Annotated in this window: 43 protein-coding genes (1 of these 43 running past the window's edge); 21 read left to right on the top strand and 22 right to left on the bottom strand. The window is 45.9% G+C overall.

Going from position 1 to position 57,671, the window contains the following annotated elements:
* The 3 genes from glgB to KE626_RS33260 all read left to right on the top strand — a co-directional run.
* On the top strand, nt 1-1,210 hold the 3' portion of the coding sequence (gene glgB / locus KE626_RS33270) for a 1,4-alpha-glucan branching protein GlgB (protein WP_211977408.1). Its footprint begins 746 nt before the window's first position; the window shows 1,210 of its 1,956 coding nt (coding positions 747-1,956); its start codon lies off the left edge, out of view; it ends in the stop codon at nt 1,208-1,210.
* Between the two features lie 331 nt (nt 1,211-1,541).
* Nucleotides 1,542-2,447: a DUF4382 domain-containing protein gene (locus KE626_RS33265; RefSeq protein ID WP_211977407.1), complete on the top strand. Its 906-nt coding sequence runs from the start codon at nt 1,542-1,544 to the stop codon at nt 2,445-2,447.
* Between the two features lie 243 nt (nt 2,448-2,690).
* Complete coding sequence (locus KE626_RS33260) at nt 2,691-3,293, top strand: toxin-antitoxin system YwqK family antitoxin (RefSeq protein ID WP_211977406.1); 603 nt, start codon at nt 2,691-2,693, stop codon at nt 3,291-3,293.
* A 665-nt stretch (nt 3,294-3,958) separates the two neighbouring features.
* On the opposite strand, the gene KE626_RS33255 is transcribed toward KE626_RS33260, so the two are convergent.
* Both KE626_RS33255 and KE626_RS33250 read right to left on the bottom strand, forming a co-directional pair.
* Nucleotides 3,959-6,355, bottom strand: coding sequence for a glycoside hydrolase family 31 protein (locus tag KE626_RS33255; RefSeq protein WP_211977405.1), 2,397 nt, complete (start codon nt 6,353-6,355; stop codon nt 3,959-3,961).
* A 234-nt stretch (nt 6,356-6,589) separates the two neighbouring features.
* Complete coding sequence (locus KE626_RS33250; RefSeq protein WP_211977404.1) at nt 6,590-7,696, bottom strand: WD40/YVTN/BNR-like repeat-containing protein; 1,107 nt, start codon at nt 7,694-7,696, stop codon at nt 6,590-6,592.
* Between the two features lie 145 nt (nt 7,697-7,841).
* Here KE626_RS33250 and KE626_RS33245 point away from each other — a divergent pair, with 145 nt between their 5' ends.
* Complete coding sequence (locus tag KE626_RS33245; RefSeq protein ID WP_211977403.1) at nt 7,842-10,943, top strand: sensor histidine kinase; 3,102 nt, start codon at nt 7,842-7,844, stop codon at nt 10,941-10,943.
* Nucleotides 10,944-10,991: 48 nt separating this feature from the next.
* Nucleotides 10,992-11,660 (top strand): response regulator transcription factor, encoded by a 669-nt coding sequence (locus KE626_RS33240; RefSeq protein WP_079468073.1) that lies wholly within the window; start codon nt 10,992-10,994, stop codon nt 11,658-11,660.
* A gap of 344 nt (nt 11,661-12,004) precedes the next feature.
* Here KE626_RS33240 and KE626_RS33235 read toward each other — a convergent pair whose 3' ends face one another.
* Complete coding sequence (locus KE626_RS33235; RefSeq protein ID WP_211977402.1) at nt 12,005-12,154, bottom strand: hypothetical protein; 150 nt, start codon at nt 12,152-12,154, stop codon at nt 12,005-12,007.
* Between the two features lie 337 nt (nt 12,155-12,491).
* Here KE626_RS33235 and KE626_RS33230 point away from each other — a divergent pair, with 337 nt between their 5' ends.
* From KE626_RS33230 to KE626_RS33195, 8 genes are all read left to right on the top strand, one after another.
* Nucleotides 12,492-14,399 (top strand): DNA topoisomerase IV subunit B, encoded by a 1,908-nt coding sequence (locus KE626_RS33230; protein ID WP_211977401.1) that lies wholly within the window; start codon nt 12,492-12,494, stop codon nt 14,397-14,399.
* An 85-nt stretch (nt 14,400-14,484) separates the two neighbouring features.
* Entirely contained in the window at nt 14,485-15,375 is an 891-nt protein-coding gene (locus KE626_RS33225) for a DUF1835 domain-containing protein (RefSeq protein WP_211977400.1), read from the top strand.
* The gene (locus KE626_RS33220; RefSeq protein ID WP_211977399.1) at nt 15,372-15,776 is read left to right on the top strand and encodes a hypothetical protein; all 405 of its coding nucleotides are present in this window, start codon (nt 15,372-15,374) and stop codon (nt 15,774-15,776) included. The genes KE626_RS33225 and KE626_RS33220 overlap by 4 nt, the downstream gene beginning before the upstream one ends.
* Nucleotides 15,777-15,793: 17 nt before the next feature.
* Nucleotides 15,794-18,331, top strand: a complete 2,538-nt coding sequence (locus tag KE626_RS33215) for a DNA gyrase/topoisomerase IV subunit A (RefSeq protein ID WP_249207884.1) — start codon at nt 15,794-15,796, stop codon at nt 18,329-18,331.
* Between the two features lie 202 nt (nt 18,332-18,533).
* The gene (locus tag KE626_RS33210) at nt 18,534-19,127 is read left to right on the top strand and encodes an RNA polymerase sigma factor (protein WP_211977397.1); all 594 of its coding nucleotides are present in this window, start codon (nt 18,534-18,536) and stop codon (nt 19,125-19,127) included.
* Nucleotides 19,128-19,178: 51 nt separating this feature from the next.
* Complete coding sequence (locus KE626_RS33205) at nt 19,179-20,315, top strand: FecR family protein (protein ID WP_211977396.1); 1,137 nt, start codon at nt 19,179-19,181, stop codon at nt 20,313-20,315.
* Between the two features lie 137 nt (nt 20,316-20,452).
* On the top strand, nt 20,453-23,923 hold the full coding sequence (locus KE626_RS33200) for a SusC/RagA family TonB-linked outer membrane protein (protein ID WP_211977395.1): 3,471 nt from the start codon (nt 20,453-20,455) through the stop codon (nt 23,921-23,923).
* Between the two features lie 18 nt (nt 23,924-23,941).
* Nucleotides 23,942-25,693 carry a RagB/SusD family nutrient uptake outer membrane protein gene (locus KE626_RS33195; RefSeq protein ID WP_211977394.1) on the top strand — a complete coding sequence of 584 codons (1,752 nt, stop codon included), beginning with the start codon at nt 23,942-23,944 and terminating at the stop codon, nt 25,691-25,693.
* 51 nt (nt 25,694-25,744) lie between these two features.
* Here the strand turns inward: KE626_RS33195 and KE626_RS33190 are convergent, their stop codons facing one another.
* The 11 genes from KE626_RS33190 to KE626_RS33140 all read right to left on the bottom strand — a co-directional run bounded on the left by KE626_RS33190 (nt 25,745) and on the right by KE626_RS33140 (nt 34,725).
* Entirely contained in the window at nt 25,745-26,170 is a 426-nt protein-coding gene (locus tag KE626_RS33190) for a MarR family winged helix-turn-helix transcriptional regulator (RefSeq protein WP_211977393.1), read from the bottom strand.
* 10 nt (nt 26,171-26,180) lie between these two features.
* The gene (locus KE626_RS33185; RefSeq protein ID WP_211977392.1) at nt 26,181-26,552 is read right to left on the bottom strand and encodes a VOC family protein; all 372 of its coding nucleotides are present in this window, start codon (nt 26,550-26,552) and stop codon (nt 26,181-26,183) included.
* 147 nt (nt 26,553-26,699) lie between these two features.
* Nucleotides 26,700-27,671 (bottom strand): hypothetical protein, encoded by a 972-nt coding sequence (locus tag KE626_RS33180; protein ID WP_211977391.1) that lies wholly within the window; start codon nt 27,669-27,671, stop codon nt 26,700-26,702.
* 26 nt (nt 27,672-27,697) lie between these two features.
* Complete coding sequence (locus KE626_RS33175; protein ID WP_211977390.1) at nt 27,698-28,219, bottom strand: D-glycero-alpha-D-manno-heptose-1,7-bisphosphate 7-phosphatase; 522 nt, start codon at nt 28,217-28,219, stop codon at nt 27,698-27,700.
* A 69-nt stretch (nt 28,220-28,288) separates the two neighbouring features.
* Nucleotides 28,289-28,987, bottom strand: coding sequence for a nucleotidyltransferase family protein (locus tag KE626_RS33170; protein ID WP_211977389.1), 699 nt, complete (start codon nt 28,985-28,987; stop codon nt 28,289-28,291).
* The gene (locus tag KE626_RS33165; RefSeq protein ID WP_211977388.1) at nt 28,984-29,562 is read right to left on the bottom strand and encodes a D-sedoheptulose-7-phosphate isomerase; all 579 of its coding nucleotides are present in this window, start codon (nt 29,560-29,562) and stop codon (nt 28,984-28,986) included. The genes KE626_RS33170 and KE626_RS33165 overlap by 4 nt, the downstream gene beginning before the upstream one ends.
* A 27-nt stretch (nt 29,563-29,589) precedes the next feature.
* Nucleotides 29,590-30,615 (bottom strand): GHMP family kinase ATP-binding protein, encoded by a 1,026-nt coding sequence (locus KE626_RS33160; RefSeq protein ID WP_211977387.1) that lies wholly within the window; start codon nt 30,613-30,615, stop codon nt 29,590-29,592.
* A 119-nt stretch (nt 30,616-30,734) separates the two neighbouring features.
* A complete protein-coding gene (locus tag KE626_RS33155) occupies nt 30,735-31,871 on the bottom strand; it encodes a glycosyltransferase (RefSeq protein ID WP_211977386.1) in 1,137 nt (378 codons plus the stop codon).
* 31 nt (nt 31,872-31,902) lie between these two features.
* Nucleotides 31,903-32,901 (bottom strand): glycosyltransferase family 2 protein, encoded by a 999-nt coding sequence (locus KE626_RS33150; protein WP_211977385.1) that lies wholly within the window; start codon nt 32,899-32,901, stop codon nt 31,903-31,905.
* A gap of 15 nt (nt 32,902-32,916) precedes the next feature.
* Nucleotides 32,917-33,453 carry a DUF4199 domain-containing protein gene (locus KE626_RS33145; RefSeq protein WP_211977384.1) on the bottom strand — a complete coding sequence of 179 codons (537 nt, stop codon included), beginning with the start codon at nt 33,451-33,453 and terminating at the stop codon, nt 32,917-32,919.
* A 6-nt stretch (nt 33,454-33,459) separates the two neighbouring features.
* A complete protein-coding gene (locus KE626_RS33140) occupies nt 33,460-34,725 on the bottom strand; it encodes a dihydroorotase (protein WP_211977383.1) in 1,266 nt (421 codons plus the stop codon).
* 148 nt (nt 34,726-34,873) lie between these two features.
* Here KE626_RS33140 and KE626_RS33135 point away from each other — a divergent pair, with 148 nt between their 5' ends.
* The 3 genes from KE626_RS33135 to KE626_RS33125 all read left to right on the top strand — a co-directional run bounded on the left by KE626_RS33135 (nt 34,874) and on the right by KE626_RS33125 (nt 39,748).
* Nucleotides 34,874-35,830: a hypothetical protein gene (locus KE626_RS33135; protein ID WP_211977382.1), complete on the top strand. Its 957-nt coding sequence runs from the start codon at nt 34,874-34,876 to the stop codon at nt 35,828-35,830.
* A 263-nt stretch (nt 35,831-36,093) separates the two neighbouring features.
* Entirely contained in the window at nt 36,094-38,271 is a 2,178-nt protein-coding gene (locus KE626_RS33130; protein WP_211977381.1) for a S9 family peptidase, read from the top strand.
* Nucleotides 38,272-38,518: 247 nt separating this feature from the next.
* On the top strand, nt 38,519-39,748 hold the full coding sequence (locus tag KE626_RS33125) for an alkaline phosphatase family protein (protein WP_211977380.1): 1,230 nt from the start codon (nt 38,519-38,521) through the stop codon (nt 39,746-39,748).
* Nucleotides 39,749-39,985: 237 nt separating this feature from the next.
* Here the strand turns inward: KE626_RS33125 and KE626_RS33120 are convergent, their stop codons facing one another.
* Nucleotides 39,986-41,011: a LacI family DNA-binding transcriptional regulator gene (locus KE626_RS33120; protein ID WP_211977379.1), complete on the bottom strand. Its 1,026-nt coding sequence runs from the start codon at nt 41,009-41,011 to the stop codon at nt 39,986-39,988.
* A gap of 278 nt (nt 41,012-41,289) precedes the next feature.
* Here KE626_RS33120 and KE626_RS33115 point away from each other — a divergent pair, with 278 nt between their 5' ends.
* Entirely contained in the window at nt 41,290-42,150 is an 861-nt protein-coding gene (locus KE626_RS33115; protein ID WP_211977378.1) for an OmpA/MotB family protein, read from the top strand.
* A 180-nt stretch (nt 42,151-42,330) separates the two neighbouring features.
* Nucleotides 42,331-43,248: a DsbA family protein gene (locus KE626_RS33110; protein ID WP_211977377.1), complete on the top strand. Its 918-nt coding sequence runs from the start codon at nt 42,331-42,333 to the stop codon at nt 43,246-43,248.
* Here the strand turns inward: KE626_RS33110 and KE626_RS33105 are convergent.
* Nucleotides 43,243-45,948 (bottom strand): outer membrane beta-barrel protein, encoded by a 2,706-nt coding sequence (locus KE626_RS33105; RefSeq protein ID WP_211977376.1) that lies wholly within the window; start codon nt 45,946-45,948, stop codon nt 43,243-43,245. The two genes, KE626_RS33110 and KE626_RS33105, sit on opposite strands and share 6 nt — an antisense overlap.
* Nucleotides 45,949-46,191: 243 nt before the next feature.
* Here KE626_RS33105 and KE626_RS33100 point away from each other — a divergent pair, with 243 nt between their 5' ends.
* Entirely contained in the window at nt 46,192-46,665 is a 474-nt protein-coding gene (locus KE626_RS33100; RefSeq protein ID WP_211977375.1) for a DinB family protein, read from the top strand.
* 14 nt (nt 46,666-46,679) lie between these two features.
* Here the strand turns inward: KE626_RS33100 and KE626_RS33095 are convergent, their stop codons facing one another.
* The 5 genes from KE626_RS33095 to KE626_RS33075 all read right to left on the bottom strand — a co-directional run bounded on the left by KE626_RS33095 (nt 46,680) and on the right by KE626_RS33075 (nt 52,872).
* On the bottom strand, nt 46,680-47,669 hold the full coding sequence (locus tag KE626_RS33095) for an L-histidine N(alpha)-methyltransferase (RefSeq protein WP_211977374.1): 990 nt from the start codon (nt 47,667-47,669) through the stop codon (nt 46,680-46,682).
* 88 nt (nt 47,670-47,757) lie between these two features.
* Nucleotides 47,758-48,915 carry an ergothioneine biosynthesis protein EgtB gene (egtB, locus tag KE626_RS33090; RefSeq protein ID WP_249207877.1) on the bottom strand — a complete coding sequence of 386 codons (1,158 nt, stop codon included), beginning with the start codon at nt 48,913-48,915 and terminating at the stop codon, nt 47,758-47,760.
* Nucleotides 48,916-48,924: 9 nt separating this feature from the next.
* Nucleotides 48,925-50,493, bottom strand: a complete 1,569-nt coding sequence (locus KE626_RS33085; RefSeq protein ID WP_211977373.1) for an ABC transporter permease/substrate-binding protein — start codon at nt 50,491-50,493, stop codon at nt 48,925-48,927.
* A 9-nt stretch (nt 50,494-50,502) separates the two neighbouring features.
* Complete coding sequence (locus KE626_RS33080) at nt 50,503-51,447, bottom strand: ABC transporter ATP-binding protein (RefSeq protein ID WP_211977372.1); 945 nt, start codon at nt 51,445-51,447, stop codon at nt 50,503-50,505.
* Between the two features lie 45 nt (nt 51,448-51,492).
* Nucleotides 51,493-52,872 (bottom strand): mercuric reductase, encoded by a 1,380-nt coding sequence (locus KE626_RS33075; protein ID WP_211977371.1) that lies wholly within the window; start codon nt 52,870-52,872, stop codon nt 51,493-51,495.
* A 338-nt stretch (nt 52,873-53,210) separates the two neighbouring features.
* On the opposite strand from KE626_RS33075, the gene dusB reads away from it, so the two are divergent.
* Together dusB and KE626_RS33065 are read left to right on the top strand one after the other, a co-directional pair.
* A complete protein-coding gene (gene dusB, locus KE626_RS33070; RefSeq protein ID WP_211977370.1) occupies nt 53,211-54,248 on the top strand; it encodes a tRNA dihydrouridine synthase DusB in 1,038 nt (345 codons plus the stop codon).
* A gap of 67 nt (nt 54,249-54,315) precedes the next feature.
* Complete coding sequence (locus KE626_RS33065; RefSeq protein WP_211977369.1) at nt 54,316-54,912, top strand: nuclear transport factor 2 family protein; 597 nt, start codon at nt 54,316-54,318, stop codon at nt 54,910-54,912.
* A gap of 61 nt (nt 54,913-54,973) precedes the next feature.
* Here KE626_RS33065 and fusA read toward each other — a convergent pair whose 3' ends face one another.
* Complete coding sequence (fusA, locus tag KE626_RS33060; RefSeq protein WP_211977368.1) at nt 54,974-57,049, bottom strand: elongation factor G; 2,076 nt, start codon at nt 57,047-57,049, stop codon at nt 54,974-54,976.
* Between the last annotated feature and the right edge of the window lie 622 nt (nt 57,050-57,671).

Below are 57,671 nucleotides of genomic sequence, written 5' to 3'. Positions count from 1 at the left end.
CCTCGCGGATATAGGAGTGATACTGGATTGGGTTCCTTCGCACTTTCCTTATGATGCACATGGTTTATACCGTTTTGATGGTTCCCATGTATATGAGTACGCCGATATGCGGAAGGGATATCATCCTGACTGGAACAGTTATATTTTCAATTATGCACGTAACGAAGTAAGATCCTTTTTACTGAGTAACGCTATTTTCTGGCTGGATCGGTTTCATGCCGATGGGTTGCGGGTAGATGCGATTGCCTCCATGATACACCTGGACTATTCCCGTGAAAGGGGCGCCTGGGTGCCGAATGAACTGGGAGGCAATGAGAACCTGGAAGCCATCAGCTTTCTGAAAAAAATGAACGAAACGGTATACGCCCTGTTCCCGGATGTGCAAACCATTGCCGAAGATTCTACTTCGCATTATGGTGTATCAAGACCTACCTTTATGGGTGGCCTTGGGTTTGGGATGAAGTGGATGATGGGTTGGATGAATGACACGCTGGATTATTTCAAAAAGGATCCCATACATCGTAAATGGTATCAGAACGATCTGACGTTTAGCCTGGTGTATGCCTTTGGTGAAAACTTTATGCTGCCGCTGAGTCATGATGAAGTGGTACACGGGAAGTCGCCCATGTTATATAAGATGCCGGGCGATGACTGGCAAAAGTTCGCTAATCTCCGTTTGTTGTATAGCTATATGTACACGCATCCGGGCACCAAGCTGTTGTTTATGGGCGATGAATTTGGTCAGACCTCAGAGTGGAATTATAAAGGGGAATTAGACTGGCACCTGATGCAGTATAATACGCACAAAGGATTAAAAGCTTTTGTGCAGGACCTCAATAAGTTGTATGCTTCTGCTACTGCTTTATACGAGCAACAGTTTGATGCTGCCGGTTTTGAGTGGATAACCGTAAATGATTATGACAACTGTATACTCGGATATATCAGGAAAGGAAAAGCAGCCGGAGATGTTTTGCTGGTGATGTTGAATATGACGCCTGTGGTAAGAGAGCATTACCTCGTAGGATTACCGGTAGCAGGAGAGTGGGTGGAAGTGTTGAATAGTGACGCGCCACAGTACTATGGAAGCGGTGTAGTTAATACAGGTGTGTTGAAGACCGTTAAACAGATATATAACGGTAGAGACTATACGCTTTCTTTGCGGTTGCCACCATTGGGTGCTACTATTCTGAAACTACAGCCGGCGGTGTAACAGCAGCGCATACAGGTGATGCCGGAAGGATACAGGGTAGGCTGTTGTTGGTCATGTTGGCTGACTAAGTGAGCAGATCAATGGTATTCATCTGCAAAAAATAAATAAATGATAAATAATAATATGAGCCGGTCTTTTAAAAGACATGGCTCATTTTTTTTGGGATAATTTTTGCGTTGTTTTAAACCTTTCGGGCTTTGTACCATCTATAATCAGGCTGTTCCGGAACAGCAATAATGATCAGCAGTGGAGCGTTGTATAGCGTACGTCAATATTCAACCAACTTAGATTCAAGCCATAATTTTTATTAGTTATTTAAAACCATTCATTTATGAAAAACTTTCTCCGTAAGCCGGGGTTTGGTGTGGCGATCGCCGTCATAGCCGCCTTTTCTATGATGGGAGCCTGTAAAAAGGATAATTCCGCATCCAATCCAGCTATTCCGGCCAATAAGCAAAAGGTGAGTCTTTACCTTTCGGATGATCCGGGTTATTTTGACAAGGTATTCCTGGATATCCGCAAAGTGGAAGTATTGGTAGATACCTGCGGAGGGACGGATGATAATGGCTGGAATGACAAAGACCGGTGCTGGTGGGATGAAGACCACCGGAATGACCGGAACAAGCCAGATACCTGCCAGGTATGGGATTCATTGGGAATTAACCCGGGCGTTTACGATCTGCTGACCCTGCGTAATGGCGCTGATACGCTGCTGGCCGGTGGGAATGTTCATAAGGGAACGATGGAACGGATTCGTATTACAATAGGCGATCAGAATTCATTGGTAAAAGATGGTGTAACGTATCCGGTTAAATCTATTTCCGGTCAGTCAAAAATCATCGTAAGGGTACGTCATAACGAATGGGACGAGCTGAGTACAGACAATCTGCAATTGTGGTTAGACTTCGACATCCAACGTTCTATTATCAGAACCTGGAACGGCAAATTCATTCTCAGACCGTATATTAATGTATTTACCATCCTGAAGATGGGTAGTATTTCCGGCAAAGTAACCCCATGGGATGCATATCCGGTGATCTCTATTTACAATAATAACAATGATACTTTATACGCACTGCCATGGAGAAGCGGTGAATTTAAAGTGCGTGGTCTGAAAGTGGGTGACTGGAATGTGTTTGTTAACGCCTCCAACGGCTACCAGGACACCACTATTACCGGTGTGAAGGTAGAGCGTGGAAAGGATACCAAGGTAGCGGATATTAAGCTGCACAAGTAATTTTTGTCTTATTCAGGATTAACCTGATTTTGATGATTTACGGGATTTTTTCCTTTGATGATTTTAAAAAGATCAGGGAAGACAACAGCATGTATCTACTGTTATCTTCCCTGATCTTTTTAATCGCTAAGATCTTTTAATTCCAAAAATCCTCTAAATCATCAAAATCAGGTTAGTCCTGAGCAAGACAAAAATCCTGCTATTACATGCGGAAAATATTTAACTTGTGCTAAAGCATTAAAGATGAGAGAAAAGTTTTTTTTATATGCGCTGTTACTGTCATTGATTACCAGTAGCAGTTTGGCGCAGGTGAAGAACAACCAGCGTGACGCACAGCATCGTAAACAGGGGTATTGGGTGGAAGAGGTAGGAGAAGTGAGGGGGGAGCCGGGATATACGTGGGAAGGAGTGTACAGGAATGACCGGAAAGAGGGGGTATGGAAGAAAACCAACACTATCGGTAACCTGATTGCAGAAGAAAATTTTAAGAACAATGTGCTGGATGGTTACTGTAAATATTATTTCCCAAATGGGAAGTTAAATGAGGAGGGCGCCTTTATTTCCACTGAAGTGGAAGGGCAGCGGGATACGATTTTAATCATTGACCCGGTAACAAATGCAGAAACGCCTACGGAAATTGTTCGCAAGGGAAATTCGGTACGTAATGGCGTATGGAAACTATACGATGAAGAAACGGGAAAGATGGTAAAAGAATATTACAAACGTGGTGAAACCGTTAATGCCAGTGAGTTAGGAGACAGTACAACAGAAGAACAACCGGCTGCAAAAAAGGCCCCGTTGCAGTTGCCGCACGAAAATACGGGCAAGCACAAAAAGAAAGGCTGAGAAAAATGAACAGCAAAAAGCCCAAAATGAACAAAAAGATTTGTCCATTTTAGCTTTTTTTCTGTAATTTCATTAAAGGAAGTGATCTTAAGGTACCCCAACCCAACCTCACCAGCAATTTTTTTTATTGTTTAATCCTTTAATTTGTTTGTATGAAAAGCCTAAGTATCAGCCATGGAGAAAATCCACCAGAACTGCAGGGAATTGACTATACCACCAGCGACAAAACAGAAATTCTGTTCAGAGCTGTTTTTATCTTTTTGGTATTTTGTGCATTGACGTCGATTTTTTTCCTTTCTATTTTCTACTAAGCATAAATAATCGATACGCTGTTGTAAATCATCAGCACAAAAAAGGCGCAAAGGTGATTTATCATCTTTGCGCCTTGCATTTTATTTCCTGCCGAGACGTTTTGCTAAATTGATTTTTTCTCTTGAAACCCTTTGTTGTAAGCAGTTTCATGTGTTTTTAAATTTTCTTATTTTCTGAATACCCTTAATCCAATGTTAAAAGGTTATTCATTTTGTTCATTATGCCTTTCGGGCCGCTCCACATTTTGTACACTCACATTTAGCATCTAATTTAGTAGTTCTAAAGTTGGCATAGGTTATGAAACCGGCGCGAGATCTCTATCTGAAGTGCCTTTCTTTTTTACCGCTTTAGTTTCAACTCATTTTAATCTCCTCAAAATTTCTCGACACTAAGAATGACACGGTATTATCCGCTAAGAGGTTTTCAGGTAATAATGCTACACTTTGCCCGTCAACACTCAGCGACGTTGGTTTGAACGGCAACCCGTGTATGGTAATGCGGTGGTTTTTATAAGACGTTTCATAATTAACAAAGAACTGTTTTTTCAGATAAAACTGCTGCGGCGTAGAATGTTGTTTGAAGCGGATAACGTTGTACTGGCCGTTTTTATAACCATAGTGATCACCTGCATCTTCGTACAGCACGCTTTTTACTTCCTGTTCTCCATAATACACGTGCAGCAACATTTCTGTTACGGGTGTTTGCTGTGTGTACTGCATTTCGGGATACTGCGGAACTACCGCGCCTGCTTTTACGAACAGCGGCATTTCATCCAGCGGTGTAGCTACTGTTACCTGCCTGGCGCCGGTATACTTAGCATCGTTCCAGAAGTAGTACCAGTTGCCAGCCGGAAGGTACACTGCTTTTTCTTTCATGCCTTTTTCGCTGACATGACTGATCAGCAGGGCATCGCCAAACATAAACTCGTGGGAGCAGTTATGCGTGGTCACATCCTGTTGCGCTACAAAGGCCAGTGGGCGAAGCATAGGAGTGCCGTGTGTGGCATATTGCCAGAAGGTGGTATACAGGTAAGGCAGCAGTTTATATCTTAATTTAATAAATTTGGTCACCACCTGTTCATACTCCGTACCGAAGCTCCAGGGTTCCTGGTTAAAGCCGGTTTCATTGCTGGCGGAGTGCGTACGCATCAGCGGATGAAATACCGCCAGCTGAATCCAGCGCGTGTACAGCTCTCCGTCCGGTTCACCTATAAAGCCGCCAATATCGCTGCCGGTGAAGGAAATACCGGAAACCGCCAGGCGCTGACATTGTACGCTGGCCAGCCACAGGTGCTCCCAGCTGGAAACGTTATCGCCCGTCCATACCGACGACCAGCGCTGTGCGCCGGAATAGCAGGACCGGGTAATGAGGAAAGAACGATGCGGCATCAGGTATTTCTTCATACCGGCGGCCGTTGCTTTACTCATCAGGTGACCATATACGTTATGTGCCTTGCGGTGACTTACTTCTTCTCCATCATAATCGTGGCGTACATCTTCCGGGAAGCTGCCCATTTCAAAAACAGCAGGTTCGTTCATATCGTTCCACACGCCACGTACGCCGGTTTCAGCCAGGCTTTTGAAGAGGCTGCTCCACCATTCGCGTACCTCCGGGTTGGTATAATCGGGGAACACGCATTTGCCTGGCCATACATCTCCTTCCATTAAGGCCCCATCGGCACGTTTACAGAAGTAGTTGTTTTTCATACCCTCCTGGTACACGGCATAGTCGGGATCTACCTTGATGCCGGGATCAATGATCACCACCACTTTAAAGCCTTCTGCCGCCAGTTCCTTGATCAATCCTGCCGGATCGGGGAACCATTCCTTGTTCCAGGTAAAGCAGCGGAAGCCATCCATATAATCTATATCCAGGTAGATCACATCACAGGGAATGCCCCGTGTTCTGAACTCTTTGGCAATTTCCTTCACCCTGGTATCGGGGTAATAGCTCCAGCGGCACTGGTGGTAGCCAAGTGCCCAAAGCGGGGGGAGTTCCGGGGTACCTGTAATTTTTGTATAGGATTCGGCCACTTCCAGCAGGTCGGGACCGTAAATAAAATAGTAGTTCATTTCACCACCACGGGCCCAGAAACTGCAGGCATCTTCCCTTTCTTTACCAAAATCGAAGATGGTCCGGAAGGTGTTGTCAAAGAAAATGCCATAGCCAATGCCATGATGCAGACCATAATAAAAAGGAATATTGCGGTAAAGCGGATCGGTATCTTTCTGATAACCGTAGGCGTCTGTACCATAATTCTCCAGGCGTTTTCCCCGCAGGTTTAATTCAGTAGGCTTATCTCCCAGGCCATAAAAGCATTCTCCTTCCTGCACCAGCTTGCTGCAGTATTGAATTTTGCCGCCTTTCAGCAGGTAGTGCTGCCAGTGATACCCCATTTCATCCTGGTTGATCACTTTTCCTTCCTTATCCGAGATGGTAATGCGCAGGTTATCCCGGGCTATAAATACCCGGAGGGCATCGGTGTAGATCTCAAATGTTTCTTCCCATTCCTTGATGCCGAATGAGATGGGTGATTCCTCGAGTGTATCGCTGGTAGCATAGGAGAAATCTCTTTGAAAAGTACCGTCTGCAGCGTATCTGAAACGAATAATCTTATCTGCGATGACCCTTATTTCGAGTATTGTTTCTGTAGTATAAAAACAAAAATAATTACCTTCTTTTTTCCATTCCCTTATACTGTCGGGATAGTGCTTGGCGCCGTATTTACTAGACGAGGTTTCAACTTGCATAATCTCTTTTTCTGGATGCCTGGTAATGCGTTACCAGGATCTTAAATTACATAAAAAATTCAGAGTAGTGATAGTCATTCACGTTCGCTGCTGATATTTCTGCGTTTACCCTTTAAATTAGCTGCTTTGCAAAAAATACTGCAAAGTGAATAAATTACTTATTAACTTCATATCAATAAATTTACTTTTTGCTTTAACCTATTTTAGTAGGTGCACCTTTCCAGGAGCACCTTTTTATTGGCGGATATCCAGTACCGCGATATCTTTTCCTGCTAAATAAACCTTTGTTCCTTTCCTGGCCCTGGCCACCACATTGAATCCCGGGCCTGCACGCTTCCAGTTTTTACCGCCGTCTGCCGAAATATCCGTACCGGAAGTACCTGTTGCCACCAGGAGTTTCGGGGAAACATAAGTTACACCGGACCGGTAGCCGCCCGGAGGGGTAACCGGTGGATGCCAGTTGCGGCCCCCGTTTACCGTAAGCATACAGTTACCTTTCCTGGCGGTATCCTGTTTATAGTCACCGCCCACCGCAATACCTGTGGCGGCATCCAGGAAGGCGATAGAAAATGCACCGGTGGTGCTGCTTCCCTGTACTACAGGTATCGTATAGGCCTGCCAGTTATTACCTGATTTAAAAAGCCGTGCCACATTCCCACCGGTGGCAAAATACACTTTCTTTCCCGGCATTGTTACCATACTGGTGCCACTGGCTGCAAAAATAGCTTCCCCGGCCGCCGCGGCAGGTAAAGTTCCTGCGGCATCAGCTTCCCAGGAGCGGCCACCATTATGTGTCCGTATGACAGTAAATTTATTATCTATCGGGTCTCCGATGGCAATTCCTTCCTGGTCATTAAAAAACCGGAGGGCGTCGAAGAAAATTCCCGGGCGGTTATCGTAGTATACCTGCTTCCAGGACGAGCCTCCATCTTCCGTTAAAAAAATAAGCGCAGGTGCGCCGGCATTTAAAACAATGGCTTTATGGGCATCAAAAGCATATAAAGAGCGCCAGTCGCAGCTATCACAGCCGGTAACCGTGGTCCATTGCCAGTGTGCGCCGCCATCGGTGCTTTTACCTACCTGTCCGCCGGTACCGGAGGCCCATACTATATCATCGGTCACCACGCTCAGTCCCCGGATGCTCTTCACCGGGGTGGTGGAAATGACTTTTATCTGGTAGTCTGCTGCGGGCTGCTGAGCAGCGGTAGGAAAAACATAATGCAGTAAACAAAGGCATATCAACGGGAAAATACGTTTGCCACTCCCGCGTCTGCTAACGGTAAACAGCCACTGTAAAGTATCCGGAACATTTGTTGGGGTAGTTGCATTTGTTGTCTTCATAAATCATATCATTTATTTCCAATCTGTTATCGGGAAGAAAATTACAAAATTGCTACAAAGTGTGGTACAGATTTATATATTTGCAAATTACCTAACCTGCTTACTCAATAACATCATTATAGTGCATCAACCGCATCGATTAAAAATGTTCGTCCTGTGTTGCTTATGGGGGCTGGTCTCCGGGGGATTGCGTGCGCAGGACAAGCCATACATTTTCGACAGCTATAGTGTTAATGAGGGACTTTCACAAAGTACAGTATTTGATATAACACGTGATGATCAGGGGTTTATGTGGATTGCCACCCGCGATGGGGTGAATCGTTTTGATGGTTATACCTTTAATGAATACCGGTACAAACCCAGCATCGGCATCAAAGCGGGAGAGGGGAAAGGAGAGCTGGTACCCCGTGGTTCTACCGGCAACCGGGCCGTTATCAACCGTTTTGACCTGAAAGGGTATAAAGGATTTCAATTTTACAGGGACAGCCGCCAGCAGCTTCTGCTGGCACATAACAACGGTATCAGCGTATACGATAAATACCGGAATAACTTCCGGAGCCTGCTGGAAGATACCTCTAATGTAAATGCACAGGAACGTGATAATAATGTGAAATTCACTGTTCTGGGAGAAGATACTGCTACTAATTCGCTATGGGTATGGCGGCCGATGATGGGACTGTACATACTTGATAATACCACTTACGAAAAGAAGCGTATTATCGTATATCCGCCACAGTTCCGGCAGAGAGGAATGTTGCCAACTGCCGTAATAAAAGATGCCAACACCATCTGGATGAACGGGGAGCAGGGGGAATTATATTCCCTGAACACCCGGACCTTGCGTTTGGCAACCTATTGCCTGCCGGGGGTAGGCAACAGGCCGGTCATGCGCAACCTGAACGCGGATTCCATGATCATTGTCAGCGAAGGTCATATTACCATCTTCAATAAACAACGGAACAAATTCAGCGACCTGACTTTTGATATGCGGAACGAAAAGGGAGAACCTTTTATCCCGGCTGTACTTGAATTGGATCAATATGGCAACGTATGGATAGGGGGGAGCGATGGCGTATTGATCTACAGTATTACCCGTAATGAAATACTGCGGCATATTGTCAGCTTCAATACCTTTGAAACCCGCTCTTTTAATAATGTATCGTACCTGTTCCGCGATGGCTCCGATAATATGTGGGTGGGCACTGACGGTGATGGACTGAAAAAATATTCGCCGCATAAAAAAGTATTTAATCTTTACCGCTCGCCCTATATTACCCATAACATGGTGCAGGCCGTGTATAAGCATGACGACGGCAAACTCTATGTAGGCCTGATGCGCGACGGGTTAAATATTTATGGGGAGGGTGGAAAGTTCCTGGAGCGTATTTCCAATGAATTGTATCCGGGGAAGTTTCCGGCTAACGACCTGGGTGCTATCTGCCGCGAAAATGGCGATCACCTCTGGCTGCATTTTGCAGATATGCACATCGGTTTATTTAATGTACAAACCAAGTCATTCCTGGATCTGACGGGTAAGGTCACTGCGCTGGGATTGCCGGCACAGCGGGACCCTTTCCCTTTCCTGTTTAAGCGTACCAACGGGGAACTGTATTTCAATTACGGCGGCTACCTGTTGTTGTTTGCGGATAATGATAAAGGATATGAAGTATCGGTAGTACATAATTTTGCGGAGGAGTTACTCACCGCTTATTATGAAGATTTCATGGGTAACCAGTACGTGGGTACGAAATCTGCCCTCTATGTAAAAAATACGGCAGATTCCCGTTGGAGGTATGTGCAACTCCCGTCCGGCACTACCGTAAAATCCATCAACAAGAATGCCCACAAGGAGTTGCTGGTGGCCACCAATAAAGGGTTATTCGTGATAGATGAATCCAATCATATCAAACAGCATTACAACAGTTATGATAATCCTAAACTGATCAACGACTATATGTATGGCGTGCTGCTGGATGATAAAGACAGGATCTGGGTGAGTCATAATAAAGGATTATCGCAGATCAATCCGTTAACAGGAGAGATCACCACATTTAATTATGAAGATGGGTTGCAGTCGAATGAATTTAATACCGGGGCATTTTATAAATCGATCGACGGGGAATTATTTTTTGGTGGTATCCGTGGCGTGAATGGTTTTTATCCGAAAAATTTCCGTGATAACCTGTCCAATACAAAAGTGATTATCCGTCGCATGGAAGTACTGGATAAGCCTTACGATTCAGATACCGCGGTTTCCCTGCTGAAAAAGGTGGAGCTGCCTTATAATCAGAATACCATCGCCATAGAGTTTGTGCCGCTGGAGTATACCAATCCTTTAAAGAACAAAGTGCAGTATAAGCTGGAAGGTGCTGACGAAGACTGGGTGCAGGCCGGAACGTTCAGGATGGCACGGTATACCAACCTGCATCCGGGCAGTTATATATTTAAAGTACGGGGATCCAATAACGATGATATCTGGAGTACGAGTCCTACCACCCTGGAGATCGTTATAAAAATCCCTTTCTGGCAATCGCTCTGGTTCCGGTTTTTATTATTGTTGTTGTTACTGGGTATTGCTTATTATTTCTCTACCCTTTACCTGGATTATAAAATAAGACATGAGAAATTAAAGCTGGAGAAAGAGCAGGCGGTAGACCAGGAGCGGGCGCGTATTTCCAGCGATATGCATGATGACCTCGGATCGGGATTATCGACGATCCGTTTGCTAAGCGAAGTAGCTAAACGTAAAATACAGGACCCTTCCCAAACGCGGGAAGTAGAGCGTATTTCAGAAACGGCCGGAGAGATGGTGGATAAAATGAGCGAGATCATCTGGGCGATGAGTTCATCGAATGATTCGCTGGCTAACCTCATCGCCTATATGAGAAGTTTTGCGGCAGAATTCCTGGAGCACGCGCATATCACACACCAGTTTTATATACCTGAAACAATTCCCAACATTAAGCTGAGTGGTGGTACCAGGCGGAATATTTACCTGGCAGTAAAGGAGTCGCTCCACAATGTGGTGAAGCATGCAAAAGCAACGGAGGTTATTGTGGAAGTGAAAGTGCACAGGAATATGACGATTATGATCAAGGATAACGGGAAAGGATTTGACCAGGAAAAGGTGCGGTTGTTTGGTAATGGGTTAAAAAATATTCAGAAGAGAATGATGTCTGTAGGTGGTAATGCGGATATCTCTTCGAACAATGGAACAATAGTTTTTCTCGATATCCCACTAAATTAACATACATTTGTTTTTAATAACATTTAAGTGTTATAATTCCTTTAAAAGATGACGGTATACTCAAAGAAGAAGTCCCAGGATAACATGGACACTATCACTATTGCGATAGTAGAAGACAATCATGATATCCGGACGGCTATGGAATTGCTGATTAATGGTTCTGACGGTTATGCCTGTGTAGGGACTTTTAATAATGCAGAAACCGCAGTCGAACAGATCCCTCAATTAATGCCAAATGTAGTGCTGATGGATTTCAATCTGCCAGGTGGTATGAATGGTATTGAATGTATTGCGCAGTTGAAACGGGAGCATCCCGACATGCAGTTTATGATGCTGACGGTATATGAAGATGATGATAAAATCTTTATGGCGTTGGAGGCAGGTGCAAGCGGATACATTCTCAAGAAAACATCTCCCGGTGAATTGCTGGAGGCCATTCGTGATTTGTATGATGGCGGTTCTCCGATGAGTTCGCAGATTGCCAGGAGAGTAGTGGCGTTTTTCCAGAAACAGGCAAAACCCAATCCTGCACTTGAAGCCCTTACAACCCGCGAAAAAGAAATCCTGGACCAGTTATCAAAGGGATACCTGTACAAGGAAATTGCCAGTAACCTGTTTATCAGTATTGAAACCGTCAGGCGTCACGTACACAACATCTATGAAAAGCTGCATGTACGCAGCCGTACAGATGCTGTAAACAAATATTACAACAGATAATACAAAGCATATAAAGCTAAAAGCATAAAGCAAAAAGCTATTGAAGCGGATAATGAAAAAGCAGACAATACAGCATGTTTATCATCCACTTCAATAGCTTTTTGCTTTATGCTTTTAGCTTTATACTTTTCTTTAGCAGATGTACAGTCAGTACCACAGCAGCAATCAATAAGCAGGCGAGTTTAAAAAGCAGACCGGTTTTCATAAGGATAGGGATCTATGGTTAATAAATTGATACCGTTAAGTATAAGACATAACACTCCCTGGTGACTATTGCCAAACTAATGAAACCTGTTGTGAATGATGGTGTAAGGCCGTTTTGTGAATAAATAGTGGTAAGATGATTACCGCATCATCTGCCATGCATCAAATTTCCGGAGCAGATGCAGGAATTTATTGCCAATGCGGTTATCCTGTTCTTTTTTGATGAAGTAAGTAGCCACCAAGGCCACTAAGAGTACTGCTGAAAGCAGGATCAGAAATAGTATTTTCATAAGGATCAGGTTAGGATATCTCTTAAAAGTTGACTGATGTAAATATAGAGAATAAATTGATATAAGTTTTATTTCGCATAAATTTTTTTTATAACATTTTCATGTGATCCCCCATAAAATGCGCCTGAAAGACGGTAAATCACTGGGAAAGGTAATTTTTTTAAGTCTTATTTTATTGATAAGCAATAATGTAAGCATAGTGTATAACTTATACTTGGGATGATTCAATGAATCCTTTATTTTTGCCAGCAATCAGATTTTGCTAAAAGATTTAGTATCCTTGCAAAATATTGATTGACCCCTTGAAGTAATAATATTTTGGAAATTATAATATATTATGGCAAACACGGACAAAACGGATAACAAAGATCTATTTGCTTCCTATACGGAAGACTCCATACGGTCGCTGGACTGGCGGGAGCATATCCGCCTCCGGCCTGGTATGTACATCGGTAAGCTGGGAGATGGATCGAGCATGGATGATGGTATTTATATCCTGCTAAAAGAGGTAACGGACAACTGTATTGATGAGCACACCATGGGCTTTGGTAAACAGGTGGATATCAAGGTAACAGAACATCATGTAACCGTGCGCGATTTCGGCCGTGGTATTCCTTTAGGAAAGGTGGTGGATGTGGTGAGCAAGATCAATACCGGCGCAAAATATGACAGCAAGGCTTTTCAGAAATCAGTAGGATTGAACGGAGTGGGTACCAAGGCAGTAAATGCGTTGTCCAGCTATTTCCGTGTACAATCTATCCGTGACGGCCGCTCAAAGATAGCAGAGTTTGAAAGGGGCGTACTGGTAAAGGAACATAAGGAAACCGCTACCACGGAAGCTAACGGTACGCTGGTAACGTTTACCCCGGATGATACGGTATTTAAAAACTACCGATTTATACCTGAGTTCCTTGAGAACCAGATCTGGAACTATTGTTTCCTGAATGCAGGTCTTACGGTAAGTTTTAACGGCAGGAAATATATTTCCAAGAATGGTTTGCTGGATTTACTGCAACGTAAAACCAATGAAGACGAGCTCCGTTATCCTATTATCCACCTGAAGGGAGATGATATTGAAGTCGCTATCACGCATGAAAGTCAGTATGGAGAAGAATACTACTCCTTCGTAAACGGTCAGCATACCACCCAGGGGGGGACCCATCTGGCGGCTTTCCGTGAAGCGTTTGTAAAAACGGTGCGCGATTTTTATAAAAAGGATTACGAAGCTACTGATATCCGCGCTTCTATTTGCGCGGCTATTTCCATCAGGGTACAGGAACCGGTATTTGAATCACAGACCAAAACCAAACTTGGTTCCCTGGTTGTGCATGATGGCGGTCCTTCTGTAAAAGCGTTTGTGCTGGAATTCCTGGCCAAACATCTCGACGACTATCTGCACCGCAACCCTGCTATTGCAGAGGCGCTGAAGAAACGCATCGAGCAAAGCGAGCGTGAACGTAAGGAGCTGGCAGGTATTAAAAAACTGGCCAACGAAAGAGCGAAGAAAGCGAATCTGCATAATAAAAAGCTGCGTGACTGTCGTTTGCATCTCAACGATGAGTTCACCGGTAAAGATAAAGTAGAACAGGAAGCACGCCGGTTGGAATCTACTATCTTTATTACGGAGGGTGATTCTGCCAGTGGTTCCATTACCAAGTCCCGCAACGTGGAAACGCAGGCGGTATTTAGCTTGCGTGGTAAACCGCTGAATAGCTTCGGGCTCACAAAAAAGATTGTTTATGAGAACGAGGAATTCAACCTGTTGCAGCATGCGCTGAATATTGAAGACGGAATGGAAGGACTGCGCTATAACAATATTGTAGTAGCCACTGATGCCGACGTGGATGGTATGCATATCCGTTTACTGCTGCTGACATTTTTCCTGCAATTCTTTCCCGACCTGGTAAAGAACGGGCATGTATATATTTTGGAAACGCCGTTGTTCCGCGTACGTAACAAGCAGCAAACCATTTACTGTTACTCGGAAGACGAGAAGCAGAAAGCGGTGAAGAAACTGGGTAACAAGCCGGAGATCACCCGCTTTAAAGGTTTGGGAGAAATTTCTCCGGAGGAGTTTGGCCGCTTTATCGGGGAAGATATCCGGATTGAGCCCATCATTTTATCGAAAGATATTCATGTCCAGAAGTTGCTCGAGTACTATATGGGTAAAAACACCCAGACCCGCCAGGAGTTTATCATTAATAACCTGCGGTATGAAAAGGATTTAGTTGAAGAAACAGTATAAAAAAAATTACGAATTAGGAATTACGGTCATTCGCGAAGTTCTTTGGGTAAAACCCTAATTCCTAATTCGTAATTAATTTCATAGTATGGGTTTAACACACATTGTTTTTGGTCAGTCATCGGTTCCTGTGTTGGCAGAGGCGGTGGCGATGGATGAGAAGATGAGCGGAGAGATCCTTTGTTTTGAAGATGATCTGTCGGTTGGACCCTTATTCATCCTGGACACAAAAGAAGGCCGTGCAGGCCGTAAGCAGTTCTGGCAGCAACTGGCGGGCATAGCGCCATTACCGGCTGCACCGGAGCAGGAAGGGGGGACTCCCGTACCTGCTGAAGACGCAGAACCGGACGATGCTGACCGTTTCAAAACCCTGAAAGCGCAGCTAAAGGAAAACCCGGAGCAGGAAGTATGGATATGGGCAGGACAAAATGCCCGGGACGTATGCGGATATTATTGGCTGGCCAGCCAGCTGTATGATTTCGCAGGGCGTATACATATCATTTACCTCAATAACCTGCCTTTCCTGAACGATAAAGGTGCGGTGTTTTATCCTACCCATCTGCACCAGATATTGCCAAAGGAATTCCTGAAAGCCAAGAAGCTGGCGCGTCCCGTGTCGCTGGCGGAGTACGAGCTGGATGGAGATGAATGGCATCGGTTGATGAATGAAAACGCCGGCATCCGTTTGCTGGAAGGCGGCAAAAAAATAAAGGGAGAACCAACCCTGTTTTATGACAAGGAGCTGCAAACGCAGAGCGGAAAAGAGTTCGTGAAGGCGTGGCGTATTGTGCAGCAGGTAACCGGTAAACTGAAATACCCTGTGATGGACCAGTTCCTGGGATGGCGGCTGAAAGAGCTGATCCGCGAAGGAAAGCTGGAAAGCAAGGGAGAGTTGAAAACAATTCGTGATTTTGAAGTGAAACTCCCCGGAGAAGCAGCAGAAAACACGGAGCACATTGAAAATCCTGCTAACCTATGATAAAGGTAACATCCCTTGACCTGTTGGGAGCAGATGACCGCGGCAGCGGTTATTTCTGGAATTGCAACCGCACAGGTGATTTCCTGGTTTGCTACCGGAATGCCGGCAGCAGCAGCGGACAGCACTACCATGAAGGTAAAAGCGACAATAAAAATCCGGAGGTACTGTATCTTTTTACCGGCAAGGCCGCCATTCACTGGTGTCCGCTGGGTGGAAGCGAAATAGTGGTAACGGAGGTTACAGCGCCGGCAAGGGTGGAAATACCGGTAAATGTATGGCATCAGCTGGTAGCCATTACTGATTGTTGCTTTATTGAACTGAACTCCCTGGAAGATGTACAAAAAGACAGTGTACGTATATGGAGGGAGGATTTTGAAAAAATGATTAACGTAAAACCGTAAGTGTATTATACATGGATATGGAAAATAAAACACCAGACGAATCTCTGCACAATGTTATCCACGTTGGAGGCATGTATGAGAGCTGGTTCCTGGATTACGCTTCCTATGTAATCCTGGAGCGGGCGGTGCCCAGCATAGAAGATGGGTTAAAGCCCGTACAGCGTCGTATCCTGCACGCCATGAAAGAAATGGATGATGGCCGTTTTAATAAAGTGGCAAACGTCATCGGGCAAACGATGCAGTATCACCCGCACGGGGATGCTTCTATTAGTGACGCCATCGTAAATCTCGGGCAAAAAGACCTGTTGATTGAAACCCAGGGTAACTGGGGAGATGTAAGAACAGGGGACGATGCGGCTGCCGCCAGGTATATTGAGGCGCGCCTGTCGAAGTTTGCGCTGGATGTGGCGTTTAATCCTAAAACCACTTCCTGGCAGCTTAGCTACGATGGCCGTAAAAATGAGCCGCTCGCTTTACCGATGAAATTCCCGCTGCTACTGGCACAGGGAGCAGAAGGTATCGCAGTGGGGTTATCTACCAAAATATTACCACACAACTTTATAGAGCTCATAGAAGCTTCTGTGAAGTACCTGAGAGGCAGGAAGTTTGAACTGTATCCCGATTTCATGACCGGTGGTATGGTAGACGTGGCGGCCTACAACGATGGTAAACGTGGCGGTAAAGTACGTGTACGCGCTCATATTGAGGAAAAAGACAAAAAGACCCTGCTGATCAAGGACGTACCGTATGGTATTACCACTACCCAGCTGATGGAGTCTATCGTAAAGGCTAACGACAACGGCAAGATCAAGATCAAAAAAGTAGTGGACAACACCGCTGCTGAAGTAGAAATTGAAGTACAGCTGGCGCCGGGTATTTCACCGGATATCACCATCGATGCGTTGTACGCATTTACTGATTGTGAGATTTCCATTTCTCCGAATGCCTGCGTAATCGTAAACGATAAACCTCAGTTCCTCACCGCTTCCGATTTACTGAGAGCTTCTGCTGATTATAGCAAAGACCTGCTCAAACAGGAACTGGAAATTAAACTGGCAGAGCTGCAGGAAAAATGGCACTATACCTCCCTGGAAAAGATCTTTTTTGAAAAAGGAATCTATAAGGAGCTGGAACAAAAGCATAAGGACTGGGAAGCGGTGCTGACAGCGATTGATAAAGGATTTGATCCGTATAAGAAACAACTGAAACGCGAAATTACCCGCGAGGATATTGTGAAATTAACGGAGAAACCGGTGCGCAGAATCTATCGCCTTGATATCAATGAGCTGAACGAACAGATTAAAGGTATTGAAGCAGAGATTAAGGAAGTAAAAAATAACCTGGCAAACCTGGTAGATTATGCCGTAGCCTACTACGATAACCTGCTGAAAAAATATGGTAAAGGCCGCGAACGCAAAACCCTTATCAAAACCTTTGATACCATCCAGGTAGCACAGGTAGCGATTGCCAACACCAAAATATACGTAAACCGTGTTGATGGCTTTATCGGTACTTCCCTGAAGAAGGATGAATTTGTAGGGGACTGTTCAGACCTGGACAATATCATCGTATTCCGCCGGGATGGTAAAATGCTGGTGACGAAAGTAGCCGATAAAACCTTTGTGGGTAAGGACATCATTCACGTGGATATATTCCGTAAAAATGATGAGCGTACTACCTACAATATGATTTATGTGGAAGGCAAAAGCGGGGTGAGCTATGCAAAACGTTTCAATGTAACGGGTGTTACCCGCGACAAAGAATATGAGCTGGCGCATAAGGGTGAAAAGAATTCCAAAGTGCATTATTTTTCCGCGAATCCCAATGGAGAAGCAGAAATAGTAACGATCAAGCTCAGTCCTAACTGTAGCGCACGTAACAAGGAGTTTGACCTGTTCTTTGAAACTATTGCTATTAAAGGCCGTAGTTCCATGGGTAATGTGGTGACCAAGTATCCTATCCGCGGCGTTAAGTTCAAAGAGAAAGGCGTATCCACACTGGCAGGGCAAAAGATCTGGTATGATACCGAAACCGGCCGTTTAAATACGGAAGAGCGGGGTGTGTATATTGGTGCATTTGAAGGGGAGGACAAAATTTTTGTTGCCTTTAAGAATGGAACCTATGAATTAACCAACTACGATCTCACCAACCGTTATGAATCGAATGATGTTGTTTACATCGAGAAATTCAACCCGGAAAAAACAGTGACCGCCATTTATTTTGATGCAGACAAAAAGCAGTTTAATGTGAAACGTTTCCGGATTGAAACGCAGACATTGAATAATAAATTCCTCTTTATTAAAGAAGGAGCTTCTAATTACCTGGAAATGGTCACCACGCATACACAACCGATCGTGTTACTGAAAACCGGTAAAAAACGGAGCCCTGAAGAAGAAGAAATAGATCTCTCTGAGTTTGTGGAAGTAACCGGCTGGAAAACAGTGGGAACAAGGATTGCAGGAGATGACCTGATTAGTGCTGAGTTATTATCTGAAGACGAAGATCCGGATCCGAATGAAGAAGGTCCGGCCGGCGCGCAGGGAGAACTGTTCTAAGAGCAGAAAGCGTAAAGCAGAAAGCAAAAAGCTATTATAGCGAATGAAATAAGTGATATCGCTTAGATCATTCGCTATAATAGCTTTTTGCTTTCTGCTTTACGCTTTCTGCCTCCGCAGAAATTGTTCCCTTAACAATTAAATAAAACAGTATCTTAATATGGATGTTTAATTTGCACCTATCCATATTTTTATTGTTGGGATGAAATACGAAAACTTAGCCGAAGCCGAATTATTACTACTTGTTGCAGCCGATGATGGCGCTGCATATGAAGTGCTGTATAACCGGTATTGGCAGCCGCTTTTTCTGTTTGCCTACAAACGTCTTAGAAATAAGGATGAATCGAAAGACGCTGTGCAGGATGTTTTTATTAACCTGTGGAAACGAAGGAACACGTTGCAATTAACGGCTTCGTTGCGTACTTATCTGTTTACAGCCGTAAGATATGAATTACTGACGAAGATAGCCCAGTCCAGGAAGACCTCCGGTACTGAAGCCATGGCGGACATGCCGCTGCCCGTAGAGGCGGCCACGATCGATATAATGAATGAAAAGGAGCTGCAACATGCTTTGTCGGTAGCTGTGAATCATTTGCCGCCAAAAATGAAAGAGATATACCTGTTGAGCCGGCAACAGCATAAAACGATCGCTGAAATAGCGCAGGAATTGGACCTGTCCGAGCAAACTGTAAAGAACCAATTGTCAAAAGCCTTGCTGCGCCTGCGTACGCATTTAAAAGAAGCCACCGTAATTCCTCTGCTGTTTCCCGGCATCATTTATTTCCTTAACATTTAGTTAACATTTAAAAATGGTACTACCGGCCGGATTTTATTGCTTCACTATAGCATGAGTACATCCGAATTTAAAAATATTGTAGCGCGATATCTGAGGGGAGAAGCCAGCGCAATGGATCAGGCGATGATTGAAGCCTGGCTGGCGGCTACGGAAGATAACCCGGTAGACCTTTCAGAGGCGGAGTTGCTGGTGATCCGCGAAGATATGTTGCAGCATTTGAGGGATCATAGCGGGCATCTGGCCGGTGCGGTGAAGAGCAGGGAAGAGGAGATGAACAACGGACTTTATTCGGCAGCACCGGTAAACGGACTGCAGGAAGCAAGCGTGCCGCACACAGAAAGTACCATCCGGGACCGGAAATTGCGCGAAACACCTGTACGCCGGCTGATCCCATGGTTACAGCGTATAGCCGTAGCAGTAATATTTGGTATTGGTATCATATCCTTATATTATTATTGGCATTCAACTGCCGTCAAGCCTGCGCCGGTAGCGGAGAACACGCCGGAGCCACAATACCGGGTGAGGATAACGGCCACTACCGCCATCCGGAAAGTAAGATTGCCCGACAGCTCGCTGGTGGTGATCAACCGTGCCGGTAGTTTATATTATAACATGCCTTTCGGCAAAAACAAACGGGAAATTTTCCTCGATGCAGGGGAGGCGTTTTTTGAGGTGAAAACCAATGCCGGCACACCATTTACCGTACATGCCGGCAGTACCACCACCACTGTATTGGGTACCTCTTTTAATATTCGTGTAACCGATAACGTTAGTAGCGTTAAAGTAGCGGTAAAAACGGGAAAAGTTAAAGTAACCACCCGCTTAAATACCCGCGACAGCAGCCGGCTGTTACAGCCGGAACAAGGCATTGAAATTAATACTATTAATAATAGTGTTCGCACATTTTCCCAACCGGCCGGCAGGATCTCTTCATGGTGGGACGGCGTGCTGGTATTTCATCAAAGCACAATGAAAGAAGTAGTGGAAGCATTGGAAAACGCCTACCAGGTGCATATTCACCTGGCAACACCCGCGTTGCAGCAATATAGGGTTTCCGGTGATTTTACCCGTAGTCACACATTAACAGAAGTACTGGATGCATTATGCCTCGTACATCGACTGTCATACCAAAAGAAGAACAATGAGTATTTCATCTATTCAATTATAAAAAAACCGGTTATGCGCTAACATAACCGGTCACTTGTTTTGCTGACGAATCCTTCCGTAACGCTAATTACCGGATGCGGCAGCGTGTTTTTAATTCAACATAAAAACTGTTCAAATTTATGAAAAATGTAGTAAGCAATTCTACAATCCGTTATCTTATGCGCCTAAGTCTGCTGACAGCTTGTTTTGCCGTAACCAGCTTGTCTTTATGGGCTAAAAACCTGGAGGGACAAAGCCTGAAAAAGAGTGTTTCTTTGAAAGTAACCGGCACCAATCTTAACACTATCTTAAAACAGATCGCCCGCCAAACGCACCTGCGCCTGGTATATGATGCAAAAGAGGCCGATAATTATCATATGGATTCACTGGAATCAACGGGGCGGCCGGCAGATGATCTGCTGGATTCCCTGCTGGCGCCTACCACGCTGTCGTACCGGGTGGTAAATGATCTGCTGGTCATCTACCCGAAAAGTGAACAGGAATTTGGTTTAAAAGGAAAGGTGATCGACGGGGAAAGTAAAGAACCTTTACCAGGTGTAACGGTATTCCTGAAAGGCACCAAGAGAGGGATTGTGACCAATGCCGGCGGCGGATTTTCCCTGGCAGCGGTAAAGCCGGGAGATGTACTGATCGTCTCCTACGTGGGCTATGATACCCGGGAAGTGGTGATTGCCAGTGATGCTTTTCTGACCATTTCGCTGCAAAACAGCCGGGCCCGTATAAAAGATGTGGTGGTAGTAGGTTATGGCGTACAAAAGAAAGTAAACCTCACCGGGGCAGTCAGCCAGATTGATGCCAGTGTGATCGAAAGCAGGCCGGTAGCCAATGTAGGCCAGGCCCTGCAGGGCGCTATTCCCAACCTGAATGTAAACTTTGGCGATGGTCGCCCGGGTGGTACCGCCACCCTGAACATCCGCGGTTTTACCTCTATTTCCGGAGGTGCTCCGTTGGTGCTGATAGATGGTATCCCCGGCGATATTAATACCGTAAACCCACGCGATATCGAGTCTATTTCGGTGCTGAAAGATGCCTCATCAGCCGCGATATACGGCGCCCGTGGCGCTTTTGGTGTAATACTGCTGACCACTAAGAAAGGGAAGTCGGGCAAAATGCAGATCAGCTACGGTACCAACTATGGCTGGGCGAATCCTACCACGCGCACCGATTTTGTTACCAGCGGTTACGATGCCGCCATATTAAATGATGAAGCGTTTAAAATCACCCTTGGAAAAACATATACCGGCTATACAGATGAAGATTATGCCGAACTGCTGAAAAGAAAAACTGATCCCACCCTGCCTTCTGTAGTGGTACAAAACCGCAAAGGGAAGGATATGTATATCTATTATGGTAACACCGACTGGTGGCATACCATGTTCCGCGACCAGATGCCTTCCATGGAGCATAGTCTGAATGTAAGCGGTGGCACAGAGAAAATTAATTACATGGTGTCCGGAAGAGTATATCAGAAAAAGGGCATGATGCGGATACAGCAGGACATCTATAATTCATATAATTTCCGCGCAAAGGTGGAAGCCCAGGTAAAACCCTGGCTAACATTAACGAGCAATACACAGTTTAACGCCTACGACTATACATACCCGGGCAGCGGCGTGAACAGTAACTTTGTTTCCGTTAGCGTACATGCGTTACCGTCATATGTACCTGTAAACCCCGATGGAACCGCCACTTACCGCACAGAGCTGAATAATTATACGATCGGCGATGGTATATACGCAGACCTGCTGCATGGTAAAAGCAAGGGTGCCGTGAAACAGCATGAGCTGGTGAGCAGCATTGGTGCTGTTTTTAAAATCAACCCGGATCTTAATATCAATGCCAATTATACCTTAACCGTAGTAGATGGAAACAGCTATCACCGGCAAACAGCAGCGCCCTGGTCTATTTTCCCCGGCATCATTAGCTTTGTAAACAACGATGAACTATGGCAGCAGGACGATAGCCGGCAGGTTCATGTGGTGAACCTCTATGGTAACTATAGCAAACATTTTGGTAAACATGCCCTTAATCTCACTGCTGGTGTAAACCAGGAACTGCAGCGTTATAAGATGCTGTATGCGGCGCGTAAAGACCTTTTATCAGAAGACCTGAATGAAGTGGCGCTTGGCAGCGGCGATGCTACGGTAAACAGCAACAGCCAGGAACTGGCCCTGCTGGGTACTTTCGGAAGAGCCGCATATAGCTACGCCGATAAATACCTGGTGGAGTTTAATGGCCGTTACGATGGCTCTTCCCGTTTTCCTTCCAGCCGTCGTTTTGGATTCTTTCCTTCTGTATCAGCCGGGTGGAGAATGAGTGAAGAAGCATTTTTTGCCCCGGTGAAAAAAGTGATCAATGATATTAAATGGCGTGCTTCCTATGGTGCATTAGGCAACCAGGATGTGCGGGATAACTACTACCCTTATATTCCAATTATGGGAATGGGAACCATTGGCTACATCACAGAAGGTAAGCGTACACAATATGTGAGTTTACCCGGACCTATTTCCCCCGATCTTACCTGGGAAAAAGTAAACTCCACCAATTTTGGGGTAGACATGAGCTTCCTGCGTAACCGGTTCAATGTTACGTTCGACTGGTATGTGCGTAATACCAATGATATGCTGACCAAGGGGATGACCCTGCCAGCTGTTTTTGGCGCCGGCGAACCAAAGCAGAACGCCGCAAACCTGCGCTCCAAAGGATGGGAAATAAATATGGATTGGCGCAATACCCTGGTAGTAGCGGGCAAGCCGTTTAACTATAATGTGGGTTTTAACGTAGGTGATTTTAAGGCAGAAATTACAAAGTTTGATAACCCTTACAAGATATTGAGTGATTACTATCCCGGGCAGCAACTGGGCAATATCTGGGGGTATAGCATAGATGGTTATTTTGGATCGGATAAAGAAGCGGCAGACTGGAAGGTAGACCAAACGCAGGTAGGCAACAATATTTTTTCTGCGCCGGGTGAGTGGGGTAAGCTTCGTGCCGGTGATCTTAAATTCAGGGATCTGAATGGAGATGGTGTGATCAGCAAGGGAAAAAATACGCTTGCAGATCATGGAGATCAGAAAATAATCGGTAATTCCCTACCCAGGTATACGTTTGGTATCAGGGGAGGAGCGGACTGGCATGGTATCGACTTCAGCTTCTTCTTCCAGGGGGTAGGTCGCCAGAACTGGTATCCCGGCAACAATGCTGACAAATTCTGGGGGCCGTTTTCCCGTCCTTACATGTCTTTTATTCCAAAGGATTTTGCGGATAAATTATGGAGTCCTGAAAACCCGAATTCCTATTTTCCAAGGCTGAGAGGATACATTGCACTGAACGATAACGGTTCACTGAAGGAAAACAATGACAAGTACCTGCAGGACCTGGCCTACATCCGTTTGAAAAGCCTGATCATTGGTTATTCCCTGCCGGAATCGCTGATGAAGCGGGTGAAGCTGACCCGTTGCCGCATTTATTTCAGCGGTGAAAACCTCCTCACTTTCAGCAAGCTGCAAAGCAAATACCTGGATCCGGAGCAGTTATCCAGCGATCCTAACCTGGTAAGAACGGATGCTAATGGCCGCGTATACCCTTTTAGCAAAACGTTTGCGGCGGGACTGGATATCACTTTTTAATTTGTAAAAGCAAAGACGATGAAAAAGATCAATTTACTTATCATATGCCTGCTGGCCATGGGGATGGGCGCCTGTAATAAATTTATGGACAGAGAGCCGCTGGCGAAAATTTCTCCCGAAAACTTTTTTAAAACAGAAAAAGATCTGAAACTATATATTAACTCCATGTACACCATGGTGCCGGATGCGGAAACGATTTATAACGAAGACATGGATAACGTTGTAAAATCGAGTGTATCCGAATTCCTGACGGGAAAAAGGCAGATCCCTGTTACCGGTGGGGGCTGGAGCTGGACAGAGTTAAGAAAGATCAATTATTTCCTGATCAACTGCAACAAGGTATTGCCTTATGCCACCACGAGAAAATACATTGGCGCAGCAAAGTTTTTCCGCGCCTGGTTTTATTTTGAGATGGTGAAAAAATTCGGAGACGTGCCATGGTACAACACACCACTGGATGTTACCGATGACGCGTTGCTGCATAAAGCGAGAGATTCCCGTAAAGTGGTGATGGACTCCGTAATGGCCGATATTGATTCTGCCATTGTATCGCTGGATGCTGTAAAAAATAATGAGCTGATCACCAAATGGACTGCGCTGGCATTGAAATCACGTATCTGTTTGTACGAAGGCACTTTCAGAAAATATCATAAGGAATCCAATTTCAATTTACCCGATGAGAATAAATTTCTGCAGGCTGCAGCGGATGCATCGGCCCAGTTGATGGCAGGCGGTCAATATCGCGTTTATACAAGCACTGCAGCCAATGCTTACCGGGAACTTTTTTCGGTGAAAACGGCCAATGCAGATGAAATTATTTTAAGCAGGAAATACAGTGCAGGGTTACAGTTGTATCATAACGCTAACTACTATACGATTACGGCGTCTTACGGACAACCCGGACTGGAAAAGAGTTTTGTAAACAGCTACCTGATGAAAGACGGAAGCCGATTTACAGATAAACCCAACTTTGATAAAATACAATTTTATGCAGAGTGCCAGGATCGTGATCCAAGGCTGGCCCAAACCATCCGTACACCGGGATATGCACGTATCGGCAATACCAATAAACTGGTTCCTGATTTTGGGGCGGCAGTAACGGGCTATCATCTGATTAAATATGTAACGGATGAAACCCAGGACTCTTACGTAAAGAACGATAATGATATGCCGGTGTTCCGCTATGCGGAAGTATTGCTGAACTATGCGGAAGCAAAGGCGGAACTGGGACAACTGAGCCAGGGCGATATAGACCAGTCCATTAAACTGTTGCGCGACCGCGTAGGTATGCCCAACCTCAATGTGGCAGCATCCAATGCTAATCCCGATCCTTATGAAGCGGCGCGTTACACCATGAAGAATATCAGTGGTGTGATCCTTGAAATCCGCCGTGAACGCCGGATAGAGCTGGTGATTGAAAACTTCCGCTGGAGTGATATCTGCAGATGGAAAGAAGGCACTATGCTGACCCGCTCGTTCAAAGGGATGTATTTTCCGGGCCTTGGTTCCTACGACCTCGATAACGATGGCAAAACAGATGTAGTGATCTATGAAGGCACCAAACCATCAGGCCCTAAAGGCCCTGCCTATCTGAAGCTGGGCACGGAAATAGATTTGGAAAATGGTACATCAGGCGGGTCGGTGATGGTGAACCGCAATATTGCCAAAGGCTTTAATGAAAACAGGGATTACCTGTACCCTGTACCTATACAGGAGCGGACATTGAATCCTAATCTTACCCAAAATCCTAACTGGAATGACGGGCTGTAGATAATACAATCGTGGTCTGAAGACGATGACATCTTCGGGCCACGATTTATTTTAGATTTTTCCGCCCATATTCCTGATGATCGTTTCCAGGAAATTAATGGTAGCCAGGTATTCCTCCGGTGTAGTGCCGCTCAATATTTTCTGATGGTTCCCATCCTGTAAGGCAGCGATATCTGCGTAAGCGGTTTTGCCTGTTTCGGTGAAGGAATACATATCCCCTTCGTGCTGCACCCAGTTGCGGTTACATAATGAGTCTAACACGTCTTCCAGCTCTGCTTCTGACAAAAACCTGTTTACCTGGTGGTAATACAATGCTTTGCTTATTTTTTCGTGTTTATCGATATTTTTCAGTACCTGCCAATGAAACCTGTTGATGCCATATGTTTCAAAGGTGGTGTTGGTAAAATGCGTGATAAGGCTGTCGGCTTCTTTTAAGTACCAGCCTATGGGTAGTTTGTTGGCAATATCCGTTGACATAAAATTGATTTTAATCTTTAACAGGAGTAGTTATTTCAATCATAATCTGATCGAAATGCAGGTAAAAACCGAAGGTTTTCCGCATGGGCTGAGGGGCCTGTTCCAGCACGATACCGCCGGCCTGTAAGCGTTGATACATGTTGTTTACAGCATCTTTATCTTCCAGGTAAAACCCGATATGGAATGCATCCGGATACGCGTGATTACCCTGATCGTTGAATCGCTGGTTCATCAGTACAAGCAGGAAGTTGTCGGGACCTGTTAAAACAGACAGGCTGTCGTTGGGCTTTGGGTCAGTGTTGCGGAAATCAAAATAGGTTTCAAAGAAAGTACGTGTTGCAGGTACGTCTTTTACGCTGAGGTTCAGGTGATTAAGTTGCATGATGGGTATTGTTAATAAATGAATGTTCGCTCTTTTAAGACACAAATATAATCGAATGATCGTTCTTTTTTAATTTTTTTTTCGGGAGAAGGCAAAAAAAGAGCGTTTTTTTTGCCAGGAGCCGTGAAAGAGGGTTGTAGTGGTTAATTACTGCTTTTTCTTTGTTGCTGGTTTCTTGGGTGTTTGCTCATAGTCTTCTGCCGATTTAGGCTGGGTCATAATTTTTTTCTTCTGATCCAGCGGCTGTGGAGTAGGAGCGCCTTTGCCCATAGGAATGGCATCGTGGAAAATCTTATTGACATGCATCCATTTGCCGGCCTGCCATTTAAAGCCTTCGTAATCCATATCGGATACGTAGGTAAATTTTTTCATCGGCTCATTGGTTTCTGAAATAAGATGATCGTATACAATCATGTCCAGTTCCTTATTGTAGTTGAGCGTAGCGGTACTTTCCTTTTTATATTCAATGATAAAGCGGTTTCGTGTAGGCTTGGGCGTGCTATCTTCAGCAAAGCTAAAGAATGGCCCGCCAAATACAGGAGCGCCGTTTTTAAATGTAAGCATCTCCACTATTTTCTTCTGGCTGCGCGGGTTGTTGGCATCCCAGCCAAAAAGGGTATAAAATTCCTGGTTAAAATAATGACGGTGTATAATATTATAGTACAGGCATCCCATCCAGGACTTGTTGTCGCTGATGGTATCCGGGTTGGTGATATAGTCAGATGCATCAAAAAGCGGGAACAGCTTTAGTTGTCCGTCGGCAGTATTCATCTGTATGGCGCCAAAATGCCTGTAAAAGCCATTTTCGCGTTCCAGTGCCCAGGTAAATATGCGGAAGGCACTGTCCTGCGGATATTTGATGGCAATTGTTTTGAGTGAATCGAATGGAAAACGGAACGAATACTTTGTTTTCAGCGCCCGTACCAGCATAGGTATAAAGGCATCCTTGGCACGTTCCCGCCCGTCATCGCCTTTACCGCTGAATATGTCTTCACTGAGTACTTGGAGGGTATCCTGGTCGTGTTTGAGTTGTTTAAGGCCGGCAGCATCCGGTTGCTGCGCGTAGGTCAGTAAACAGGCGAGGAGCAGTAAAAGTGACAGTAGTGATTTTTTTGCCATATCTATTATACGGTTCCGGATAAAAATTATTGTATTGCCTGTGCAAACTGCAGCAGGTTTTGATAACGCTGATCGATAAGGGGGTGAGGAAAAGGTGTTTCCGGGCTGGTAGACGGAATGAATACCGTTTGCATACCCAGTGTTTTTCCAAACTGCATATCACCTAGGGTGTTTCCTACCATTACTGCACTCGAAAAGTCAATTTCAGGAAAATCCTGTTTAGCCTGCAGCCCCATTCCTGTAGCAGGTTTACGACATGGGCTGCTGTTGTCCAGGTCCGGGCAAAAATAGATCCTGTCTATCCTGCCTCCATGCTGTTCAATTTGTTGCAGCATCTGTGTATGTATTTCCTGTAGTCCCTCCGGGCTGAGCAGTCCGCGGCCAATGCAACGCTGATTGGTTACCATCAGAATACGGTCGAAGTGTTTGGCCAGCAATGGCATAGCAGCTAATACGCCTTCACTGAAATGAAACATATCCGGACGAAGCACATATCCATCGCGGATTTCGTCGTTCACCACACCATCCCGGTCGAGAAATAAAGTCATGATTAAGCGGTTAGCTGTTAGCTTTTAGCAGTTAGTATGTCATGTTGGTAATACGGAAGATCTGTGCTGCTATTGGGCTGTAAGGTGCTGTTTCGCTGCTTCATAGTCTTCCGGAATACCAATATCTATAAAATAAGTATCGCTGGTAAAACCGTACAGTTGTCCCGCGGCGGCGCCGGGTTCCAGCACTTCTTTCTCAAAGGAAAACTTCTCAGGCAGCGACAGGCTATGCAGGAAATCACTGTTGGTAAGGTAGATACCGCCATTGATCAGCCCTGCTTCGCGGAATTGTTTTTCGTGAAAAGCGGTGATACGCTGTTGCGCGTCGAGTTCAATACTGCCGTAGCGGTCAAATTGTTGCATAGGCTTCAGCGCCAGCGATAACGGGCTTTGATGCGCCTGGTGAAACCGGTAAAACGCCGGGAAGTCTACGTCAAAATAGGTATCGCCGTTTACGATAAATACTTCTTTGCCTTCCAGTGCAGGTATCGCGTGGATAATACCACCGCCGGTGCCCAATGGTTCCGGTTCTACGGTGAAGGATACACGAAGCGGTAGTTCCACGCTGTTGCACCAGTCTATCACCTGTTCCGACAGGTAGCCCAGTGATAATATGGCATGGCTGATACCCTGTTTATGCAGGTATTGCAGGAGGTAATATAAAAAAGGATGTTTGCCCAAAGGCGCCATGCACTTGGGTTTATCTGCTACTACGCTGCGCAGACGGGTACCTAAACCTCCGGCAAGTACAATACATTCGTGGGTCATGCACCAAAGAGGTTGTTTTCTACTATTTCGCAAATGATATGTCCTACCGTGATATGTGCTTCCTGTATACGTGGCGTATCGGTGGAAGGTATGTTAATCAGGTAGTCGCTACCTTCTTTCATTTTTCCCCCGGTACTGCCGGTCATGCTTACCACTATCATACCCTGTTCCTTTGCCACTTTAATCGCTTCCAGGATATTAGCTGAGTTACCGGAAGTGGAAATAGCCACCAGCACATCGCCGGGACGGCCTGATCCTTTCAGGATACGGGCATATACCTGGTCGTAGCCATAGTCGTTGCCTACCGCTGTCATGTACGAGGAATTACAGTGTAATGCCTCCGCATACAGTGGTTGGCGGTCTTTATAAAAACGACCGGAAAATTCGGCGGCCAGGTGTTGTGCATCTGCAGCGCTGCCACCATTACCACAAAAAAGGATTTTGTGATCTGTTTGCAGGCTGTGCGTAATGGTATCTGCCACCAGTCTGATCGTATTTAACAGCGGTTCATCCTGGCAAATGGCTTCTTTAACGGCCATGCTGGCCTGCAGCTTGTTGATTATGTGTTGTTTCATCCCGCAAATTTTTGATTTGGTGTAATCTTAAATACTCCATGTTTGGATACCGTGATTGGTAAAGGTATAGCGTTTTACATCACCACCAAAACCGCTTAACGCATCCACTACGGCAAACCGGGTATTTTTGGGACAGTAGAAGATCATGAATCCGCCACCACCAGCTCCCGAAATCTTACCGCCGCTGGCGCCGGCATTGCGGGCAGCGTTGTATATTTCATCCAGCTGCGGATTGGTAATGCCTTCGGCCATTTTCTTTTTATATTCGAAACCGTAGTTCAGGATCTCACCGATTTTGTCGATGGTACCACGTAACAATGCTTCCTTCATCATCACTGCCTGTTCTTTCAGGTGGTGCATGGCTTCAATGGAGGCATCTTTTTTATCGGTTACATTTTTTTGTTGTTCGGAGATGATGGAAGATGACAGGCGGCTGGTAGATGTATAGAACAGTACCAGGTTGTTTTCCAGTTCATGCAGGTTGATTTCCTTGATACGGAGCGGGTTTACGATCACTTTATCGCCTTTGTAAAACTCCATGAAGTTCACGCCGCCAAAGGTGGCCGCGTACTGATCCTGCTTGCCCCCGGCCTGTTGCAGGTCCTCCCGCTCAATTGAATACGCCAGGTGTGCCATATCATATTCTCCCAGCGGTAATTTCAGCCATTCGGCGAAAGCACCCAGCACTGCTACCACCAGGGTAGAAGAGGTGCCAAGACCTGATCCGGCAGGTGCATCCACAAAAGTGGTGAGCTTAAAACCGGTGGCGGGTAACAGTCCGTAGTCTTTCTGTACCCGGTTGATCACACCTTTGAGAATATCCAGTTTGCCATCTAACGGTAAAGGATATACGGCATCATAGGTCGCGGTTTCTCTTCTGTCGGCACAGTCAAAAACAACCTGCCCAGTAGTGAGCGGCTCTATGGATGCGCGGGCGTATAAAGAGATGGTAGCATTGAGAATGGCGCCACCGTATAAATCCGAATACGGACTTACATCGGTACCACCACCGGCAAGGCCTATACGTAAAGGTGCTTTGCTTCTAAAAATCATGATGCTTTGTTTTTAAGCGGAAGGCTGAAAGCTGAAAGCAAAAAGCTATTGAAGCGATTGATAATATCGGATATTGTTTAACACTGTTACTCGCTTCAATAGCTTTTTGCTTTCAGCTTTCAGCCTTCCGCTGCTAAAATATGAATTTCTTTTGCGAGCCGGCTCCAGGAGTATTGTAATTTCTCTTTACGCAGTGCTGCTACCATATCTGCCTCGCGGTTGTCTACAAAATATTTTTCAATAGCCGCGGCAATAGCGGCGGGATCCGGTTCGGCCTGGAATCCTACCACGCCATCCGGCACCATTTCTACCAGTCCGCCTACATTGGTTACTACCATTGGCTTTTCAAAGTGATAGGCGATCTGCGAAATGCCGCTCTGGGTGGCACTCTTATAAGGTTGCACCACCAGGTCGGCAGCGCAGAAATAATTTTTAACGGCTTCGTTTGGAATAAAGTCCGTATGCATCAGCACCCGGTCGCCCAGTTGCAGCTTGTTAAGCAGTTCCAGGTAAGGCGTTGCATCTTCATAATATTCACCAGCCACGATGGCATGAACATCCAGCTCTTTCATGCGCTCATCGGCCATAGCCTGCAGCAGCAGGTCGAGCCCTTTGTATTGCCGGATAAAACCAAAAAACAGGATATAGCGTTTGCCGGGTTGCAGTTTTAATTGTGTGCGGGCTTCTTCCTTGCTGATCAGCGGCCCGTAGTTATCATAAATGGGATGCGGAATGAGCGAGGCTTTTTTTACCGGCTCAAATACCCGCAGATCGTTGAGTACTGATTGGCTCATGGCCACAAAAGCATCTACAGGTTTCAGGAAATATTTGGTGAAAGCCACATCGCCGGGGCGTTTTTCATGCGGCACCACATTATCCAGTACAGCGATTACTTTTGTATGTTTTCTTTTGCCAAGCCGGAGCAGACTGCCGAGGGCAGGTCCCATAATCGGCAACCAGTATTTGGTAATGATGATGTCCGGGTTCATTTTCCGGATCCTGCGACCAACCATCAGCCAGTTTAGCGGATTCACGGAATTGATCAGGCGGGTAATCCGGAGATGTTTGGGCGCCGGATCGGTAGAGAACTGGCTTTTACCCGGGAAGAAGAGCTTCGGATACTGCACGGTAAACGTCCATATTTCCACGTCGTCGGTTTGTTGCAGTTCTTCCGCCAGTCGCTCGTTATAAGCAGCCAGCCCACCCCGGAAAGGGTAGGCTGTACCTAAAATAAGTATTTTCTTTTTGTTAGCCATAGTTACAAATTACGAATAGTGAATTACAGGATTAAAGCCGGCGATCGGGAAGATTCGCCAGTTGTAAATCGTCATCCGTAACAGGAGAGGAGTGATCCATACGTTCTTCCACGAGATAGGAATTACGTTCGGTAGCATTGCGTGTTACCAGCTCGCCGATAAAGCCGGTCAGGAATAGCTGGGAACCAATGATCATGCACAGCAGGCCGAGATAAAACAACGGTCTGTCGGTCATGTTCACCTTATCAAAAAATATTTTTGCAATGGCCATGTACAGTGCAATCACAAAACCTATAAAGAACGAGAGGGAACCCAGTGCGCCAAACAGGTGCATAGGGCGTTTACCAAACTTGCCGATAAACATGATGGTAGCCAGATCCAGGAACCCGTTGATAAAACGTTCCAGCCCGAATTTGGTGACGCCGTATTTGCGGGCGCGGTGTTCCACCACTTTTTCACCGATTTTGCGGAACCCGTTCCATTTGGCGATCACAGGAATATAGCGATGCATTTCACCGTATACCTCTATAGATTTTATTACTTTTTTGCGATAGGATTTCAGACCGCAGTTCATATCATGCAGCTTTACACCACTCATGCGGGTGGTGGTAAAGTTGTATAGCTTAGAGGGAAGATTTTTGGTGAAGGCATTATCGTAACGTTTCTTTTTCCAGCCACTCACCAGGTCATAACCATCTTCCATAATCATGCGGTACAGTTCAGGGATTTCATCCGGGCTGTCCTGCAGGTCGGCATCCATTGTTATCACCACATCGCCCTGTGCAGCATTGAAGCCTTCGTTGAGGGCCGCAGATTTACCATAGTTGCGCTGGAACTTAATACCCTTGATATGAGGATTCTGCGCAGCCAGTTGCTGTATTACGCCCCAGGAGTCGTCGGTGCTGCCATCGTCTATCATCCATACCTCGTAGGTAAAATGATGGGCGTCCATCACCCTTTCGATCCATGCGGCGAGTTCAGGTAACGATTCTTCTTCGTTTTTTAAAGGAACGATTACGGATATGTTCATCTTAATAGAATAGTATTATATATGCTGCCCTTCGGCCGGTTTTTTACGTATAATCAGCGAAATAATCGCTGCTACTGCAAAATAGAAAATAATGCCTTTCAGGAAATCCATGAATGACTTTGCAAAACCAACGTTAAAATCTGTTTTGGCCAGTTCATCCAGCTGCTTATCAATTTCTTCCTGTGGCGCTTTAAACTTATGCATCCATTTCTCGGTAGATTCCAGCAGGTTTTGCTTTAAGGCATCCACCAGGGTTGGATCTATATATTTATACAGCACGAACTGGTAAACAGTGATAATGGCAGTTCCAATAATAAACGCGGTAAATACCGGTTGTAGTGCCTGTTTAAAGCTAATATATCCGCCCAGCTGTTTCTTTTTCTCCTTTCCTGCCAGTATCGCTATTACGATAAATACAGCCAGCTGTATAACGCTATTCCACCAGGAAAACAATACGGAAGGGCCGGCTATATATGTCAGTACATTTAAAAATACTAATATAATACCGCCTACTATACCCCATTTAATACCGGGGTTAGAACTTTGCTGCATAATAGGTTAATTATTAATATGAAAAACGGGTCCGTTCACAGTGGCATGTACTTTACCCTTCAGCTGTTCGCCAATATACGCTGAATTTTTGGACCGGGAAGCGATGTGAGCGGAAGTAAACTGCCAGCTGGCTTCCGGGTCAAAAACAGTAAGATTGGCCGCAGCGCCTTCCTGCAGCACAGGTTGGGCCAGTCCGAATATTTTCCGCGGGTGTGTGGTGAGCATATTAATCAGCTGTTCCAGGGGCAGTTGCGGAAGGTATTGCCTGATAACGCCAAAAGTGCTTTCCAGTCCTATCATACCATTCCTGGCATATTCAAATTCTACCTGTTTGGCATCCCAGTCCTGCGGCAGGTGATGGGTGGCGATACAGTCGATGGTACCGTGTAATACCGCATCCTGTAATGCTTTCACGTCGTCAGCGGTGCGCAGCGGCGGATTTACTTTCAGGTGCGTGTCGTAGTTCACCAGGTGCGCATCTGTGAGCGACAGGTGGTAAGGCGTTACCGAGCAGGTAACTTTTATCCCATCGGCTTTGGCTGCTGCAATCAGTTCTACTGATTTGCGAGTGCTGATGCCGGTGAAGTGAATACGGGAGTCCGTGTATTTGGCAAGTTCAATGTCACGTTGTATGATCAGCTCTTCTGCCAGGGCTGGTTTGCCAGGCATGCCCAGCTGGGTGGAGTAGAGGCCTTCGTTCATGAGTCCATGCGAGGAAATGCTCTGATCGTCGGGCAGCTGTATCAGGGTGCCGTCGAAGGCTTTGATGTACTGGAGGGCTTTGAGCATGAGGCCGGGCGACTGTAAAGGCTTAATACCATCAGAAAAAGCTACGGCTCCTGCCTGCTGCATTTCATACATTTCAGCGAGACCTGCACCTTCCAGGTTTTTGGTGGCTGCGCCAATTGGCAGAATAGTGGCTGCCGAATGACGTGATTTGCTCAGTACGTATTCGATTTGCGGTTTGGTGTGCAGGGCGGGCTGGGTGTTAGGGACTATCATCACCGTGGTATAACCACCGGTAGCTGCAGCCCTGATGCCGCTTTGCAGGTCCTCTTTATGTTCCTGGCCCGGGTCGCAGAAATGTGCAAACACATCCATCCATCCGGCAGATACATGCAGGTTGTTACCTGAAATGACCGTTGCGCGGGCATCTTCCAGGTGATCAGCCACCTGCTGAATGATACCGTTCTGAATGGAAATGTCTTTTTGCTGCCCGTGCAAGGGGGAGGAAGGCGCTATAATCTTTACGTTCTTGAGTAATATGTGCATGCTTTACGTTCTATACCTGTCCGAAAATACAGGGGCAAATGTAACATAAAACTGTTAATTGATGAAGCCGGAACCTTACTTTTAGCATGGCCGTTCAGGTTGGTATGATAATTGAAAATGCAGGGGTAGCAGATCAAAATAACTACTGATGATTGAATATCTTACTAACCTCGTAGCCCGGATATGCGACCGCTCGGATCAATTGCACAACGGCCAGACCACAAGCTGGCAGGCACTTCGCGAAGCGGAACAACTAGCTAATCACGCATATATTCCCCTGCTGTATCAGTATATTGACCAGGAGCCGGACAAAGACAAGCGCCGCGCTGCCATCTTTATTATCACCCAACTTTCCAGAAATACGAATGATCCGGATGTGATCCGTTTCCTGCTCGACCGCCTGAGGATGGAACAGGATGCTGATATGATCACCGCCATCCAACAGGACCTGGAACGGGGACTGACCATCCCGGGATATATTAACCTGGAGCCGTTGTATAACAATACCTTATCTGTTAATAATAATATACGCCGTTCCGCTTTACTGGCGCTCAAGGGCACCAGCAACCCAGCGGTGGAAGACTGGGCACTCTCCCTGTTGAAACGTACCAATAACGAATACGACATCTATTACATCACCTTGTTGCTGCATAAAGTAGGTACCCAAAAGAGTGTGCCCGCTTTACGCAGGCTCCTGGAGTATCACCGGCAGGACGTTAAAAGTCTTGCTTTTGCAGCCATGGCAGATATTGAAAAAGAGAAGGAAGCCATGTTTTACATGCGCTACCTGCTCCGCGGACAACTGAAGTTTGAAGCCATGGAAGCCATCTATAAGTATGCAGATGAGAATGCCATCCAGGCCGTTACCACCCGTATTACCGAGCTATTATCCAAAAGACGCAGTAATGCCAGGATGACCATCGAAACGGTGAAAAATGGCTTTACAGACCTGATGCTGGGTATGGAATTTCTTTTCAGGTTCCGGACCGTTAAATCAGATATCAGGAAAACCTTTTCCTGGATTACAGAAAAAAGAGCTGATTACCTGCTGCCGGAAGAAAAGGAATGGGTGAGGAGACATCTCACGCCAGCTGTTAACCATTAGCTTTTAGCAAAATGCAGCGGAGGTTGTCTTGCCCAGGATTAGGCTGATTTTGATGATTAATAGGATTATATTTTACAGGATTTAAAAAGATTGGCGAAGATAAAAGCAGATATTTGCTTCTGTCTTCGCTAATCTTTTTTAAATCATCAAAGAAAAAAATCCTATTAATCATCAAAATCAGTCTAATCCTGGGCAAGACAACCTCCGCTGCATTTTGCCGAAAGCTGGTTTGCTTTCCTTAAATTCACGCCCAAAAAAGAGAGATGAAGAAAGCTTTCCTATTGCTTTTGACAGGATGGATGATGAATGGAGAGGCTGTAATGGCCCAGCAGCGCCAGTTTACCATGGCGGAAGCAACCAATGGACTTCGCCAGCAGCTGGCGCCCGAAAGATTGCGGCAATTTGAGTGGATCCCGGATCAGAAAGCCTACAGCAGTGTAGTAGCCGCTAATGGCAGCTTCGCATGGGTGAAATTTACCCCCGGCGACAATAGCATCAAAGCCGATACCCTGTTGCGGGTATCGGACCTTAACCAGCAATTATTTTCTTCCAAACCTTTACGCGGTTTGCCTCCCCTGCACTGGATATCTGCCAGCAGCGCCTGGTTCAGTATCGGCAACGTATTATATAAGGGCTCATTGCAAAATGGCGGGATGCAATTCAGCCATTGGTGCGAACTGCCTGCCACAGCAGAAAATATTACGGTAAATACACAAAGCGGCCAGATTGCCTGGACCGAAAAAAATAATCTTTTTATCCGCACAGCAGAAGGCCAGGTAGCAGCAGTTACCAACGATAGCGATGAAAATATCGTGAACGGCAAGAGCGTGCACCGCGAAGAATTTGGTATCGACAAAGGCATCTTCTTTTCGCCGAAAGGCGACCTGCTGGCTTTTTACCGTATGGATCAGCGCATGGTAAATGATTATCCGATCATCGACTGGTCCGTTACCCCGGCACACGCAAATAATATCAAATATCCGATGGCCGGCGGGAAATCACATGAAGTGACGCTGGGGGTTTATCAGCCATCTACCCAAAAAACAATTTTCCTGAAAACGGAAGGTCCCGCAGATCATTACCTGACCTGTGTTACCTGGGCGCCCGATCAGCAGTCCGTTTATGTGGCACTGCTCAACCGCGAACAAAATCATTTGTCGCTGAATGAGTACAGCGTTGCTACCGGTGAAAAGATGAAAACACTTTTTGAAGAAACCGATGCCAAATATGTACATCCTACACATCCGCTTTATTTTGTGCCAGGTAAAACTGACCAGTTTATCTGGATGAGCGAACGTAGCGGCTACCGGCATTTATATCTTTATAACACCCAGGGACAGTTATTAAAACAAATCACTGGCGGCAATTGGGTGGTAAATGAACTTGCTGGCATTAACGGACAAAAGAACGAAGTGATTTTTACTTCTTCCGAAGAAAGTCCGATGGAAAAACATATTTATGTTGTAAACTATGCCAGGAAACAACAGCAACTGCCGCGCGTGCGGCTGGACAAAGCTGCAGGCTGGCATGATGCACAGTTAAGCAGTGATGCGGGATATTTGCTGGATACCTACAGTTCGGCCACCACGCCTTATGTAGCACGTGTAGCAGCAACTTCCGGTAAATGGGAGCAGGCCATTGTTACAGCTGCCGATCCGCTGAAAGATTTTCAACGGCCACAGGTGAAGCAGGTCACGCTGAAAGCAGATGATGGCACGCCATTGTATGGTAAGCTTGTTTTACCGGTGAATTTTGACGCTACCAAAACCTACCCGGTAATTGTATACCTGTATAATGGTCCTAATGTACAGTTGATCCGTAATACCTACCCTTACAGCGGTAACCTCTGGTATGAATACATGGCGCAACATGGTTATATTATTTTTTCAATGGATGGTCGTGGCAGCGACAACCGGGGGATGGCATTTGAACAGGCTACTTTCCGGCAGCTGGGCACTGTAGAAATGAATGATCAGCTGCAGGGTGTGGCCTATCTGAAATCATTACCGTATGTTAACCAGCAGAAGATGGGCGTACATGGCTGGAGTTTTGGTGGATTTATGACCACTTCCCTGATGTTGCGCCATCCGGGAGTATTCCAGGCAGGTGTAGCGGGTGGTCCGGTGATAGACTGGAGCATGTATGAAATCATGTATACGGAACGGTATATGGATACACCACAGGAAAATCCGCAGGGTTATGCCGATGCCAATCTTCTCACAAAAACAAAAAACCTGCAGGGAAGCCTGCTGCTGATTCATGGTACCAACGATGATGTGGTAGTATGGCAGCATTCTATCAATTTTATCAGGGCTTGTGTAGATAATGAAGTGCAGGCCGACTATTTCGTATATCCGGGCCATTTACACAATGTACTTGGAAAAGACCGGGTGCATCTGATGCAGAAGATTACGGATTATTTTGACGGGAAACTGAAATAGCGGAAAGCGGAGTTGAGCGCCTTCGGCGCTTGTCTTTGACCAGGATTGATGTGATTAAAATGATTATTATGATTTTAGCTTTTTCCGTTCTGTATTTGTATCCTATTTTTGTACACTTTCAAAGGGAAAGTAAGCTTCTTTCGAAAAAAGGAATAAAATCAGTACAATCATTTTAATCACATTAATCCTGGTCAAAGACAAGCGCCGAAGGCGCTCAACTCCGCTTTCTTTCAAAAAAAAGTAAACAATGAAGTATTTATTCCTGGCCATAGGGCTTTTCTCATTTTCCACGCTGATAGCCCAGCAAAAAAAGCACAAAGTGTTATTTATTATTGCGGATGGAATACCGGCTGACGTAATTGAATCACAGCCAACACCTCATCTGAAGCGTATTGCTAAAGAAGGCGGGTATTGCAGGGCTTATGTTGGCGGCGAAAAAAACGGGTACTCACAAACGCCTACGATTTCAGCGGTGGGCTATAACAGTTTGCTCACCAGTACCTGGGTAAATAAACATAACGTATGGGATAACGATATCGCTGCACAGAATTACTATTATCCGAGTATTTTCCGTTTTTATAAAACGGCTTATCCGCTGGGCAGGACTGCTATATTTTCCACCTGGCTGGATAACCGCACTAAACTGGTGGGAGATGGATTGCCTCAAACGGGCGGTTTGCATATTGATCATGCGGTAGATGGCCTGGAGCATGATACGCTGCAGTTCCCGCATGACAAAGACAGCTGGTATATTCACCAGATAGATGAAACGGTAGCCGCCAAAGCTGCAGCGTATGTGAAAAGCGACGCACCGGATATGACCTGGTTGTATCTAGAATACAGCGACGATATGGGACATCGTTATGGTACGGGCGCAAGAATGGATACAGCAGTGCGTATGACGGATGATATGGTGGGTAAGATATGGGAGGCGATGGAATATCGCCGTCAGCACTTTAATGAGGACTGGCAGATATATATTACCACAGATCATGGTCGTGATGCCAAAGGAGGTCATGGTCATGGCGGGCAGTCGGATCGGGAACGGACTACCTGGATGGTTACCAATGCAAAGGGATTGAATAGTTATTTTAAGACTGCACAGCCGGGCATCGTAGATATCCTGCCTTCTATTGCACGGTTTATGAATATTACTATTCCTGTTGAAAATGCGCGTGAACTGGACGGAGTGCCGCTGACCGGCGCTATTTCGCTGGCGCAGCCTACCGCTGTTTTAGTCAATAACGAATTGCAGCTGGGATGGAAGTCGTACGATCAGAAAGGAAAAGTAAAAATATGGGTTACAACTACCAATAATTATAAAACGGGAGGGAAGGATAACTACCAATTATTGGGCGAGGTACCGGTGTCGAAAGAAAAAGCAACGGTGAGTGTAAAAGACCTGCCTTCGGGATTTTATAAGATTGTGTTGGAAGCGCCGTTGAATAGTGTTAACCGGTGGCTGGTGCAGAAATAGTCAATAATGGCATTTTATGGGCTTTACGCAAACGCTTGCGCTGATAACGCAAGCGTTTGCGTATACGGAATGTTAAAAAAATCATGTAGAATCGTTGTAGCAATTAATCAGAAAGTAGATTAAGCTCGAAAAGCAGCAAGTATAGACAGTGAACAATTTTATAGACAGCGAACAATGATGTCGAATAGCCTGTGCCACGGTTGCTCACTGTGGCAAGGTTATCGATAGGCCAGTATCTCAGCGGTTATGAATCACCAGTTGTGACTCCATAATGGTGCGTTGATAATCGTTCAATGCGTGCTCTCCGTTCAGGATAGCCAGCAGCATATTGGTAGCCGCCTGCCCTTGCTCATAAGGGAACTGCTCAACAGAAGCAGCAGGAGGAAACGCCGTATATCCGCTTACCGGCGTATTGGCGTAAGATACAAAAGTTATATCCTTATTTATTTCCAATTTTTGTTTTAGTGCATATTGTACTGCGTCCATGGCAACATAGTCGTTGAAAGTAACGATGGCGGTCACTTTTCTTTTGAGTGACAGCAGGTATTGCATCGCCTCTTCTGTGCCTGCAGTAGTAAGATCGGCATTAACGATCAGCTTAGGGTCGTATTTCAGGCGGTGTTTATGCAGTGCCCTGCTATAGCCTGCGGCGCGTTCCTTGCTGGCTACCATGGTTTCGGGACCGTTGATCATCCCTATTACGCGATGGCCTTGTTTTAGCAGGAAGTCGACCGCCTGCACGGTACCGGATTCGAGGTTACAGGAAACGGAGTGCATATTAGGCAGATCGGGAATACGATCGAAGAACACGACCGGTATGCGGGCCTGCTGCAGCATTTCAAAGTGTTCGTAGTTGCTGGTATTTTTTCCGATAGAAACAATGCAGCCATCTACCCGGTGCTGTTTCATGCTTTGGATAATTTGCTTTTCCCGGGCTTCATCATCGTGCGACTGGCCCAGCAGCACTGTGTAGTTGTTGCTGTAGGCGGTATCTTCGATACCGCTGATGGCACTGGCAAAAAATGCTTCTGCCAGCTCCGGCAACAGGATGCCGATGGTAAAGGTTTTACCTTGCTGGAAATAGATAGCTGTCTGGTTGCGTTCATAATTCAATTCAGCCGCCAGCTCTTTCACCCTGGCTTTGGTTCTTAAACCTATACTATGATGATCATGTAACGCCCTTGATACCGTGGATACAGAGATATTCAGCCTTTTTGCAATTTCCTTTATTGTTGGTTGACCCGAAGAAACCACCTTTCTCATACATTTCAGCAATTAATAGAAAATAGATATAGCAAGTACTCTGCGGACAAGTTACTTAGATATTATAAAACATTAACTTTTTTTTATGAATAAAGGTTCGTTAATAGACCGGTATTATTTTTCATCGCTTTCGCTTCTCAAGTTTTCATGGTTCTAATCCTTTTATAACGAACAGAACAGGGCTTCGGCCTGCTATTTGCTATAAAGCGGGTATCTCCATTGTATCCCTAAATAATCATATATACTTATTTGTTAGATTATTAAAATATAACATTTTTATGAGAGTAGCACAACTAGCCTTGCCGGTAGCTTTGGTCACCATTTTTGCATCCTGTTCCGCACCCCGTAAATTAAGGGAATCACAGGCCAGGAATGCGCAACTGGATAGTCTGTACAGGACTACCTATGGCAAGCTGAGAACCTGCGAGGAAGATGCCGCCCGCGCCGCCGCAGCTTACAAAGATAAAGTCACCAATCTGACAGAACAGCAACAGCAGTTAAAAACCAATAATTCCCAGATGTTGGATCATCTGAAGGAGTTATCCGTTATTTCCAGTTCACAGGCGGAAAGCATCAAAAAATCACTCGATAATATCGGCGCAAAAGATGCTTATATTAAGGATCTGCAGTCTGCCATTGCCCGTAAGGATTCATTGAACATGCAGTTGGTCATGAACCTGAAAGGCGCCATTGGTAATATGGATGATAAAGACATCAATATTAAGGTGGATAAGGGGGTAGTATATATTGATATCTCTGATAAACTGCTGTTTAAAAGCGGTAGTTACGATATCAATGAAAGAGCAAAAGAAGTACTTGGTAAAGTTGCCAAGGTGCTGATTGCACAGCCGGATATTGAGTTCATGGTAGAAGGGCATACCGATAATGTGCCTTACCGTCCGAATGTATTGCTGGACAACTGGGATCTGAGTGTGAAAAGAGCTACTTCCGTGGTACGTATCCTGCAGAACCAGTACAATATTCCGCCTGCACGTATGACCGCTGCGGGTAGAGGCGAATACCTGCCAATTGCTTCCAATGACACTGCAGAAGGTAAAGCCGCGAACCGCAGAACAAGGATCGTGATACTGCCTCAGCTGGATCAGTTCTTTAAGTTGCTGGAGAAACCGGCTAATTAATTAAGAAACAGAAGGCTCAAAGCATAAAGCGAAAAGCTATTGTGGCGAATGATCTTAGCGGGAAATAACACCCGCCCCCGGTCATTCGCCACAATAGCTTTTCGCTTTATGTTTTATGCTTTTTGTGTGAGGAAGATGCCTGCTGCTTTTCTTATCTTTGCGCACTTTAAATTGTATATAATGAACGAACCTATGTTTTGTGACCCGGAATCGGGTGTTTGTGAAATACCCGGTAAAATTGTTACTGCAGCTCCTGTAACCAATGGCTTGTCATCCACGGATAAGCCGCTTAGACTGGTCTATTTTACTGATCCGATTTGTTCTACCTGTTGGGGAATAGAACCGCAATGGCGCCGGCTGAAGTTGGAATACGGCCATGTGTTGGACATCAGTTATCATATGGGTGGGTTATTGCCTTCGTGGGATGTTTATAATTCCGGGGGCATCAGCGGACCTTCGGATGTAGCGCATCACTGGGATGAAGTGAGTTTGCATTACCAGATGCCGATTGACGGAAATGTGTGGCTGGAAGATCCATTGCCTTCTTCTTATCCGCCTTCCATCTGGTTTAAGGCAGCCCAGCAACAGGACAAACACAAAGCGGTGATTTTTTTGCGGCGTATGCGGGAATTGCTGTTTATGGAAAAGCAGAATATCTGTAAGCCTGAACCGGTACTTAGATCGGCTGCTTTTGCAGGATTGGATATAGTACAGTTACAGGTAGATTTTGAGAAGGAGGCGCCGGCTTTGTTCAATGCAGATCTGGCCCTGGGTAAACAGCTGGGTGTACGCGGTTTTCCTTCGATATTTTTTATCGATAAAAACGGCAGGTCTGAGCTGGTCTATGGCGCCAAGCCTTATGCGGTATTTACCACAGCCTTGCAGAAGTTACTGCCGGAAGCGGCTCCAAGGGCCTATGCAAAGGGGGGGGAATTGTTTTCCTATTTTCCTACGCTTACTACCAAAGAGTTTGCGGTATTAAACGACATAACGTTTGATGAAGCCTATACCCGGTTGAATAGTTACCTCAGCGAAAATAAAGTAGTGGTAACCAGTATTGTGAACGGGCAACTTTGGACATTGGCAGCGGGGCTATAATTGTGGCCTGGGCTGTGGACCTGTTGCTGGTTTCTTCTTACCAAAAAAGTAAGATACGCTTAACAGGGCATAGCGGGAAAGGACACTGTTTACCTGTTGTTCTATATAGGTAAAAGTTTGCAGTGTTTGCAATGCCTGGTTTTTTCTGAATATATCGTATACATACAGTTTCACCTGTAAACTTTTGTTGGGCAGAAAGGTTTTGGAGATCCAGCTGTTTACCACCAGGTATTGCTGTTGCTGGCTGGTGTTGTTGTTGTAGGTGGCAGATACGCCGAAATTGATATCAAAAGGAAGATAAATGTTGGCAGTAAGGGCCATACTGTAGTAGAGATAGTCGTAGTATTTATTTTCCTGGATAGAGTAGCCGTTACCGTTATACATCATGAAACCTAGTCCTTCGAGTTCCAATAGTTTTTTATAGGTCCATGAAGTGATTACTGACTGGGTGGCGCCAAAATTGGTGCTGGTATTTTTTACCTGGTTTACAAAAGTATTGGTGCGATTGAAATTATAGCTCAGCGCGTAGTTGATGGTAATACCTGATTTGGAAAACCGTTTGCCGAGCGACAGGTCCTGGTTAATTCCAAAGGCGCCGTTTGTATTTACCGGTTTACTGATTTGCCGCCCGGCCGAATCAGAATAAACAGATTGGGCAGTGGCATTTTCGGGAAGATCAAGACTAAGATTGGTGCCGAATGTAAGGCCTTTGATACTGAAAGAGCGGTATCCGAAATTGGCGCCGTTATAGATGGTTGGTTTCAGGTCGGGATTACCCAGCTGAACATATAGCGGGTTTTTGGTTGATACTACCGGTACCAGCATCATACCGGTGTTTGGCACACGTGTTTCCCGGGAGATATTTACACTGAATGATTTATAGTTATCGATTTTATAGGAAAGGTACAGGTTAGGAGCGAGGTAATTAATTTTCTGCCGGTATTCCTTTTTTTCGGTGTAGTTGTCGCCTACTGAGCTGGTATTATTATAGGAAATCGTGAATTGACCCTGCAGGCTTGGCTTGTTAACAGATATACCGGTGGTAAAGCTGTTTACGGTGTACCTGTTCTGGAAATCGTATGTAAGATCTTTATTAACGATATCGTACCCTCTTTTGATGTTATTGAAATCAAATGCCTGTTGATTATTAGTGGTAAGATTACTGTTGTATTTATAGGCGATGCTCAGGTAAATCAGGGGAGTGATTGGGTATTGGTAGCTCAGGCCGGCCGTAAATCTCCGGGTATTGGTTTCAGCTGACAGCTGTTGGTTGATGGTATCAGCGATGCCCGATGGCGGCAGCAGGTTCAGGGTATAGTTACTTTGCTGATCGCGGATATTGTTTTGTTCAAAATTAACATTGAAATTGGTACTGCCCCATTTTTTATCAAAGAGATGTATGAAGGTAGTACCAAGGTTAATAGTGCCGTTTTTCTTTGTTTCATTACTGATGTTGGTGCCCATGTTAATGGTGTCATTATTCTTTCCGCCCAGGGAGATATATTTATTCTCGGCGCGGGGTTGATATTTTTGCACGGAGGCCATGATATCCGCCGAGATGAAGTTTTTCTCATCGGGCTGCATAGCCAGGCTGGTATACAGATGACTTAAACTGTTTTTAATACGGTTTTTTGTTTGGCTGTTATAGCGGTAGTTACTGTCTGGTAATATATTATCGCGTTGCTGCAGCTGGTCGTTATCGTTGTTGTTGACAAAATTGATAAGATTAGCATTGAATTTTGTTTTTTTAGTAATGTCGAGGGAGATATTGCCGTTGGCATTACTGCGGATGCCCTGTCCGCCAAAGTTATCTGCCCTGCTTAAATTTTCATCTGTAGAAAATGGCCCCCGGGAGGAGTTTACATTGTTGCGGGTACCTGTCACCAATATTTGTTTATTATCTCTGAACATGTTGGCGTTGGCAGACAGGTTGAAGCGGTCATCTGTGCCATAACCCGCACCGGCGGCGCCATTGATCCCTTTTTTCATGTCCTTTTTAATGGTGATATTGATGACCTTTTCATTTTTCCCATTTTCCAACAGGCCATCCACTCCCTTTTTATCGGCCACCTGTATTTTGTCAACCAGGTTGGCCTGTAGCATTTGCGATATTTTCTTTGGATCGCCGGAAGCGTTGGGCGCGTTTTGAAACAAGGGGCGTCCATCCACATAGAGCTCTTTTATAGGGCGTCCCTGGTAGAAGAAATTGCCTTCCTGGTCTACTGACAGGCCCGGCACCTTTTGCAGGAGGTTCTTCAGAGAGGCATTTTCTGCTGTGGGAAAATCGGCAGCGGAAAACTCAATGGTGTCTTTCCGGATAGAAAAAATAGGTCTGATCAATTTGATACTGACCCCGGTTAACTTTATCGCATTTCTTTGCAGCCCCTGCATGCCCAGCTGGATTGTTTTATTTTTCTGGGTAACCGCAATAGGAAGGGTTACGGCGTTATAGCCCATGTAGCTGATCGTTAGCATAAAGTTACCTGCAGGGACATTTTTAACAGAGAAATTACCGTCCTTATCAGACATGTCCTGTCCCTTCAGAATAGATTTTTCGGTTGTAAACAGGAGTATGGTGGCTCCTTCAAGCGGCCTTCTGGAATCTTTATCATAGGCCTGACCTTTAATTTCCCGCTGTGCAAATAACGAGAGATGGAGTGTTCCCAGGATAATGGTTAACGTAAGCGCGAATTTGGCCATTTCTTAGATTTGGTTAATAACTTTTATTTTATGCAATGATACCTCGCCAAATCCCGGGAAGTGTTAATCAAATAGAAATGTTCTTGAAAAGTCAAAAGAATAATCAAAAGGAGAATGATTAACGATTCGTTTACAAACCTTTCATAGGAATGATTGTTGTATAGTCGCTTTGCTATAGTTCCCTGTTTTTTAATATTGAAAATGAGAATCTGATAATTTTCAGATCAAAAACCGCGATATCTTATGGATACATCAACTTTGGTAAAGTCGTTGAAGGCAATGCTGTTGAAAGCCAATGCCCACGTATCTTTTGCAGACGCCGTAAAATCGCTGCCCGCCAACCTGAGGGGAGTGGTGCCGCCCGGCATGCCGTATAGTATCTGGCAGCTCGTGGAGCACATCCGGATCGCCCAGTTCGATATTCTTGATTTTTCCCGTAACCCGGACTATAAGGAGATAGACTGGCCCGGGGATTACTGGCCCAAAGAAGCTGCCCCCGCAGATGATGCAGCCTGGAAGCACAGTATCGCCCAGGTAGATAAGGATCTGCATGCTTTCATCGGGTTGCTGGAAGCACCGGGTGCAGACCTGTTTGCGCCGTTTCCTTACGGAAGCGGCCAGCATTTGTTCAGGGAAGCGGTGTTGTTACTCGATCATAACAGTTATCATACGGGGGAAATAGTAACATTGCGCCGCATGTTGGGCGCCTGGCATTAAAAACATCCTGTTTTTTAAATACATTTCCATAAGCAATCGGTGAACCAGTGCTTCCGGTCGAAGAAGCGGGCTACCGGTTTGAATCCTGTAAGGGCAGCCAGCTGATCTGTTTCCTCCAGGCTGTATTTTTGCGAAATCTCCATATAAAGCGCTTCATTTTCTGCAAAAGTAATGGTTGTGCTGTCACCGATATGCACCACCTGGTCTTCCAGGCTGATAAGGTAACTCTTGCAGGCGCCTGTGCCCGGGTCGTACGTAGGGAAGTGTTCAAACCTGGTGGTATCAAAATCAGCCCCGAGTTCGCGGTTGATGCGATGGAGCAGGTTGAAGTTGAAAGCCCTTGTAATACCGGTGGCATCATTATAGGCATTCAAAATTACCTGTGGATGTTTTTTGAGATCAAATCCTGTCAGCAGTAAATCTCCGGGCTGCAGGTACTGGCGCAGTTGCTGGCAGAAATTCCTGGCGGCCGCAACATTGAAATTTCCAATGTTTGCGCCCATAAATAATATTACCTTTTTACGGCTGGTAAGCTGGTTAGCCTGTTGCAGCGCCTGGAAGTATTCGCCGTTCAGTCCCTGTAACTGCAGTCCCGGTAATTGTTTCGGCAAATTTTTCTCCAGCTGATTAATAACGTTGACGGATATATCTATGGGGAAATACGTATAGTCTACCCCGTTATCCAGCAGCTGTTTCAGCAGGTGGATGGATTTGGTGGCGTCGCCGGCGCCGAGCTCCACGAGATCAAATGAGCCGGCGTACATTTGTAATGCCTGGGCTATTTGCGGGGACTGGCTGCTGAGGATTTCCATCTCGCATCCGGTCAGGTAATATTCGTGGCATTGCATGATTTGCTGGAAGAGTACATCTCCGGCGGCATCATAAAAATATTTCGGGTCCAGGTATTTCTGTGGAGCGGTAAGGCCCTGCACCACATCGTGGTAAAATGTGCTGGTAGCTGGTTTGCGTTTGCAGGGAGCAAACGCCGTTGGAATTACAGTCATAAATATTTTTTGATGTACGAAAGTTGAATCTTTCTGACGACAGATATTCCGTCCAAAAAATCCGGATCACTTCATAACGGTTGCTCAATCATCTTGCCAATCTTATCCCGGTGAATTGCCATCTCAGGGAAGGGTGGAAGAAGTTGCGGTAGGTAATACGGCTGTGATTGGGAGATGTAACCTCTGAACCGCCGCGTAATACCATCTGGCTGATCATAAATTTCCCGTTGTATTCACCGATAGCGCCGGGCGCTTTGGCGAATCCGGGATAGGGGAGATAGGCGCTTTCGGTCCACTCCCAGCGAAGCCCCCAGGATAACAGCGGCGCCGCTGCCTCCCATTCAAATTCAGTGGGCAGTCTGCAGCCCTTCCAGGCGGCATATGCTGCTGCTTCATAGTAACTGATATGTGCTACCGGCGCATCGGGCATCAGGGGCTGTAGTCCCTGCCACGTGTAATGCATCCATTGTCCTTCTATATTATACCAGTACATCGGGGAGCCTGCCTGGTTGGTTTTTACCCAATCCCATCCTTCGGCATGCCAGTAGCGGAAATCCTGGTAGCCACCGGCCTGTATAAAGTCCAGGTATTCGGTATTGGTAACCAGGGTATTGCTGATGGCATAATCGTTCAGGTACACTTTATGTCTGCCCAGCTCATTATCAAAACAGAAGCCCTCTCCTGTGAAACCGATATCATAAATGCCGGCTTCCATATTTAACCATGAACCGGACGGATTGTTCACCGGCGAAATATCTTTACGGGAGGGGTCATAAGCCGGAAAAAGGGGGTTGTGTCCAAGGATGTACTTAATATCGGTATAAAGCAGTTCCTGGTGCTGTTCTTCATGATTTAATCCCAGGGTAAAAAGCGCCTGCAGCTCCGCGGTGAGTGCCGTTGTTTCCAGGAATGCGATCATGGCAGCATCCACATGTTTGCGGTAGCGCATGATGTCTTCCACCGCCGGTCTGCTCAGGTTACCGCGGTTGGTGCGTATTACCCGGGCGCCTACTGATTCATAGTAGCTGTTGAATACATAGTTGTATTGCGGGTCAAATACCGTATAATCTTTAGCGTTAGGAATCAGTATAAATGTTTCAAAGAACCAGGTGGTATGGCCGAGATGCCATTTCGGCGGACTTACATCCACAACAGGCTGCACTACATAGTCTTCCGTTTTGAGTGGTGCGCAGATCTGTTCGGTTCTTCTGCGTACGGTTTCATATTCTTTTTTCAGCAACATCATTACAGGTGGTTATTGTTGGTTTACATAATGCGTGAATGCGGAGATGCTGCTGATATGTAATTCAGCTGCCGCTGTTCTCCGCATCATCAATGCGTATGTATTATTAAATCCGATGGGCTTCAGCCATTTTATTCCATATTGTTTTTGAAATCCGGCACTCACATAGTCGTATACTTTTTTGCTGTCACTGATAATGCTGTCTGTCACCTGTTGCGGTGTTTGAAGAATTACCAGCAGCCCGGTGCCTGTGTACTCGGGGTACATATCTATCTGGTCGTTGGTTAAAGCATCAAACACTATTTTTGTTCCGCCTAAGCCGGTTTTTGTAACGGCTGACAGGTCAGTATATCCTTCGATCAGCATTTTGTACATATTGGCGAGGATATAACCATCACCGAATATTTTTGAACCTATGCGGATGCTGCCTTTTGTGCCTGTGCCAGCCGGTTTCCACAGCTGATGGGCCACCAGGAAATCTTTTGCTACCTTCTCCGGATTTTGTTTCAGATAGTCAACGCGGTAATTCAGGTCCGTCATAATGCTATCATTAATTGTACCAGACAAAAGGTTCAGCGCCGGTTCAAGTTCGGGGTATTTTTGCAATGTTTCGTTCTTTACAATAGGGGCAGCGTAGTAGGGAGGAAAAATATGTTTGTCATCTTCCAGTACTACGAGGTCAAATGCCTTTACCCTGCCGTCGGTGCTGCTGCCGCTGATCACATCCAGCTTCTTTTCCCAGGCGGCTTTGTACATAATCATGTCGCTGATCACCAGGGTACGGATCCGTAATCCGTATACAGATTTCAGCCCCAGGTATCCGTCTTTTCTGCCCATAAACTCAGGTGTAAATCCTGCCAGCATTTTACTGTTGTAGGTATCGGGGACCAGGTAAAAAGAAGACAGTGCCAGGAAGATAACAGGTAATATGTATACTGTTTTCCGGGCTTTCCGGACATTGATATGTTGCAGCAGCGATAGCAGCCAGTCGAACAGGATGGCGAGCAATGCCGCCGGTATAGCACCTGCCAGCATCATGTTGGTATTGTTGAGGGCAATGCCGCCAAAAATAAATTCACCGAGACCCCCGGCGGCGATATAAGCTGCCAGGGTAGCTACGCCCACATTAATAACGGTAGCGGTGCGGATGCCGGCCATGATAACGGGCAGGGCTAAGGGAAGCTGCACTTTATACAACAGTTGTCGTTTACTGAGTCCCATGCCGGTAGCGGCTTCTGTGATGCTGGGATCAACCCCGCTGATACCTGTGAATGTGTTCCGTATAATGGGCAGTAACGCATAAAGGAACAGTGCCACGATGGCTGGTTTTGGCCCGATGCCCAGCAGCGGGATCATAAATCCCAGTAAGGCGATGCTGGGGATGGTTTGCATTACACCGGCAAACCCCAACACCAGGCCGGATAGTTTTTTTCGTCTTGTGATAAGAATACCGGCGGGTACGCCGATGGCAACGGCCAATAGCACGGATATAAAGGTAAGACCGGTATGCGTGAGGGTTTGTTCCAGCAGTTTGCCGGATTGTTGTTGTACGAAATCAAATAGTGTTTCCTTTGGTTCCATGCTGTTGTGTTATTGTTTATAGGCAGCTACTGCTTCCATTAGTCCGTTGCCGTCTATTATTTTTTTCGCCTGGTTATGCATAACGGTTACCGGTTGGGAAGTGATGGCATCCAGCGCTTCCCAGCAGCTGTTTTCGGCGGTGAGCAACCTGGCATTGTCGGTTGTTGCCGGTTTGTCGGGTATCCATGTCCAGAGGTCTTTTATTTTTAGTGCTTTCAGTTCCAGTTGCAGTCGTTGCGGATCAAGGAATGAGCGAACGAAATCATTGGCCGGATGAAACAGCAGTTCGAGGGGGGCTCCCAGTTGCTGTATACGTCCTTCGTTCATCAGGCAAATGCGGTTGCCCAGTTCAAATGCTTCTTCCACATCGTGTGTAACGAGTATAATGGTTTTGTTGTTCAGTTCATCCAGGGCTTTGAATTCCCGGCGCACGCTGATACGGGTTAAGGGGTCCAATGCGCCGAATGGTTCGTCCATGAGCAGTACCGGCGCATCTGCTGCCAGTGCACGGGCCAGGCCTACGCGTTGCTGCTGGCCGCCACTGAGCTGATGAGGATATACGTTGCTGTAGCCGGCAGCAGGCAAACGGAGTTTATCCATTAACGTTATAGTGCGCTCCCGGATGCGGGTTTTGTCCCAGTTCAGAAGTGCCGGTACGATGCCGATGTTTTCACTGACCGTATAATGAGGAAACAGCCCGGTGTTTTGTAATACATAGCCAATATTGCGGCGGAGCAGCTCCGGTGCCAAGGTCTTTATTTCTTTACCGTTTACAAAGATGTGGCCGCTATCGGCTTCCAGCAACCGGTTGATCATGCGCAGGGTAGTGGTTTTGCCACAGCCGCTCGTACCCAGGAGCACGAGGGTTTCTCCGGGGTGTACTTCAAAAGAAATATCATTGACGGCTTTTTTTTCCGGGCCGAAATTTTTTGAGACATGATCCAGTTTAATCATTGGTTATTTATGATGATATGGGGAAAAACTTGCTCAATCCGATGCCTATTTTTCCAGTGTCATAAAGAGGTTATTCAACGATTCAGCGTACAGCGGATGAGCGAACACCATTTCACGTAATTGTTTGGCCGTAATACCTCCCAGCATGGCCATTTGGAGGAGCGACATGATCTCACCGCCTTCCGGGCCTATCACCGCTGCTCCGAGTACCTGGTCGGTATGTTCATGCACCAGCGCTTTCATAAAGCCTCTTGTTTGCCCGGTTTCAATGGCTCTGGCCACTTTATCCATACTCAGACAAGCTACTTTCACCGGGATGCCTTCCTTCGCTGCTTCTTTTTCGGTGATGCCTATACGACCCAATTGCGGATCGGTAAACATGCAATAGGGTACCTGTCTTGTTTTCACGGATAAGTTAGCATTTTCAAACAAATTTTTATAAATAATGAGATGATCATTGTAAGAAATATGTGTGAATGCCGGTCCCCCTTTTACATCGCCTATGGCATACACGCCGGGTTCCGTGGTTTCCAGCCGTTCGTTGGTCTGAATATATCCTTTTTCATCGGTGAGTATGTTGGTATGTTGCAGTTGTAAGGCGGCTGTTTGCGGACTGCGGCCGGTCGCAACCAGTATATGCGTTGCCGTGAGTGTTTCCCTGCTGGTGCCGGTAACGATGTCCACCTGGATATTTTTGCCGTTTTTAGTAACCCGTTCCGCCTGGGTACCGGTGTATATCAGCAGGTCTTCCGATTCAAGCATTTTCCTGATCACGGCGGCAACATCGGGATCTTCTTTGGATACCAGCTGCGTAGATGTTTCTACAATGGTAACGGCGCTGCCTAAACGTTTATAGAGCTGTCCCATTTCAAGCGCAATATAGCTGCCACCGAGAATGATCAACGATTTTGGAATCACGATTTCATCCAGGATGGTGGTGGAGGTAAGCCAGGGAACATCTGCCAGGCCCTCAATGGGCGGTATATGAGGTGTAGTGCCGGTATTGATGAAGATATGATCGGCAGTGAGGATATTTTCTTCTCCCTTATGCCCGGTTACCTTTATGGTTTTGTTGCCGGTAAAGGCAGCGGTGCCCATGAAAACGGATACGCCGTCGGCATGTAATCCTTTTGCGGTTCCTTCGCGGAATTGTTCCACGATATTATTTTTCCTGGCTACTATGAAGGGAAGGTCCACCATTAAACCATGGCTGTGTACTCCCCATAGTTTACTGTGAAAAACGGTATGCGCTACTTTCGCGCAGGCAATCATTGCTTTGGTGGGGGTACAACCGTCGTTGATGCAGGTGCCACCCAGGTAGCGTTGTTCAACGAGCGCAGTTTTCCATCCCTTTTCTGCCATTTTTTTAGCCAGTGGGTTGCCACCCTGACCAGATCCGATTACTATGGCGTCAAATTTTTGCATGTGGAAAGATTTAAGGAGCGGGGGCCAAAGATTATACCAACGGAATGTAGGAAAAATTTGCGACTTATGCGGAAAAGGGGCGCCTTCGGCGCTTGTCTTTGGGCAGGATTAAGATGATTTTAATGATTTTTCTGATTTTATTTCTTTTTGAAAGAGGCGCTTACTTTATTGTTAAAAGCTTATGCAAAGGGATAAAGATGTTTTGTTGAAAAAGATAAAATCAGAAAAATCATTAAAATCATCTTAATCCTGCCCAAAGACAAGCGCCGAAGGCGCCCGCTCCCCACTCATTGCGCAATAATGCTTATCTTTGCCGCTTCTGCGAAAAAATATTGATTTTGGTAAAGATTGACAACATAACGCTGCCCGATTTCCCTTTGCTGCTGGCGCCTATGGAGGATGTAAGTGATCCTCCGTTCAGGGCGGTGTGCAAGGATGCCGGTGCGGATCTGATGTATACGGAATTTATATCCAGTGAAGGTTTGATCCGAGATGCTATTAAGTGCCGGAAAAAGCTGGATATTTTCGAATATGAGCGGCCTGTCGGCATTCAGATCTTTGGCGGTGACGAGGATAGTCTTGCTATGGCAGCGAGAATAGTGGATGTAACCAACCCTGATCTGTTGGATATCAACTTTGGTTGCCCGGTAAAAAAGGTGGCGGGAAGAGGTGCCGGCGCAGGGGTATTAAAGGATCTTGACCTGATGGTACGCCTTACAGCTGCCTGTGTAAAGGCAACGAAGCTGCCGGTAACGGTGAAAACCCGTTTGGGCTGGGATGAGGATTCCAAAAACATAGAAGAAGTAGCAGAACGCCTGCAGGATGTGGGCATCAAGGCCCTTGCCATCCACGGACGTACGCGCTGCCAGATGTACAAAGGCCAGGCCGACTGGGACCTGATCGGCAAAGTGAAGAATAACCCCCGGATACATATTCCTATTTTTGGTAATGGCGATATCAATAGTCCGCAAAAAGCCCTGGAGTATAAAAACAGGTATGGTGTGGATGGCATTATGATTGGTAGGGCGGTAATTGGTTATCCATGGCTGTTCCGGGAAATCAGGCATTATGTGAATACCGGCGAAATCATGGCAGGACCTACCCTGGAAGAACGCATTGCGGTGAGTAAGAAGCACCTGCGCTTATCAGTAGAATGGAAAGGCCCTGTTCAGGGAATCAACGAAATGAGGGGGTGTTATGCCAATTACCTGAAAGGATTACCGGATATCAAACAATTCCGCAGCCGTTTGGTGACCCTGAAAACAGTGGAAGAGGTGGAAGCGGTGCTGGATGAAATAGCCGCCTACTACAAGGGCATTGAACTGGCCAGTACTCCTATTGAACTGATTGATTACCACCAGAACTGCCCTTTATAAGCAACATATTTTATGATATAATAAAACTTATTATGCATTTGTTTTGTTATATCATAAAATTTACCTGATGTTCAGATATTTCCTTATTACCACCACAGTAGTCTGTAGCTTAACAGGACTGTTTTCCTGTCAGTCATCCCCTAAAGAAAAGCCGGTTTCGATGGACTCCACCGCGGTTCCGGAAGCCAGTGCTGCTGCCAGCCAATTCGGATTTAAAGACCAGCAAGAGATAGAAAGAGTGATACTTGGTTTCTGCGAACATTTCGACAACGCCGATCTCGGCAAATGTATGGAGTTCATGGACGATAGTATCCGCGGGGAAATAGATGGCGTAAAACTGAGAGGGAAACAAAACTGGACAGCTAAAATTGATACCCTGGTCAAGAGCACCAAAAATTCTCATTTTCAACCCCGGCACATGATTACCAACATGCAGTTTTTCCCCGGTGTAAATGATACCGTAAAAGTAAGCATGTACGCGTCGTGTTTGTGGACGGATCTAACCAGCGGACAAATACAACTGATGTCTGTGGGTTATTATAAAGGAAAAGTAGTGCGTAAGGAAGGGAAATGGCTCATTGCCGTTTTGAATTCCCTGCCCGACAGCCGGTTGGTAAAGCAATTTTACCAGGATGTACGGGAAGACAACGCAGCATTAAAATAGGGTAAGGTTTTATAGTGATAGAAAAAATGGTGAAGGCTTTTGTCCTTCACCATTTTCTTTTTTATTTCACCAGCAGGTTGCTACTGATGTTTTCAGGAACGGCCTGATAGTTCTCAAACGTCAGGGACGCGGCGGCTCTGCCGGAAGAGAGTGTGCGCAGCACCGTTATATAGCCGAATAATTCGGATAAAGGCACCATCGCCGTGATGGTTTGCTGCAGCCCGTCCATCTCCATGTGTTTGATCACACCGCGTCGTCTGTTCAGGTCGCCGGTTAATACGCCGGTATATTCTTCCGGCATGGTAACGCTGACTTTCATCCAGGGTTCCAGCAGTCTTGGCGCTGCTTTTGCCGCTACGTTTTTGAACCCGATGATAGCGGCATGTTCAAAGTCCAGGGCATGGGAGTCGTTGGAGTGAATTTTTCCATCCAGCAATCTTACGCGCATGGATTTCACCGGGTAGCCGGCCAGCGCGCCATTATACATGGCAGATTCAAAGCCTTTGCTGATCGAAGGGATAAATTCTTTTGGAATCACACCACCTTTGATTTCGTTAATAAACTCCAGTCCTGGTGTATCATCTTCTCTCGGTGATAATTCAAATTCAATTTCCGCAAAGTTACCGGAGCCACCATTCTGTTTTTTATACACTTCGTGGTGGGTAACGGCTTTCGTAAATATTTCCTTGTACGCAATCTGCGGTTTTCCTTTGTTAATCTCCAGGTGATATTGTGAGGCCAGCTTTTCCAGCACCACTTCCAGGTGGAGTTCGCCCATGCCTTTGAGTATCGTTTGCCCGGTGGCGTTATCTACTGCCACACTAAGCGTTGGATCTTCGTCCAGCAACCTGGCGAGGGCATCGCCTAATTTGTCATTGTCTTTAGCAGACCTGGCTTCTATCGCATAACCGATCATGGGTTCCGGGAAGCTGATCTTTTCCAGCATTACGGGGTGGTCGGGATGTGAGAGGGTATCGCCAGTTTTCACATCCTTTAAACCTACTACCGCGCCAATATCGCCGGGGCCAATTTCTTCCACCGTTTCATATTTATCGGACATGATGCGCATCAGGCGGCTGATTCTTACATTGCGGCCGGTGCGACTGTTCCACAGCGTATCTCCGCTACGTAGTACGCCGGCGTATAAACGCACTAACGTTAACTTGCCTACGTAGTCATCGGTGATGATCTTAAACGCAAGGGCAGCCAGTGGCGACGTTTCGCTAACGCTGATCTTCACCGTTTGCCCTGTATCCGGATCGGTAGCGTTTATGGCTTCCACATCCGAAGGAGCAGGAAGATAAATGGCCACTGCATCCAGCAGGGGTTGTATGCCTTTGTTTTTATACGCAGCGCCTGCCAGTACCGGTACCGCTTCCATGCGGATGGTAGCGCCGCGGAGGGCAGCGTATATATCCGCCGGACTGACGCCGGCCGGGTTAGCAGTATACTTATTCAGTAACGACTCATCCAGCAATGATAGTTCTTCCAGCAGGTGGGTCCTGGCTTCCCTCGCGGTATCCAGTAATTCCGCCGGAATGTTTATCGTATCATATGTTTTACCATCGGCAGCATTCCAAATTAATGCTTTCATGGTGATCAAATCTATTACACCGGTAAAGTCATCTTCCACGCCAACAGGAATTTGCACCGGCAGCGCATTAGCGTTGAGGCGTTCCCGTATTTCGGTAACAACACGCCGGAAGTCGGCGCCCTGCCTGTCCATTTTATTAATGAACGCAATGCGGGGGATGTTGTAATGATTCGCCTGATGCCATACTGTTTCCGACTGAGGCTGCACGCCGGAACGTGCGCAAAATACGGCGATGGCGCTGTCGAGCACGCGCAAAGAGCGTTCTACTTCAGCGGTGAAGTCTACGTGACCGGGTGTATCAATAATATTGATCTGCCAGGTATTATCCTGGTGTTGCCAGTAAGTAGTGATCGCCGCAGATGAAATAGTGATACCTCTTTTTTCTTCCTGTGGATCGCTGTCCATGACGGTATTACCTTCGTCTACATTACCCAGTTTATGTGTAAAGCCCGTGAAGTAAAGCATACGTTCAGTAAGCGTTGTTTTACCTGCATCAACGTGAGCCATGATACCTATATTTCTAAAATCCGCTAAGCGTTTCATATAATTGCTATTTAAAAAGGAATAAAAAAGGCCTCTCATCTGGTAATGAGAGGCCTTTGCAAACATGCAACAGGATGCCCTGCATTACCGGTCCAGCCGTGTAACTGACAATGTTTTAATAATAAATTTCCTGTTGCAGTTCATGATAATCAATTTGAGTGTTTTCAAAAGTTCCGGGGTAGTGGGGGAAGCAAATAAAAAGGCCTCTTCGGATGAAGAGGCCCATGAAAAGATTTCAGGAGTTATATTAACCTCTCATATCCGGGATGGATCTGCCTCCCCGTCTTGAATTAAGACAATACAAGTACTTGCAATTACCGCTCTGATAACGGTAGCTGAATGCCTGTCTGCCTGATATGTGAGTATACGTTTCATGTGTTTTAAATTGCTCCGCAAAGATACGTTATTTAAAGGGAAAAAAACAAGTTGCAGGCTATTGTTGGCAGATCGTTTTCCCGGAGATCAGGTCCTTTTTCCCATCTTTATACAAAAAAAACGCCTGCATGTACCGGAAATGCTGGCATGAACCGTTGTAAATTTGTGTTTGGAACGCCGGGTTTTATGTATGGCTGAATAAACCGGCTTTTTCCAGCGCTTCAAACAGTAAAACAATAATATTATA

It is taken from the genome of Chitinophaga hostae, assembly GCF_018224885.1.
In the GTDB taxonomy this organism is placed as follows: Bacteria; Bacteroidota; Bacteroidia; order Chitinophagales; family Chitinophagaceae; genus Chitinophaga; species Chitinophaga hostae.
The sequence above is the reverse complement of the archived record's forward strand: the minus strand, read 5'-3'. Positions and strand labels throughout refer to the sequence as shown.

What these genes read in the sequence shown, in the direction of transcription:
- KE626_RS33200 (WP_211977395.1), top strand. Translation starts at nt 20,453, where the DNA reads ATGCGCCTAAGTCTGCTGACAGCTTGTTTTGCCGTAACCAGCTTGTCT.
- KE626_RS33165 (WP_211977388.1), bottom strand. Translation starts at nt 29,562, where the DNA reads ATGAAACAACACATAATCAACAAGCTGCAGGCCAGCATGGCCGTTAAA.
- KE626_RS33155 (WP_211977386.1), bottom strand. Translation starts at nt 31,871, where the DNA reads ATGGCTAACAAAAAGAAAATACTTATTTTAGGTACAGCCTACCCTTTC.
- KE626_RS33215 (WP_249207884.1), top strand. Translation starts at nt 15,794, where the DNA reads ATGGAAAATAAAACACCAGACGAATCTCTGCACAATGTTATCCACGTT.
- KE626_RS33210 (WP_211977397.1), top strand. Translation starts at nt 18,534, where the DNA reads ATGAAATACGAAAACTTAGCCGAAGCCGAATTATTACTACTTGTTGCA.
- KE626_RS33255 (WP_211977405.1), bottom strand. Translation starts at nt 6,355, where the DNA reads ATGCAAGTTGAAACCTCGTCTAGTAAATACGGCGCCAAGCACTATCCC.
- KE626_RS33075 (WP_211977371.1), bottom strand. Translation starts at nt 52,872, where the DNA reads ATGCAAAAATTTGACGCCATAGTAATCGGATCTGGTCAGGGTGGCAAC.
- KE626_RS33190 (WP_211977393.1), bottom strand. Translation starts at nt 26,170, where the DNA reads ATGTCAACGGATATTGCCAACAAACTACCCATAGGCTGGTACTTAAAA.
- KE626_RS33125 (WP_211977380.1), top strand. Translation starts at nt 38,519, where the DNA reads ATGAAGTATTTATTCCTGGCCATAGGGCTTTTCTCATTTTCCACGCTG.
- KE626_RS33080 (WP_211977372.1), bottom strand. Translation starts at nt 51,447, where the DNA reads ATGATTAAACTGGATCATGTCTCAAAAAATTTCGGCCCGGAAAAAAAA.
- KE626_RS33235 (WP_211977402.1), bottom strand. Translation starts at nt 12,154, where the DNA reads ATGAAAATACTATTTCTGATCCTGCTTTCAGCAGTACTCTTAGTGGCC.
- KE626_RS33175 (WP_211977390.1), bottom strand. Translation starts at nt 28,219, where the DNA reads ATGACTTTATTTCTCGACCGGGATGGTGTGGTGAACGACGAAATCCGC.
- KE626_RS33160 (WP_211977387.1), bottom strand. Translation starts at nt 30,615, where the DNA reads ATGATTTTTAGAAGCAAAGCACCTTTACGTATAGGCCTTGCCGGTGGT.
- KE626_RS33150 (WP_211977385.1), bottom strand. Translation starts at nt 32,901, where the DNA reads ATGAACATATCCGTAATCGTTCCTTTAAAAAACGAAGAAGAATCGTTA.
- KE626_RS33195 (WP_211977394.1), top strand. Translation starts at nt 23,942, where the DNA reads ATGAAAAAGATCAATTTACTTATCATATGCCTGCTGGCCATGGGGATG.
- KE626_RS33250 (WP_211977404.1), bottom strand. Translation starts at nt 7,696, where the DNA reads ATGAAGACAACAAATGCAACTACCCCAACAAATGTTCCGGATACTTTA.
- KE626_RS33170 (WP_211977389.1), bottom strand. Translation starts at nt 28,987, where the DNA reads ATGACCCACGAATGTATTGTACTTGCCGGAGGTTTAGGTACCCGTCTG.
- KE626_RS33120 (WP_211977379.1), bottom strand. Translation starts at nt 41,011, where the DNA reads ATGAGAAAGGTGGTTTCTTCGGGTCAACCAACAATAAAGGAAATTGCA.
- KE626_RS33100 (WP_211977375.1), top strand. Translation starts at nt 46,192, where the DNA reads ATGGATACATCAACTTTGGTAAAGTCGTTGAAGGCAATGCTGTTGAAA.
- KE626_RS33260 (WP_211977406.1), top strand. Translation starts at nt 2,691, where the DNA reads ATGAGAGAAAAGTTTTTTTTATATGCGCTGTTACTGTCATTGATTACC.
- KE626_RS33140 (WP_211977383.1), bottom strand. Translation starts at nt 34,725, where the DNA reads ATGCACATATTACTCAAGAACGTAAAGATTATAGCGCCTTCCTCCCCC.
- KE626_RS33105 (WP_211977376.1), bottom strand. Translation starts at nt 45,948, where the DNA reads ATGGCCAAATTCGCGCTTACGTTAACCATTATCCTGGGAACACTCCAT.
- KE626_RS33225 (WP_211977400.1), top strand. Translation starts at nt 14,485, where the DNA reads ATGGGTTTAACACACATTGTTTTTGGTCAGTCATCGGTTCCTGTGTTG.
- KE626_RS33220 (WP_211977399.1), top strand. Translation starts at nt 15,372, where the DNA reads ATGATAAAGGTAACATCCCTTGACCTGTTGGGAGCAGATGACCGCGGC.
- KE626_RS33230 (WP_211977401.1), top strand. Translation starts at nt 12,492, where the DNA reads ATGGCAAACACGGACAAAACGGATAACAAAGATCTATTTGCTTCCTAT.
- fusA (WP_211977368.1), bottom strand. Translation starts at nt 57,049, where the DNA reads ATGAAACGCTTAGCGGATTTTAGAAATATAGGTATCATGGCTCACGTT.
- KE626_RS33145 (WP_211977384.1), bottom strand. Translation starts at nt 33,453, where the DNA reads ATGCAGCAAAGTTCTAACCCCGGTATTAAATGGGGTATAGTAGGCGGT.
- KE626_RS33265 (WP_211977407.1), top strand. Translation starts at nt 1,542, where the DNA reads ATGAAAAACTTTCTCCGTAAGCCGGGGTTTGGTGTGGCGATCGCCGTC.
- egtB (WP_249207877.1), bottom strand. Translation starts at nt 48,915, where the DNA reads ATGATGTTGCTGAAAAAAGAATATGAAACCGTACGCAGAAGAACCGAA.
- KE626_RS33205 (WP_211977396.1), top strand. Translation starts at nt 19,179, where the DNA reads ATGAGTACATCCGAATTTAAAAATATTGTAGCGCGATATCTGAGGGGA.
- KE626_RS33065 (WP_211977369.1), top strand. Translation starts at nt 54,316, where the DNA reads ATGTTCAGATATTTCCTTATTACCACCACAGTAGTCTGTAGCTTAACA.
- KE626_RS33110 (WP_211977377.1), top strand. Translation starts at nt 42,331, where the DNA reads ATGAACGAACCTATGTTTTGTGACCCGGAATCGGGTGTTTGTGAAATA.
- KE626_RS33095 (WP_211977374.1), bottom strand. Translation starts at nt 47,669, where the DNA reads ATGACTGTAATTCCAACGGCGTTTGCTCCCTGCAAACGCAAACCAGCT.
- KE626_RS33245 (WP_211977403.1), top strand. Translation starts at nt 7,842, where the DNA reads ATGTTCGTCCTGTGTTGCTTATGGGGGCTGGTCTCCGGGGGATTGCGT.
- KE626_RS33135 (WP_211977382.1), top strand. Translation starts at nt 34,874, where the DNA reads ATGATTGAATATCTTACTAACCTCGTAGCCCGGATATGCGACCGCTCG.
- KE626_RS33085 (WP_211977373.1), bottom strand. Translation starts at nt 50,493, where the DNA reads ATGGAACCAAAGGAAACACTATTTGATTTCGTACAACAACAATCCGGC.
- KE626_RS33180 (WP_211977391.1), bottom strand. Translation starts at nt 27,671, where the DNA reads ATGGCAAAAAAATCACTACTGTCACTTTTACTGCTCCTCGCCTGTTTA.
- KE626_RS33115 (WP_211977378.1), top strand. Translation starts at nt 41,290, where the DNA reads ATGAGAGTAGCACAACTAGCCTTGCCGGTAGCTTTGGTCACCATTTTT.
- KE626_RS33185 (WP_211977392.1), bottom strand. Translation starts at nt 26,552, where the DNA reads ATGCAACTTAATCACCTGAACCTCAGCGTAAAAGACGTACCTGCAACA.
- KE626_RS33240 (WP_079468073.1), top strand. Translation starts at nt 10,992, where the DNA reads ATGACGGTATACTCAAAGAAGAAGTCCCAGGATAACATGGACACTATC.
- KE626_RS33130 (WP_211977381.1), top strand. Translation starts at nt 36,094, where the DNA reads ATGAAGAAAGCTTTCCTATTGCTTTTGACAGGATGGATGATGAATGGA.